General features: G+C 39.7%; 54 protein-coding genes and 3 pseudogenes (2 of these 57 running past the window's edge). 25 read left to right on the forward strand and 32 right to left on the reverse strand.

What is annotated here, in order from left to right:
- The 4 genes from DDU33_RS06335 to DDU33_RS06350 form a co-directional block, all read left to right on the forward strand.
- Nucleotides 1-1,788, forward strand: the 3' portion of a protein-coding gene (locus DDU33_RS06335) for a TonB-dependent receptor plug domain-containing protein (protein ID WP_108923830.1). It extends 150 nt beyond the left edge of the window; the window shows 1,788 of its 1,938 coding nt (coding positions 151-1,938); the start codon falls outside the window, past its left edge; it ends in the stop codon at nt 1,786-1,788.
- Nucleotides 1,789-1,833: 45 nt separating this feature from the next.
- Nucleotides 1,834-2,622 carry a TroA family protein gene (locus DDU33_RS06340; protein WP_108923832.1) on the forward strand — a complete coding sequence of 263 codons (789 nt, stop codon included), beginning with the start codon at nt 1,834-1,836 and terminating at the stop codon, nt 2,620-2,622.
- Between the two features lie 114 nt (nt 2,623-2,736).
- Nucleotides 2,737-3,717 carry a FecCD family ABC transporter permease gene (locus DDU33_RS06345; RefSeq protein ID WP_108923834.1) on the forward strand — a complete coding sequence of 327 codons (981 nt, stop codon included), beginning with the start codon at nt 2,737-2,739 and terminating at the stop codon, nt 3,715-3,717.
- A complete protein-coding gene (locus tag DDU33_RS06350; protein ID WP_108923836.1) occupies nt 3,710-4,438 on the forward strand; it encodes an ABC transporter ATP-binding protein in 729 nt (242 codons plus the stop codon). The genes DDU33_RS06345 and DDU33_RS06350 overlap by 8 nt, the downstream gene beginning before the upstream one ends.
- A gap of 59 nt (nt 4,439-4,497) precedes the next feature.
- Here DDU33_RS06350 and DDU33_RS06355 read toward each other — a convergent pair whose 3' ends face one another.
- The 10 genes and pseudogenes from DDU33_RS06355 to plsB all read right to left on the reverse strand — a co-directional run bounded on the left by DDU33_RS06355 (nt 4,498) and on the right by plsB (nt 18,325).
- On the reverse strand, nt 4,498-4,980 hold the full coding sequence (locus tag DDU33_RS06355; protein ID WP_108923838.1) for a hypothetical protein: 483 nt from the start codon (nt 4,978-4,980) through the stop codon (nt 4,498-4,500).
- 179 nt (nt 4,981-5,159) lie between these two features.
- On the reverse strand, nt 5,160-5,621 hold the full coding sequence (locus tag DDU33_RS06360) for a hypothetical protein (RefSeq protein WP_108925273.1): 462 nt from the start codon (nt 5,619-5,621) through the stop codon (nt 5,160-5,162).
- A gap of 58 nt (nt 5,622-5,679) precedes the next feature.
- Nucleotides 5,680-5,949 (reverse strand): annotated as a pseudogene (locus tag DDU33_RS06365) (DUF72 domain-containing protein); the annotation flags it as partial.
- A gap of 55 nt (nt 5,950-6,004) precedes the next feature.
- A complete protein-coding gene (locus DDU33_RS10990) occupies nt 6,005-6,667 on the reverse strand; it encodes a Fic family protein (RefSeq protein WP_244175304.1) in 663 nt (220 codons plus the stop codon).
- 283 nt (nt 6,668-6,950) lie between these two features.
- Nucleotides 6,951-7,109, reverse strand: coding sequence for an antitoxin VbhA family protein (locus DDU33_RS10995; protein WP_244175305.1), 159 nt, complete (start codon nt 7,107-7,109; stop codon nt 6,951-6,953).
- Between the two features lie 270 nt (nt 7,110-7,379).
- Nucleotides 7,380-8,720 carry a hypothetical protein gene (locus DDU33_RS06375; protein ID WP_108923840.1) on the reverse strand — a complete coding sequence of 447 codons (1,341 nt, stop codon included), beginning with the start codon at nt 8,718-8,720 and terminating at the stop codon, nt 7,380-7,382.
- An 8-nt stretch (nt 8,721-8,728) separates the two neighbouring features.
- On the reverse strand, nt 8,729-10,828 hold the full coding sequence (locus DDU33_RS06380; RefSeq protein ID WP_108923842.1) for a sensor histidine kinase: 2,100 nt from the start codon (nt 10,826-10,828) through the stop codon (nt 8,729-8,731).
- Complete coding sequence (locus DDU33_RS06385; protein WP_108923844.1) at nt 10,825-11,883, reverse strand: DNA cytosine methyltransferase; 1,059 nt, start codon at nt 11,881-11,883, stop codon at nt 10,825-10,827. The genes DDU33_RS06380 and DDU33_RS06385 overlap by 4 nt, the downstream gene beginning before the upstream one ends.
- Nucleotides 11,884-12,083: 200 nt before the next feature.
- Nucleotides 12,084-15,773, reverse strand: coding sequence for a methionine synthase (gene metH / locus DDU33_RS06390; protein WP_108923846.1), 3,690 nt, complete (start codon nt 15,771-15,773; stop codon nt 12,084-12,086).
- Nucleotides 15,774-15,910: 137 nt separating this feature from the next.
- Nucleotides 15,911-18,325, reverse strand: coding sequence for a glycerol-3-phosphate 1-O-acyltransferase PlsB (gene plsB, locus DDU33_RS06395; RefSeq protein WP_108923848.1), 2,415 nt, complete (start codon nt 18,323-18,325; stop codon nt 15,911-15,913).
- A 133-nt stretch (nt 18,326-18,458) separates the two neighbouring features.
- Here plsB and lexA point away from each other — a divergent pair, with 133 nt between their 5' ends.
- The 7 genes from lexA to DDU33_RS06430 all read left to right on the forward strand — a co-directional run bounded on the left by lexA (nt 18,459) and on the right by DDU33_RS06430 (nt 24,971).
- The gene (gene lexA / locus DDU33_RS06400; protein WP_108923850.1) at nt 18,459-19,091 is read left to right on the forward strand and encodes a transcriptional repressor LexA; all 633 of its coding nucleotides are present in this window, start codon (nt 18,459-18,461) and stop codon (nt 19,089-19,091) included.
- Between the two features lie 68 nt (nt 19,092-19,159).
- A complete protein-coding gene (gene mutH, locus DDU33_RS06405; RefSeq protein WP_208620310.1) occupies nt 19,160-19,831 on the forward strand; it encodes a DNA mismatch repair endonuclease MutH in 672 nt (223 codons plus the stop codon).
- Nucleotides 19,832-19,939: 108 nt separating this feature from the next.
- The gene (locus DDU33_RS06410) at nt 19,940-20,689 is read left to right on the forward strand and encodes a TerC family protein (RefSeq protein ID WP_108923854.1); all 750 of its coding nucleotides are present in this window, start codon (nt 19,940-19,942) and stop codon (nt 20,687-20,689) included.
- 48 nt (nt 20,690-20,737) lie between these two features.
- Nucleotides 20,738-21,781 (forward strand): beta-N-acetylhexosaminidase, encoded by a 1,044-nt coding sequence (nagZ, locus tag DDU33_RS06415; RefSeq protein ID WP_108923856.1) that lies wholly within the window; start codon nt 20,738-20,740, stop codon nt 21,779-21,781.
- A 15-nt stretch (nt 21,782-21,796) separates the two neighbouring features.
- Nucleotides 21,797-22,972, forward strand: a complete 1,176-nt coding sequence (rlmC, locus tag DDU33_RS06420) for a 23S rRNA (uracil(747)-C(5))-methyltransferase RlmC (protein ID WP_108923858.1) — start codon at nt 21,797-21,799, stop codon at nt 22,970-22,972.
- Nucleotides 22,973-23,168: 196 nt separating this feature from the next.
- Complete coding sequence (gene eno / locus DDU33_RS06425; protein WP_005819984.1) at nt 23,169-24,479, forward strand: phosphopyruvate hydratase; 1,311 nt, start codon at nt 23,169-23,171, stop codon at nt 24,477-24,479.
- Between the two features lie 78 nt (nt 24,480-24,557).
- Nucleotides 24,558-24,971: a DUF2251 domain-containing protein gene (locus DDU33_RS06430; RefSeq protein WP_005824552.1), complete on the forward strand. Its 414-nt coding sequence runs from the start codon at nt 24,558-24,560 to the stop codon at nt 24,969-24,971.
- Nucleotides 24,972-24,984: 13 nt separating this feature from the next.
- Here DDU33_RS06430 and recQ read toward each other — a convergent pair whose 3' ends face one another.
- The 6 genes from recQ to DDU33_RS06460 all read right to left on the reverse strand — a co-directional run bounded on the left by recQ (nt 24,985) and on the right by DDU33_RS06460 (nt 30,414).
- Nucleotides 24,985-26,799, reverse strand: a complete 1,815-nt coding sequence (gene recQ, locus DDU33_RS06435) for an ATP-dependent DNA helicase RecQ (protein ID WP_108923860.1) — start codon at nt 26,797-26,799, stop codon at nt 24,985-24,987.
- Between the two features lie 31 nt (nt 26,800-26,830).
- Nucleotides 26,831-27,136, reverse strand: a complete 306-nt coding sequence (gene cyaY, locus DDU33_RS06440; RefSeq protein WP_108923862.1) for an iron donor protein CyaY — start codon at nt 27,134-27,136, stop codon at nt 26,831-26,833.
- Between the two features lie 16 nt (nt 27,137-27,152).
- Entirely contained in the window at nt 27,153-27,923 is a 771-nt protein-coding gene (locus tag DDU33_RS06445) for a glycosyltransferase family 25 protein (RefSeq protein ID WP_108923864.1), read from the reverse strand.
- A gap of 13 nt (nt 27,924-27,936) precedes the next feature.
- Nucleotides 27,937-28,497 (reverse strand): nucleotidyltransferase family protein, encoded by a 561-nt coding sequence (locus tag DDU33_RS06450; protein ID WP_108923866.1) that lies wholly within the window; start codon nt 28,495-28,497, stop codon nt 27,937-27,939.
- A 4-nt stretch (nt 28,498-28,501) separates the two neighbouring features.
- Complete coding sequence (gene tsaD / locus DDU33_RS06455) at nt 28,502-29,533, reverse strand: tRNA (adenosine(37)-N6)-threonylcarbamoyltransferase complex transferase subunit TsaD (protein ID WP_108923868.1); 1,032 nt, start codon at nt 29,531-29,533, stop codon at nt 28,502-28,504.
- A gap of 98 nt (nt 29,534-29,631) precedes the next feature.
- On the reverse strand, nt 29,632-30,414 hold the full coding sequence (locus DDU33_RS06460; RefSeq protein ID WP_108923870.1) for an outer membrane protein assembly factor BamD: 783 nt from the start codon (nt 30,412-30,414) through the stop codon (nt 29,632-29,634).
- A gap of 155 nt (nt 30,415-30,569) precedes the next feature.
- On the opposite strand from DDU33_RS06460, the gene rluD reads away from it, so the two are divergent.
- The 7 genes from rluD to DDU33_RS06495 all read left to right on the forward strand — a co-directional run bounded on the left by rluD (nt 30,570) and on the right by DDU33_RS06495 (nt 37,514).
- Nucleotides 30,570-31,547, forward strand: a complete 978-nt coding sequence (rluD, locus tag DDU33_RS06465; RefSeq protein WP_108923872.1) for a 23S rRNA pseudouridine(1911/1915/1917) synthase RluD — start codon at nt 30,570-30,572, stop codon at nt 31,545-31,547.
- Between the two features lie 148 nt (nt 31,548-31,695).
- Nucleotides 31,696-32,001 (forward strand): preprotein translocase subunit YajC, encoded by a 306-nt coding sequence (yajC, locus tag DDU33_RS06470; protein WP_005818666.1) that lies wholly within the window; start codon nt 31,696-31,698, stop codon nt 31,999-32,001.
- A 69-nt stretch (nt 32,002-32,070) separates the two neighbouring features.
- A complete protein-coding gene (gene secD / locus DDU33_RS06475) occupies nt 32,071-33,918 on the forward strand; it encodes a protein translocase subunit SecD (RefSeq protein ID WP_108923874.1) in 1,848 nt (615 codons plus the stop codon).
- 10 nt (nt 33,919-33,928) lie between these two features.
- Nucleotides 33,929-34,903 (forward strand): protein translocase subunit SecF, encoded by a 975-nt coding sequence (secF, locus tag DDU33_RS06480; RefSeq protein WP_108923876.1) that lies wholly within the window; start codon nt 33,929-33,931, stop codon nt 34,901-34,903.
- Between the two features lie 147 nt (nt 34,904-35,050).
- Nucleotides 35,051-35,554 carry a non-heme ferritin gene (ftnA, locus tag DDU33_RS06485; RefSeq protein WP_005824540.1) on the forward strand — a complete coding sequence of 168 codons (504 nt, stop codon included), beginning with the start codon at nt 35,051-35,053 and terminating at the stop codon, nt 35,552-35,554.
- The gene (ftnA, locus tag DDU33_RS06490; RefSeq protein WP_108923878.1) at nt 35,554-36,051 is read left to right on the forward strand and encodes a non-heme ferritin; all 498 of its coding nucleotides are present in this window, start codon (nt 35,554-35,556) and stop codon (nt 36,049-36,051) included. The genes ftnA (DDU33_RS06485) and ftnA (DDU33_RS06490) overlap by 1 nt, the downstream gene beginning before the upstream one ends.
- Nucleotides 36,052-36,212: 161 nt before the next feature.
- Complete coding sequence (locus DDU33_RS06495; protein ID WP_108923880.1) at nt 36,213-37,514, forward strand: NCS2 family permease; 1,302 nt, start codon at nt 36,213-36,215, stop codon at nt 37,512-37,514.
- 40 nt (nt 37,515-37,554) lie between these two features.
- Here DDU33_RS06495 and DDU33_RS06500 read toward each other — a convergent pair whose 3' ends face one another.
- The 5 genes from DDU33_RS06500 to nhaB form a co-directional block, all read right to left on the reverse strand.
- Nucleotides 37,555-38,640, reverse strand: coding sequence for a metallophosphoesterase (locus DDU33_RS06500; RefSeq protein ID WP_108923882.1), 1,086 nt, complete (start codon nt 38,638-38,640; stop codon nt 37,555-37,557).
- Nucleotides 38,641-38,743: 103 nt separating this feature from the next.
- A complete protein-coding gene (locus DDU33_RS06505; RefSeq protein ID WP_108923884.1) occupies nt 38,744-40,195 on the reverse strand; it encodes a catalase in 1,452 nt (483 codons plus the stop codon).
- A gap of 167 nt (nt 40,196-40,362) precedes the next feature.
- The gene (gene metC / locus DDU33_RS06510) at nt 40,363-41,556 is read right to left on the reverse strand and encodes a cystathionine beta-lyase (RefSeq protein ID WP_108923886.1); all 1,194 of its coding nucleotides are present in this window, start codon (nt 41,554-41,556) and stop codon (nt 40,363-40,365) included.
- A 54-nt stretch (nt 41,557-41,610) separates the two neighbouring features.
- On the reverse strand, nt 41,611-42,150 hold the full coding sequence (gene dsbB / locus DDU33_RS06515) for a disulfide bond formation protein DsbB (protein WP_108923888.1): 540 nt from the start codon (nt 42,148-42,150) through the stop codon (nt 41,611-41,613).
- A 110-nt stretch (nt 42,151-42,260) separates the two neighbouring features.
- The gene (gene nhaB / locus DDU33_RS06520) at nt 42,261-43,802 is read right to left on the reverse strand and encodes a sodium/proton antiporter NhaB (RefSeq protein WP_108923890.1); all 1,542 of its coding nucleotides are present in this window, start codon (nt 43,800-43,802) and stop codon (nt 42,261-42,263) included.
- Between the two features lie 178 nt (nt 43,803-43,980).
- Between nhaB and fadR the strand changes: the two genes are divergently transcribed.
- The 3 genes and pseudogenes from fadR to DDU33_RS06535 all read left to right on the forward strand — a co-directional run bounded on the left by fadR (nt 43,981) and on the right by DDU33_RS06535 (nt 46,308).
- Nucleotides 43,981-44,706, forward strand: a complete 726-nt coding sequence (gene fadR / locus DDU33_RS06525; RefSeq protein WP_005820472.1) for a fatty acid metabolism transcriptional regulator FadR — start codon at nt 43,981-43,983, stop codon at nt 44,704-44,706.
- 9 nt (nt 44,707-44,715) lie between these two features.
- Nucleotides 44,716-45,792: pseudogene (locus tag DDU33_RS06530) on the forward strand (PhoH family protein).
- Nucleotides 45,793-45,924: 132 nt separating this feature from the next.
- The gene (locus tag DDU33_RS06535; RefSeq protein ID WP_108923892.1) at nt 45,925-46,308 is read left to right on the forward strand and encodes a hypothetical protein; all 384 of its coding nucleotides are present in this window, start codon (nt 45,925-45,927) and stop codon (nt 46,306-46,308) included.
- Between the two features lie 3 nt (nt 46,309-46,311).
- Here DDU33_RS06535 and DDU33_RS06540 read toward each other — a convergent pair whose 3' ends face one another.
- The 3 genes and pseudogenes from DDU33_RS06540 to DDU33_RS06550 form a co-directional block, all read right to left on the reverse strand.
- Nucleotides 46,312-46,746 (reverse strand): DNA repair protein, encoded by a 435-nt coding sequence (locus DDU33_RS06540; protein ID WP_108923894.1) that lies wholly within the window; start codon nt 46,744-46,746, stop codon nt 46,312-46,314.
- Nucleotides 46,746-47,486 (reverse strand): annotated as a pseudogene (locus tag DDU33_RS06545) (IS1595 family transposase); the annotation flags it as partial. The gene DDU33_RS06540 and the pseudogene DDU33_RS06545, both read right to left, overlap by 1 nt.
- 162 nt (nt 47,487-47,648) lie before the next feature.
- Nucleotides 47,649-48,347, reverse strand: coding sequence for a metal-dependent hydrolase (locus DDU33_RS06550; protein WP_108923896.1), 699 nt, complete (start codon nt 48,345-48,347; stop codon nt 47,649-47,651).
- Nucleotides 48,348-48,491: 144 nt separating this feature from the next.
- On the opposite strand from DDU33_RS06550, the gene DDU33_RS06555 reads away from it, so the two are divergent.
- Entirely contained in the window at nt 48,492-49,034 is a 543-nt protein-coding gene (locus DDU33_RS06555; protein ID WP_108923898.1) for a TetR/AcrR family transcriptional regulator, read from the forward strand.
- Nucleotides 49,035-49,209: 175 nt separating this feature from the next.
- Here the strand turns inward: DDU33_RS06555 and DDU33_RS06560 are convergent, their stop codons facing one another.
- The 3 genes from DDU33_RS06560 to DDU33_RS06570 are packed head-to-tail and all read right to left on the reverse strand — an operon-like array spanning nt 49,210 to nt 51,942.
- A complete protein-coding gene (locus DDU33_RS06560; RefSeq protein ID WP_108923900.1) occupies nt 49,210-50,199 on the reverse strand; it encodes an NmrA family NAD(P)-binding protein in 990 nt (329 codons plus the stop codon).
- A 41-nt stretch (nt 50,200-50,240) separates the two neighbouring features.
- A complete protein-coding gene (locus DDU33_RS06565) occupies nt 50,241-51,296 on the reverse strand; it encodes an alpha/beta hydrolase (RefSeq protein WP_108923902.1) in 1,056 nt (351 codons plus the stop codon).
- 1 nt (nt 51,297) lies between these two features.
- Nucleotides 51,298-51,942, reverse strand: a complete 645-nt coding sequence (locus DDU33_RS06570; protein WP_108923904.1) for a sugar O-acetyltransferase — start codon at nt 51,940-51,942, stop codon at nt 51,298-51,300.
- A gap of 145 nt (nt 51,943-52,087) precedes the next feature.
- Between DDU33_RS06570 and DDU33_RS06575 the strand changes: the two genes are divergently transcribed.
- Nucleotides 52,088-52,537 (forward strand): winged helix-turn-helix transcriptional regulator, encoded by a 450-nt coding sequence (locus tag DDU33_RS06575; RefSeq protein WP_108923906.1) that lies wholly within the window; start codon nt 52,088-52,090, stop codon nt 52,535-52,537.
- 198 nt (nt 52,538-52,735) lie between these two features.
- Here the strand turns inward: DDU33_RS06575 and DDU33_RS06580 are convergent, their stop codons facing one another.
- From DDU33_RS06580 to DDU33_RS06590, 3 genes are read right to left on the reverse strand one after another with little or no spacing between them, the layout of a single operon-like run.
- Nucleotides 52,736-53,755: an MBL fold metallo-hydrolase gene (locus DDU33_RS06580; protein ID WP_011201169.1), complete on the reverse strand. Its 1,020-nt coding sequence runs from the start codon at nt 53,753-53,755 to the stop codon at nt 52,736-52,738.
- Nucleotides 53,756-53,767: 12 nt separating this feature from the next.
- Nucleotides 53,768-54,937, reverse strand: coding sequence for an NADH-dependent flavin oxidoreductase (locus tag DDU33_RS06585; protein WP_011201168.1), 1,170 nt, complete (start codon nt 54,935-54,937; stop codon nt 53,768-53,770).
- A gap of 29 nt (nt 54,938-54,966) precedes the next feature.
- Nucleotides 54,967-55,383, reverse strand: coding sequence for a tautomerase family protein (locus DDU33_RS06590; protein WP_011201167.1), 417 nt, complete (start codon nt 55,381-55,383; stop codon nt 54,967-54,969).
- 149 nt (nt 55,384-55,532) lie between these two features.
- Here DDU33_RS06590 and DDU33_RS06595 point away from each other — a divergent pair, with 149 nt between their 5' ends.
- Nucleotides 55,533-56,366, forward strand: coding sequence for a LysR family transcriptional regulator (locus DDU33_RS06595; RefSeq protein ID WP_244175306.1), 834 nt, complete (start codon nt 55,533-55,535; stop codon nt 56,364-56,366).
- A gap of 100 nt (nt 56,367-56,466) precedes the next feature.
- Here DDU33_RS06595 and DDU33_RS10875 read toward each other — a convergent pair whose 3' ends face one another.
- Together DDU33_RS10875 and DDU33_RS06605 are read right to left on the reverse strand one after the other, a co-directional pair.
- Nucleotides 56,467-56,697, reverse strand: coding sequence for a hypothetical protein (locus DDU33_RS10875; protein WP_157951830.1), 231 nt, complete (start codon nt 56,695-56,697; stop codon nt 56,467-56,469).
- Nucleotides 56,687-57,346, reverse strand: a complete 660-nt coding sequence (locus DDU33_RS06605) for a sugar O-acetyltransferase (RefSeq protein ID WP_108923910.1) — start codon at nt 57,344-57,346, stop codon at nt 56,687-56,689. Before DDU33_RS06605 ends, DDU33_RS10875 begins: the two co-directional genes overlap by 11 nt.
- 142 nt (nt 57,347-57,488) lie before the next feature.
- Between DDU33_RS06605 and DDU33_RS06610 the strand changes: the two genes are divergently transcribed.
- Nucleotides 57,489-57,671, forward strand: partial view of a winged helix-turn-helix transcriptional regulator gene (locus DDU33_RS06610; protein WP_108923913.1) — the start only. It continues 267 nt past the right edge of the window; 183 of the gene's 450 nt are visible here — the first part of the coding sequence; its start codon is at nt 57,489-57,491; the stop codon falls past the right edge of the window.

A 57,671-nucleotide genomic window follows, 5' to 3' on the forward strand; every position in this document is an offset into this window, starting at 1 on the left:
GTAACTGTTTTAACCGAAAAGGATTTTACAGAGCGTAATGCGACTTATGTAAGTGATGTGTTGAAGACCGTACCGAGCGTGGCAATGAGTGCATCTGGTGGACGAGGCACTTTAACCAATTTTTATCTTCGTGGGGCGGATGCAAACCATACGGCGGTCATTATTGACGGTGTGAAAGTCAATCCTGTGACAGGCTATGGATTTGATTTCGGCGGATTAAGTTTAAGCAATATTGATCGTATAGAAGTATTGCGTGGCGAACAATCTGCACTTTGGGGCAGTGATGCGATGGGGGGCGTGATCTATATCACAACGAAGAGCGGATTATATAAGGATAAACCGTTTAATGTAGACTTTGATTTAGGCACAGGTTCAAATGGAACTTATGACGGTTCAGCGGCGATTTCAGGTTATAACAATGGCTTCTATTATGCGTTGAATGGAAATAGCCATCGTACCCGTGGTATTTCAGCGTTAAGTTCAAATACATTCCGCTATACAGCCCAAAATGGAACAGAAGTAACTACTGGTGGCGCGAAAGAGCGTGATAAATTTTATCGTGATAATGCCTCTTTACGTTTAGGATATGACGATAATCAAAAAGGTGTAGAAGTTTTGGCTTCTCATTTCTCGCAAACAGCACATTATGATGGCAGTTTAGCGGGAGAAACCTCTTTTGATGATTATACTCGCACCCGTGAAACCTTATTCAAATTAAGCGGTTATTTAGGGAATGAACAGGAATTATTTAAACAGAAAGTGAGTGTAAGTCACATTAAAACCGATAGTGATACGATCAGTTCTTGGGCAAGTGCTTATGATGCTAAAAAACTGAATGCTAATTATCAATTAGATATTAACTTTGATCGTGAAGGTCCGGTAAATCAAGCGGTCAGTATTTTAGGCGAATATCAACAGTCAAAATATGATTCAACCTCTTACAATGATGAAAAAAGCTTAGTAGAGAAGAGTATTGCTACCGAATATCGTTTATTTACAGAAGATGATCACAGCCTTTCAATTAGCGGACGCTATACAGGGAACTCTGAATATAAAGATGCGTTTACAGGGCGTATTTCAGGGGCTTATCGCTTATCTCCAAACTTCCGTGCTCACGCAAGTTTTGGTACAGCAATTCAAAACCCAACAATGACGGAATATTATGGTTATTTAGGCAGCTATGTAGGAAATCCGAACTTAAAACCGGAAAAAAGCCGTGGTGGAGATGTTGGTTTACTTGTGGAAAGTAATGATAAACATCACTCTCTTGACTTAACGTACTTTGCCCGTAACGTGAGTAATTTAATTAGTAGTGAAGTACTTGATTTTACAACTTATCGCTCTCGAGCTATTAATATAGAGGGTACGAGCCAAATTCGAGGCTTAGAAATTGCCTACAATGGTAAATTAGCTGATCGTTTAACGGCTTATGCTAACTACACTTACACTCAAGCCAAAGATAGTAAAAAAGCGGAATTAGTTCGTCGTCCGAAACATCTTGCGAACGTAGGCTTAGCGTATCAAATTACGGAGAAATTGGGTTCAAATGTTAATGTTTCATATGTTGGCAAACGGGTTGATACCTATTTTGATGAATTAACCTATGCTTCTTCTCGGGTTAAAATGCCATCTTATACATTAGTTAATTTGGGTGTAAATTATCAATTAAGCAAAAACTTAAATGTTTATGCGAATTTAAACAACTTATTTGATAAAAAATATGAAAATATTATAGGCTACGGACAAGACGGTCGTAACGTTTACGTTGGCTTAAAAGGTAGTTTCTAATCATTAATAACAAGCGGTGGGACTTTTCCCACCGTTTATTTTCTTATGAAAAAAACGCTTACATTTTTAACCGCACTTTTCTTGCCGTTTACAACGGCTCTTGCACAGGAACAGTTTGTTTCGCTTACGCTTTGTAGCGACCGCCTACTGACCGAAATCGCTCGCCCTGAACAAATTGCTGCGATGTCGCCTTATTCCAAAAATCCGTTGATGATGTTGGATAAACTTAATCATGACAAACCTACGCTTGAACCGCAACTCAGCCAATTACTTCCCTATTTAGACAAAACAATGCTGATTAACGAGCTGTTTTATCCGCAACTGGTCACAGAACTCAAACAGCTTGGCGTGAAAATTTTACCGATTAACGACAGCCCACAAACACCCGAACAGCTTTTTGACTTGATTTTGCAACTGGGAAAATTGACCGATAATCAAACCAAGGCAGAGCAACTGATTACCCAATTAAAATCGCAAAATATGAAGCTAAATCAACCGCTTACCGATACGCTGATTTTGTCGGATACCGGCGTGGTGGATACGCAACAACCGAACTACCAAGCCTTATTGCAACTGTTAGGCTTAACGCCATTAAAAACCGCCTTAACCCCACAAAATTTTTCACTCGAAAAAGTGGTATTAAGCCAACCGAACATTTTAATTTCCTTGACGGATAAACAAGGCTACAACGAGCAAGCAGAGCTACTTTCACACCCACTTTTGCAAAACTATTTCAAGAATCGACCGCTTGCTGCAATCCCGTTAAAATATACTTACTGCTTTGATCACGGCATTTGGCAGGGAGCAGAAAAGATTTATCAACAGCTAAAATGATTTGTGATGATTGTTAAAAAAGAACTGTCGACAATTTGTCGACAGTTGAAATAGATATCTATATTTTCGAAATATTAGTACTCCTAAAAAACATCAAAATAATTAAACGAAACAATGAACAAAACACTCCAACTTAACACCGCACTTTTGCTCTTGCTTCTGGCTATTATTAGCCTAGCAAGTTGGTACGACCTTAACGATTTTTCAGCGTTGAAAAATGCCGAAGGAATTGTGACGGATATGCGACCGCTTGTGTTGTGGGATATTCGTCTGCCACGGATTTTACTTGCCGTGCTAACAGGGGCAAGTTTGGCAGTGGCTGGCAATGCCATGCAGGGGATATTTCAAAATCCGTTGGCAAGCCCGGGTTTGTTGGGGAGTGCAAACGGGGCGACAACTGCCAGTGTTTTTATTCTATACTATTTTTCTGTCCCCTTTACCCTATTGTTGATTGGCGGTGTGCTGGGGGCGTTGTTGAGCTTCTTATTAGTTTATTTGATAGCCAAAAATCACGGTACAACGATGATGATTTTAAGCGGTTTGGCGGTCAATATGCTACTGGGTTCAGCGATTGCCTTGTTGCTTTCTAACGCTGAAAGCCCTTGGGCGTTGGCGGAGCTTTACCGCTGGTTACAAGGTTCGTTGGTGTGGGCGAAATTAGATACCTTATTGATTTCATTACCGATTATCCTATTGGGGTTGTTCTGTCTTTATCAACAACGTCGTTATCTTGATTTGCTCACCTTTGGCGAAGAAACCGCAAGCACAATGGGCATTAATCCCAAGCACAGCTTTTTTATTACCACTTTGGGTGTTGCCTTATTAGTAGGGGCAACCATTCCGCAGACGGGAACCATCGGCTTTATCGGCTTAATTGCACCGCACTTGGCTCGTATTATCCTGAAAAAACGCCCATCACAGCTTTATCTTACAAGCGGTCTGATTGGAGCATTAATTTTACTGATTGCCGATCTCTGTATTTTATATTTGCCGTTCTTTTCCCATATTTATGTCGGAACGCTTACGGCAATTATCGGCGCGCCGTTTTTGATTTGGATTTTATTAACACAGCAACGGAGAATGGCAAATGATTAAACTGGAAAATGTCAGCCTTGCATTTGGTTTATCCAACATCAGTTGCCATATTTCTCAAGGCAAACTTATCGGCATTATGGGGGCAAACGGTGCAGGGAAATCCACCTTATTGAAAAGTATCGCAGGGATCTTACCGCTGACAAGCGGTGAGATTTGGCTCGGAAATTGCAAATTATCCGCAATGACCGCCAAACAGAAAAGCGAACAGCTTGCCTATTTTGCTCAAAATACCCAAATTCATTGGGATTTATCCGTTTATGACGTGATCGCACTGGGTTTAACTTCGCCCACAAAAAACGAGCAAGCAAAAGTGCGGTCGGTTTCCGAACAATTTTCTATCTTTCACCTACTTGCAAAGCCGTTCCAACAACTTTCAGGCGGAGAAAAAGCTCGGGTACAACTAGCTCGTTGTTGTATCAAACAAGCCCCATTATTACTCGCCGATGAACCCATTGCACCGTTAGATCCCTATTATCAAATTGATATGATGGAACAGCTTAAAGCACTCACACCACAGAAAACCTGTGTGGTGGCAATTCATCACTTAGATTTAGCCTACCGCTTTTGTGACGAAATTGTTTTATTGGATAAAGGTAAGATCCTTGCCAGTGGCGAAACACAAGCGGTGTTAAATGCAGAAAATCTTGCAAAAGCGTTTGGGGTAGAGGTAAAAATAGATAAAGAAAATAGCGCAATTTTAGGGATAAGAAAATTGACTTGATGTTATTTAGAAATAAGCCGTTTGATTGACTACTCAAACGGCTGTAATTTTGCTAATGATTAACTTTCTTTACATTCCAACCAACGCACTCGGATACCATTCTGGTTTTTATAATAGGTTGAGCTACGCTGACGAGCAATTAAATCAACATAAGTCCCTTGAATCGGATGATAAGAGCGATAAACCACTTCAAAACGTGTACCTTTAGCATTGAGCGTACGATTTTCAATATGATCAAAGGGTTCTACTTTGCCATTATCTAATTGGAAATAGAAACCAAAGTTATCTTTCATACGACTTTCTCTTGAAAGTGGAAAATAGCTAGATAAGTAAGAACGAGAGCCCGTTTCAAAATTGCGGCAAGTGTAATAATAACGCTTATAATTTGTTGGGTTATGTAGTTCCGCTTGGCTGATATCATCTTTTAAATAGCCTGTTTTAACGGCTGGGGTTGGTTTGGATACTTTTGTTGTTTGAGGTGGTGTACAAGAAAATAAGCCAAGGCTCGTTAAAATGGCGAAAATCAGTTTAAATTTATTCATTATCATATTCCAAAAAAAGTATAGCTAAAATTTTGCTGCGCTATGATAGCTGAAATTTTTGAGTGTGCAAGGCTCATTTGATAAGGGATTATTTTAGGTTTTGCAAAATGTTTAGCAAAAATAACCGCTTGTTTACAATAAAAATCCCATAGGCTTTGCTATGGGATTACTTTTTACGATTAACCTTCTCGGCATTCTAACCAAGGTGTTCGAGTTCCGTTCTGATATTTGTAATAAGTTGAGCTATTTTCACGGGCGATTAAATCAATATAGCTTCCCTGAATAGGATTATACGAGCGATAAAAGACCTCAAAACGAGTTGCTTGGGCATTGAGGGCTTTGTTTTCAATATGATCAAATGGGAAGACCTTTCCGCCATCTAATTGGAAATAGATACCAAAGTTATCTTTTTTACGGCTTTCTTTTGAAAGCGGGAAGTAAGTCGATAAATAAGACTCATAACCTGTTTCAAAATTTGTACAAGAGTAATAGTAACGCTTATAGTTTGCCGAATTTTGTAGTTCAGCTTGGCTTATCTCATTTTTCAAATAGCCGGTTTTAACAGGCGTGGTTTGCTTTGGTGTACAAGCAAATAGCGTGATAAGAGTTGAAGTTAATAGAACCAGTTTTAATTTGTTCATCATAAAAATTCCGAGAAAAGTAGAAAAATTTAGCGATTATAGTAGCTGAAATCTGATGTTAAAACAAACTCTGCTGTCCACTCAAAAATTCAGGTGTCTTTTTTACTTTAAATCCATCGTTCTTCAAATAGTTTTTCAAACTTTCGATATTGTAGAACGAATGGCTATTGGTGGTGTTTTGAAAGTAGAGGTAAAGCTGATCAAACTCCGCTTTTCGCTGATTTAACAATGCTGCCAGTTGCTGTAATTCGGTTTCGCTATAACGATAATCGTGGCGTTCTTGTGCTGATTGGGCTTTCCACCAATGGGGATTGCGACCGTGTAACCGCCCGTGCCGATGTAGATGTGGGGTGTGTGCATTTTTAATATCTTGTTTTTGCCATTTATCGAAATCGATATTTCCCTTTGCCTTGCCCTGTAACTTTTTCAATGTCCTTCATTTCTAACATTTTCTTAATCAATTCCGATGATGCAGATGCGGAAAGATGAATGGTATTGACCACATCTCTTCGTGAAAAAATACGATTAGCAAACATCTGAGAAAGTGCGGTGATATGTTTCTGGGTTTTCTCTGAATGTCTTGTTTTTTCGTCAGGATTTTGCTCAATGTCTTGTTTTTTGTGTTCAATGTCCTGTTTTTGTTTCTCAATATCCTGTTTTTCAAAAAATTGACTGCTATTGATATGCAACTGGCGATTGCTTAGCAGATTGTTTTCGCCTAATAACAAATTACGCAGAAATAAAAGCAAGTATTCATTGGTTTCATAAACCCCTTTGGCGAGATTGTTATAATTTGCTCGTACCAACGCATTGCGGAAATACCACGAATTCTCGGCAAAAATATCATTCGTAACATTAAACCCTAATGTTTTTAAATACTTAATAAAAAACACAGCAGTGGTGCGAGTATTGCCCTCCTCAAAGACGTGAATTTGCCATAAACGTGCAATAAATGTGGCTAAATGCGCCATAATTTCTTCAAGAGAAAGTCCTCGATAACTAAAATTTTTCTCCTGCGATAAATCATATTCCAAGGTATTTTTCAATTCAGATGCTATACCATAGACTACCGTTTCGCCCTCTAATACCCACTCTTTTTTTAGTAATGTTATAAGTACGAATTTGCCCTGCGTGAGAGTAGATACCTTTAAACAGATATTTATGAATGGCTAAATATTGATTGACATTAAACGAAAAAGTAGGCTCCGACAGCAATTTCGCAATACGCACTGAAACTTTGTCCGCTTCTTCGGTACGATTCTCGCTGGTTAATGACGGATTTTCTTCATAATATTGGCTAATCCATTGTTCTGCCGTATCAATGGAAATCTAACCTTCAATATTTTTAATCGCAGTACTGATCAAATATTGAGATGGCTTTAGTCCATCAACTTCTTGCAGCCCGATTGCCGTTTGCCAAGCATAGCTCTTTTCCTTTTTATCCGCTTCAATATGGCGGATATATTCTTCAAAAGGATCTTTAGTCATTCTGTTTTTCCGTTGTGCAATATTTTGGGTAAATGTAACCGCTTGTGGGGTAAATGTCGAATAGATATGAGGGGGGCGATGGAGATAGAAAAATGCGAGAAATGGCTGACTAGTGGTCGGTTTTTGGAAGATGTTTGCATTAGGAAATTAACTGCTTGTGGTTTATGATAGGTTATTTTCTGACGGGAATTGTAGATTTTGTCAGGCACTCGTCGGAGACGAGTGCTATCGGCGGAGGAAACTCTAATAACCAGAAAGTAAGGGAGCCTATTAAGGATATAGCATAGATAATCCAATTCTTGCTGTATGTGAAGATAACTTTTGTAACACATCAGAAAATAAAGAACTTTTTATTCTTAAAAATGGGGTGTATTTATTTTTGTCCAATAATTCGTCCTCTGGAATAGTTTGGAAACTATAAAAATCAAAGATGATTGTTTTAGGAGTATTATCAATATAAATTGGCTGAAGTAAGTAAAAGCGCTCTTGCTTAAACTGCTCTCTTAGCTTCTTATTATAATTTACTATAGCTCCTTCTATTGTTCTAGACTTTTTAGTTTTTTTTGAGTTACTGAAGTCACAAGGAGGGCTAATATCTACCATGATAAAATCAATAGAATCAGAATCGATTTTATTTTCTGTTACTGCAGTTATTACATCCTTAATATGTAATGAATCCTTATTATTTTCTGTTTCTGTAGCTTTTACATCCTTCTCAGAATTCTCATTCTTTTCACTATTGAACTTATATATTGTTCCAGGAATAGCATACTCTTGATTAATGCTAGTAGAGTCTAATAATAAATCCTTATTTAATTTAGAAAAAATATTAAGTTTAAGTTCCTTATCTTTTAGTTCAAAGTTTAAATTGGATTTTGTTTTAAATAATTCCTTTATACTATTATAGGATTGAATTATTTCAAATTGTAGGGTGTCCATCAAAGACTTTATCAGCTCTTTTTGTAGAAATATATTCTCGCTTTCACCGTATTGTTTAGGTAAGCCAGAATAGCCTATTGCTAATTCATACATTACAGTCTCTAAATATTTTTCTCTCATTTCAACACTTTTTTCTTCACAATCAAACAGACTATATAAATTATATATTGTTGAATCAGAGCTAGATTTTACCGCTTTATTCCATTCAATAAAGAAAGATGATGATATATTTTTCATTAATTTATCATCAAGATCTTGGAATAGAGTGTCAAATTTATTCTCTCTTAAATATTTTGTTTTATCCATTGCAATAACAAATAATGGTGGAGTATATTTACCAGATGTTTGATAAATTTTTTCCTTAAATGAAGATAATTCTTCATCATGCTTCGTCCATAAGACAATTCCATAACTACCAAAATTTGTCCCAAGCAAACTAGAAAACCATCTTCTAATCTTTGCAACATTACTTTTTATATTACCTCCTTCATCTAAAAATAGATCAAGAAAGATAATCTTTCTATTATTTATAGGATTTGATATCTTATTAAGATCATCTGGTATATAATGTTTAGTCCAGATATCATTTTCTTCAAGTAGTTTTTTTAGCTCACTTACTTCATTAGGGTTGTCATCTATAATTAAAGCACTAGTAATAAATTCTTTTAACATAAGTCCACCTATCGCTTTTGAGTTGGAAAACATATGGCTACTACTGCATTCGTAACCTGCTCATTTTTTACATTACTAGGAAAGTTAATTTCATTAGCATCAGAAATCAGTAGTAATTTACCTTTCATTGCTATCATCATTTCTTTTGCAACATGAAGACCTAAACCTGAGCCTATATTATGAGGCTTCCCTGTTTGAAAAGGCTCTGTTGCTACATCTAATGGTAAATTAAAACCAGGACCATTATCAGATACTATGATAGAGTTATATCCTTTTATTTGATCTGTAATAAAAATAGAAATTTTTCTATTTTTATTTTCTTTTGAGCTAACCCAATAAATAGCATTATCTAATAAATTAGTAATTACTGATATTGACTCTGCTTTTGCTAAATAAGCCTTAAGATTTGAATCATTATGATTAGATATTACATCTATCTTATGATCAAGGAATCTAAATTCATAATTATCTAATGCAATATTTACTATTTCATTTAGAGAATGCAAACTAATATCTGACCTCTTTAGCATTGCTGAGTAACCACGTATAATTTTCTCTAAAAGTAGTGATATTTCAATAGCTTTTTTCTTTTCATCCCTCTGAATACAGCCAATCAATTGAGATAGAAGTTTATCTAAAGTATGAATTACACTTCCTATATTTAACCCTGCATTAGCACTTTTTATAAGGATCTCTTTGACTTGTTTATATTGTTCACTAATTCTATATATATTTTTTAATATTTCATTTTTTGAGGATGTATCTTTAATCTTTCTATCAACAAGATTTTCTAAATTTTTTAGCTCAGAAATCACTGGCTCAATAGATTTATATTTCTTATATATATCTGACAACCTAATTTTATCTATATTCCTTTGCATAACAAATAAAAATAGAGCATAATTAATAGCCTCAACAAAGTCAAAATAGCTATTATTTTCAATAAATCCTTCCCTATTCGTCTTTTCAACTAATCCATCACTAGAATCTCTATTAATTTTTACTGAGCCAATAATGATATTATTACTTATATTTCCACCAACTCTTTGAACTCTTTTAAAGTCAATTCCTAGCCAATCATTGTCTTTTTCTCCATAATTATATACTCTAACGCCATCTCTATATACTCGAATACCTCCATTTTCCTTAAGATAGCTCTGTATAGATTTTTTTTCCATATTTGAATAACTAAATATTTGAGTATCCATATCAAATATCATTATATCAAATTCTATATCTCCTATATTACTATCTAGTAGATTTATATAACTTCTATCTTGTCTTTTTATTTTTCTCATTTCAGGCTCTAAAGTTGTAATTACTCTTTTTTCAACTTTATCCAATCCGCTCCATGGTTGAAAACAATATTTAAAATCCACAATCTCTTCACCTGACATTTTACAATATCCAAAATAAAGAGCGTTATTTTTAATATCATCAAAATTAGGTAAGCCATCAAATACATTAGAATTACTACTTACTATTACTTTAAACGAATCAGAGCCATCAGAAAATGGGCTGTTTAAAGAAGTAATATTTCTATAAACTTCCCTAAGTTGTCTTCTATCCCAAGAGGTTTTTAAATCCTCTATAATAATTCTTGTTCCTGTGGAATTACTAAAATACTCTGGAATAGGATATTCGTTTAGCTCAATAATGAAGTCTTCAATTTTTTTAGAATAATTTAGATTATTCCAATCTATAAATAATTTTGCTTCATTATCCGATTTTGTTTTAGTAATTACTGTAATTTTATTTCCTAACTTATGAATGCTTAACCTTCCAATTCCTTTTTCACCTAGAGGTATTCTAGAACCTCTTTTACTTGCATCTATTTTCTTTAAGCTATTAAACTCTTCCTTTTTATTATCAGTTCCAACAACTAACCAATTCTTTTGAATAATATCTAAGTTCATACCACTACCATTATCTGTAATAGTAATCTTATTTAATTTATTCTCTATAAAGTCGAAATCTACAATACATTGTGTTGCATTTGCATCATAGGCATTCTTAATTAATTCAAATAATGCAATACTTTCACTTTTAATTAGATCTTCTCCAAGATGAGCTAAAACTCTAGGAGATATTGTGAAATTTACTTTCATTTTATATGATTCTCCAAAATTGATTGTCCAATAGCAGTTGCATAATTAGGAGGAACCGCATTACCAATTAATCTAGCAATTTTATCCCTACTATTTGCTTTAAAAATATAGCTTTTAGGAAAAGATTGTAATGTCGCACCCTCCCGTAAGGATAACGCTCTATCTTCTTCGGGATGGACAAAACGGCCATTAGAAACACTAAAAAATTTAGTTGTAATTGTTGGAGATGGTTTATCCCACCATAAACGGCCAAATGTATCTTTGAAGCTATTATGTTTACCAATAAAACATTTCAATTGTAATTCTGGATAGTCTGCAAAAGCCAAACGGCTACCACCATCTTTAGGAATTAAGCGAATTCTACGCATATTTACCTCAGATAGTCCCGCACAACTATGTATATAATCTGAATCATCATTATGCCCAGCAGAAATTTTTTGAAAACCATTTTTTTCACCTAACACATCTCTAACAGTAAGAATTTTATTTTCTGATTTAATAGGCTCTAATTTAACAGAAGTTACTCTATTAGCGATTAGTGTAAAACGTTTACGGCTTTGTGGTACCCCATAATCTTGAGTGTTATGTATTCCGAAATGAACGGTATATCCAAGTGATTTAAGAGTTTCAATAAAAATATCTAATCCACTTTCTTGACGGCGGCTGAAAATCCCTGGTACATTTTCTACCACCACATAACCAGGAATAAAATATTCAACAAATCGTTGAAATTCAGATAATAAGCTTTTTGATTTCTCAGATTTATTTTTACTGGTTCTTATCACACTCCAATATTGACATGGGCTACAACCAATTAAAATAAGATTATTATCTTCCTTGGTAATAGCAATAGCCTCTTCTAGCTCATTTTCTTTTAGCTTAAACACATCAGCATGAATAAATTTCGAGTCTTTTATATTTGCTTCATAGGTTTCTTTACAAGATATTTCATAATCAATACCCGCAAGTACTTTAATCCCAGCTTCTTGCATTCCATAGCTCATGCCACCACCTCCACAAAAGAAGTCTACTGCTTTTAATTTATTATTTTTCATTGTAATTTTAAACTTGAATAAACTCTAGTTAAGTTATTGTGAGATTTTTAGATTAATAACATCTGAAATTTAAGGTAAATTGTACATTATCAAGCGGTTAATTTCTCTCAAATTTTTGAAAAGTTTATCTCAGAACTAGCTTGTAATGTAGATTAACTTAGCCACTATATTACATCCCATATGACAGCGATTTTACGTCTCTACTTCATCGCCACACCTAACCACTTGACCATCTCTCTCTCATTCCACCCCTTACGTTTCGCATAATCCACCGCTTGATCTTCATCAATGCGACCAAGGGTGAAATAATTACTCGCTGGGTGGGTGAAATACCAGCCGCAGACGCTTGCCGCTGGCCACATTGCGTAGCTTTCGGTGAGTTTCATTCCGATGCGTTGTTCTACTTCCAGTAAATCCCAGATGATCTGTTTTTCCGTGTGTTCTGGGCAGCTTGGGTAGCCTGGGGCAGGGCGGATGCCGATGTATTCTTCACGGATTAGGCGGTCGTTGTCTAAGCTTTCGTCCGTGTAGCCCCACACTTTTGTGCGAAGTTCAAAGTGCAGATATTCCGCCATTGCTTCGGCTAAACGGTCGCCGACTGCTTGGAGCAAGATGGCGTTGTAGTCGTCCCCTGCGGCTTTGTAGCCTTCCACTAAGTCGTGTTCTTCAATCCCTGCACAAACGGCGAACATTCCGAACCAGTCCTGTTTGCCGCTGGCTTTGCTTGCGATAAAGTCGCTCAAGCAGAGGTTGTACGGGCTTTTGCTGTTTCTACCACGTTCGCTTTGTTGGCGGAGGTTATAGACTTTGCCAGCCACTAAAGTGCGGTCAGAATTTTGATAGATTTCAATATCATCGCCCACACTGTTGGCTGGGAAAATCCCCATAATGCCACTTGGGTTGAGCTTGTGATTTTGCTCTAATTCGTCCAACACTTTTTGTGCATCGTTCCACACTCGGTGGGCTTCTTCGCCGCCTTCAGGGTAGTCGAAGGCATCAGGATAACCGCCCATTAAACCCCATAAACGGAAGAATGGCGACCAGTCGATAAATTTCCTCAAGGTCGCAATCGGTACGTTTTTATATTCCACAATGCCAGTCTGTTTTGGCGTTGGCACTTGGTAATCCGCCCATTCGCCACTGAACGCATCGAAAGCATTTTTGCGTGCGTCTTCAATCGGCAACTGCTTGCGTGGGGCTTTTTTGTTGGCAAAAGCGTCTTGAATTTGCTCGTACTCTTTCTTCATTCGGTCCCACAATTCCGCTTTAGTTTCAGGGTTCATCAACGCTGCACAAACCGTCACCGCACGAGAGGCGTTGGTGGTGTAAATTACTTCGTGCTTATATTTTGGATAGAGTTTAATCGCCGTATGTTCTTTTGACGTAGTTGCACCGCCGATAATCACAGGAATATTCAAATTCAAGCGGTTCATTTCGCCTAAGAAATATTCCATTTCGTCAAGGGACGGCGTGATCAGACCGCTTAAGCCGATGATGTCCGCTTTTTCGTCAATCGCCGTTTGAATGATCTTATCCGCAGGCACCATGACGCCTAAGTCGATCACTTCAAAGTTATTACATTGCAACACCACGCTCACGATATTTTTACCGATGTCGTGCACATCGCCTTTCACGGTGGCAATCACCACTTTACCGCTAGACGAGCCTTTCTGCTTAGTCGCATTGATAAACGGCTCTAAATAGGCGACCGATTGCTTCATTACTCGGGCGGATTTCACCACTTGCGGCAGGAACATTTTGCCGTCACCGAACAAATCACCCACCACGTCCATACCGTCCATCAAAGGCCCTTCGATCACTTCGAGCGGTGTCGGGAATTTTTGGCGAGCTTCTTCGGTATCTTCGATAATATAGTTGGTGATCCCTTTCACAAGGGCGTGTTTCAACCGTTCTTCCACTGGCCAAGTCCGCCATTCGGCAACGCCACTCTCTTCACTGTTACTAGCGGTCACATTTCGGTATTTTTCTGCAATATCCAACAGGCGATCAGTCGCATCAGGACGGCGATTTAGCACCGCATCTTCAATCACATCACGCAATTCAGGATCGAGATCATCATAAATCGCCAGTTGCCCTGCGTTTACGATCCCCATATCCATTCCCTGCTTGATGGCGTGGTAAAGGAACACGGCGTGAATGGCTTCACGCATCACATTGTTACCACGGAACGAGAAGGATACATTCGACACACCGCCCGAAATTTTGGCGTGCGGTAGGCTACGTTTAATGCGACCTGTGGCGTTGATAAAGTCCACGCCGTAGTTATTGTGTTCTTCAATCCCCGTACCGATGGCAAAAATGTTCGGGTCAAAAATAATATCTTCAGGCGGAAAGCCCACTTGGTTCACGAGAATGTCGTAAGCTCGAGTACAGATTTCTACTTTGCGTTCTTCTGTGTCCGCTTGCCCCACTTCGTCAAACGCCATCACGACCACCGCCGCACCATAACGGCGAACCAGTTTCGCTTGGTGGATAAATTTTTCTTCGCCTTCTTTGAGGGAAATAGAGTTTACGATCCCCTTGCCTTGCACCGATTGCAAGCCGGCTTCAATCACTTCCCATTTGGACGAGTCAATCATCACAGGTACTTTCGCCGCATCAGGTTCAGTCGCCATAATGTTAAGGAAACGGGTCATACATTTTTGTGAGTCGAGCAAGGCTTCGTCCATATTCACGTCAATCACTTGCGCGCCGTTTTCCACCTGATCGATGGCAATCTCAATAGCTTCGCTGAATTTTTCTTCTTTAATCAAACGCTTAAACTTCGCCGAACCTGTTACGTTATTACGTTCGCCTACGTTTACAAACAGGCTTTCATCATCAATGTTCAACGGCTCAAGCCCCGACAAACGCATTGCGGTTTTGATTTCAGGTAAAGCACGAGGTTTAATGCCAGCCACTACGTCCGAAAAGGCTTTGATATGTTCAGGCGTCGTACCGCAACAGCCACCCACGATATTTAAGAAACCGCTTTCCGCCCACTCCTTGATGTGAGCCGCCATCTCTTCCGCCCCCAAATCGTAGCCTCCAAAGGCATTCGGCAAGCCGGCATTCGGGTGAACGGACACATAGGTTTCACAGATTTTCGACATCACTTCCACATAAGGTCGCAACTCTTTCGGGCCTAAGGCACAGTTCAAACCAAAACTGAGCGGTTTCGCGTGGCGGAGCGAGTTGTAAAAGGCTTCGGTGGTTTGCCCCGAAAGGGTACGCCCAGAGGCATCGGTGATCGTCCCCGAAATCATAATCGGCAATTCCACGCCCAGTTCTTCAAACACTTGGTCAATAGCAAAAGCGGCAGCTTTGGCGTTCAAGGTGTCGAAGATGGTTTCGATCATAATGATGTCCGAACCACCTTCAATTAAGCCGCGAGTGGCTTCCGCATAGGCATCGACTAATTCCATAAAAGTAATGTTACGAAAACCCGGATCGTTCACATTTGGCGAAATCGAAGCAGTGCGGTTGGTCGGACCGAGAATACCTGCCACAAAACGCGGTTTTTCAGGCGTGCTGTATTTATCTGCCGCAATCCGCGCCAGTTTCGCTCCTGCAAAATTCAGTTCATAAGCGATAGATTCCAGCTCGTAATCCGCTTGTGCAATGGTGGTGGAACTGAACGTATTGGTTTCAATAATATCCGCCCCGGCTTCAAGGTATTTTTCGTGAATAGATGAAATCACTAAAGGTTGGGTCAGGGTAAGCAAATCGTTGTTGCCGCGTAGATCAATTTTAGAATGTTTAAAACGCTCGCCACGGAAATCCGCTTCGGTCAGTTTAAATTGCTGGATCATCGTCCCCATCGCACCGTCTAAAATCAAGATACGTTGTGTAAGGGCAGTTTTTAATTGTTCAATTCGGTTGTGTTGCATAGGGTTTCCAATACATAAAAACAAGATTAATAAACGAGATAATAGGGGGGGAGTGAGAGTGTGTCAAACAAAATCCCCCATAGATTTTTTATTTTCTATGAGGGATTTACAAAATATTTTTAAAATTTGACCGCCTGTTATTTCATTGATTCTATTGCGCCACGAATAGTCATTTTTACTTCAACAGAAATTAAACTTGCCATAAGTTCTTCTATCGCTTTGAGTTTGCTTTCAATGGTTTTTCCTTCTTCATCGAAGTAACCTTGGGCTTTTAACGTTGCAGCAAAGGTTGAGAATAGTGCTTTATCGAAGAATTCTGGTGCATTAATGCCGTGTAAAACCGATAAACGTTGAGCAATCGAGCGACTTTCATTTTCTAAATCGTTGCGAGAGATTTCTGGTTTCTCTAACAATAGATTTAAGCTGATATAGTAACGTTGCAATAAATCTCTTACACCGTTGCTATAAAGTTGTAATGAACGTAGACGAGGTGCGTTAATTTTGAATACATCGCTTTCGCCTTTTAATAATTGTTGGCGGACGAACTCATTTAAAATATGTTCAACTTGAAGGCGAAGTTCATCTTCCTCAAAGTGGAGGAATAATTCCGCTTTCAAGAACGGATAAATTTGTTGTACCGTTTTAATGATGAGGTCTTTCGATACCGCTTCAAGATGTAATACGATGCTCGCAACTAACGACGGCAACACAAACAAATGTTGAATGTTATTGCGGTAGTAAGTCATTAACACCGCTGATTCACGATCTAAACGGATTAGCTCGCCAAAATTATCTTTTTCAGAAATAACGCCTGAACGAGGCAATTTCAAAACGTGTTCTAACATCTCTTCTGCGCTGTTTGACGGTAATGTCATATCCGCAGAGTAAGGGACATTTTGGAACAGTTGCATATGACTTTCAACTTGCTCAAGTAGAATTTCTTTGGTTAGTGCTCGTTGGCGAGAAGCCAGTAAAACAGAACCAATTAAATTTTTCGCATTAACGGCGGCAGCTTTATTGATGTTAATCATCACTTCTTTGGCTACAGTATCCACCGCTTCGTTTAACCATTTTGGACGAGTGTCATCGCCACTATGATTTTTCCATTCAGGGAAATGCTGGTTTAAGTAGTTATTGACTTGAATCGGCTCGCCAAAATTCACATAGCCTTGCCCTAAATTTTTGAGCTTTTTAATCACACGTAAAACTAAACCGGCATTCTCTTTCTCTTTTGCCGCACCACGCAATTCTTTAGCGTAAGTATCTACCTCTAAAACGTGTTCATAGCCAATATATACTGGCACAATACTAAGTGGACGAGCTAACCCACGTTGTAAGGCTTGAATGGTCATCGACATCATACCGGTTTTCGGTTCAAGCAAACGCCCTGTGCGAGAGCGTCCGCCTTCAATAAAGTATTCCACAGAATAGCCACGATAGAATAACTCCGCTAAGTATTCACGGAAAATCGTAGAGTATAAGCGGTTGCCTTTAAATGTACGGCGAATGAAGAATGCCCCCCAGCTACGGAAAATCGGACCGGCAGGGAAAAAGTTGAGGTTAATTCCCGCTGCGATATGTGGCGGCACTAAACCTTGATGGTAAAGCAAGTAAGAGAGTAATAAGTAGTCCATATGGCTACGGTGGCACGGCACATACACAATTTCATGGCCTTCTAATGCTAACTTACGCACACGCTCACCGTTTTGTACGTTAATACCTTGATAAAGTTTGTTCCATAACCAGCTTAAAATGCGGTCTGCAATACGTAAACTGTCGTGTTTTACATCCGCAGCAATCTCATTCAGGATTTTTTCCGCTTCTTGGCGTGCTTTTTCCGGGCTGATTTTTTTGCTTTCTGCTTCATCGGCAATCGCTTTTTTCAGGACTTCAGAGTCAAGTAGCTTATTAAACATCGCTTGGCGATCAGGAAGTTGAGGCCCCATTGCAGAATAACGTTGTTTTGCAAAGTGCATACGGGCAACACGAGCTAATTTGTGGGCTAATTTCTCGTCCGCTTCTTGATTTGCAATCATTTTGCTTAAAGAGACCGCTTGTGAGAAGCGCACAAAGTTATCTCGTCCATACCAAAGCATTGAGATCAAACGAGAAAATGCGCTTAAAGAGCGCAGTGTTGGAGCTTTTTCTTTCCCCGGAGCTCGTCCCCAAAGAACGGAAACCGGTAGGAGTTGAACATCAAGCTGTTCATTTTGTTTGTGTAAGTTAAGGTAACGCTGAATGGTTGAAACCGTTTCGCTTTTCGCTTCTTTTGATTTAAAAAAGCGGCGATCTTCATTTAAGAAAACAAAACGAGGGAGCGAAACGCCTTCAATCACATTATTTTCTAATGGATCGGGTAAATTAAGTGCCAAACAGTTTTTTTGTAAAATCAGTAAATCGGTTTGAGATGTATAAGGTAATACATAAATTAAAGGCTGCTCAAGATTTAATTCTAACTCTTGAACAGGATTGGTTGGAATAGAACGAGATTTCACTAATAGTGAAAGGGGTAAATTAAGTAATTTACGATAAAAAGTAAGCAAACTTGACATATTTGTTATCCTTTTTTCTTGATTTTGCTCATGACTTGCAGTTTATCACAAAATTCAGAAAAAAATTAGTTACAAATCAAATTTTACTGTATATAATACCAAAAGTTCTGTATAAAATATCAGAGAGGATAAAATGGCACGTAAACATTTAACTGCTCGCCAACAAGAAATTTTTGATTTTGTGAAAAACCATATCACAACCACTGGTATGCCGCCTACACGTGTAGAAATTGCTCGTGAAATTGGCTTTAAATCGCCTAATGCGGCAGAAGAGCATTTAAAAGCCTTAGCTCGTAAAGGTTATATTGAAATGTTATCCGGTACATCTCGAGGTATTCGTATCTTAGTCAATGATGAGACTGAATCGGCAAATGATGATGGTTTACCTCTAATTGGTAAAGTCGCTGCCGGCACACCGATAGAAGCAATAGAGCATATTGAAAACTATTACCCTGTAAATGGCGCGATGTTTAGCCCAGCTGCAGATTATTTATTAAGAGTTAATGGTAATTCAATGGAGAAAATTGGTATTTTAGACGGTGATTTATTAGCAGTACATAAAACCAATTATGCCAAAAATGGGCAAGTAATTGTTGCTCGTGTAGATGATGAAGTGACAGTTAAACGTTTAGAGAAAAAAGGCGATTTAATTTATTTACATCCGGAAAATGATGAGCTAGAAGCAATAGTGGTAGATCCTCGTATTGAATATATTGAGATTGAGGGAATTGCTGTTGGGGTGATTCGTAGCAATGCTTGGATGTAATTAACATAACCTGTCAATAAGAGTGAGAAAAATTTCTCACTCTTTGTTTTTATATGATGAATTCAGAAATTAAACTTGCAACATTTTCTGCCAATGAAGAAGAACTTTTAGCTAAAGCGAATTGGCTAGCCGGATTTCGATTAGGCGAGGTCGCTCAAATGCTGAATATACCTGTACCACCTGATTTACGGAGATATAAAGGCTGGGTTGGGCAATTGATTGAAGTTGCTTTAGGGGCAAAAGCGGGTTCAAAGGCAGAGCAAGATTTTGCGCATTTAGGGATTGAGTTAAAAACCATTCCGATTAATGCCAAAGGAGAGCCGTTAGAGACAACTTTTGTTAGTTTAGCCCCTTTGGCTCAAAATCATGGTGTAACATGGCAAAGTTCTCACGTGAAACATAAGCTTCAAAAAGTGTTATGGATTCCGGTTGAAGGTACGAGATCAATCCCTATCGCAGAGCGACACATAGGGCAACCTATTTTGTGGCAACCGAGTACAGCGCAAGAAAAAAAATTGCAACAAGACTGGGAAGAGTTGATGGAATTGATCGTGTTGGGGCAACTTCATAAAATCAATGCAACTTTAGGTGAAGTGATGCAACTGCGTCCTAAGGGGCGTAATAATAAAGCCTTGACGACAGCCGTTGATCAATCGGGCAATCAAATTCAGTCTTTACCATTAGGTTTTTATTTACGTAAAGTTTTTACAAAAGAAATTTTACAGAATTTTTTACGTTAGCCCTCTTTAATTTTCTGATGGCTATCGCTATGATGTATCGCTTTATGACGGCTAGTAGCCAGAGATGGTTAAATAGCTTATTTATTTCTTTTTTTAAAGGACATTGATATGTTTGAGTGGATTGCAAATCCAGAAGCTTGGGTTGCCCTTTTTACCCTAACCGCATTAGAAATTGTGTTAGGTATTGATAATATTATTTTTATCAGTATTTTAGTTTCTCGTTTACCGGAAAGTCGTCGTCAATCAGCCCGTATTGTGGGATTAGGTTTGGCAATGATTATGCGTATTTTATTACTGCTTTCGCTTTCTTGGATGATGAAATTAGTTGATCCACTTTTCTTTATTGGCGAAAAAGGCGTATCAGGTCGTGACTTAATTTTGATTGTCGGTGGTTTGTTCTTGTTAGTGAAAAGCGCTATGGAGTTGAAAGAATCGATAAGTGGCGAAGAACATAGCGAAGAAACAAAAGCGGCAAGAAAGGCAAATTATCTGATGATTTTGGCTCAAATTGCGTTAATGGATATTATTTTCTCGCTGGATTCTGTGATTACTGCAGTTGCGATGGCGGACGATATTCCTGTGATGGTTTTAGCGATTATCGTTGCAGTTGGTGTGATGATGATTGCTGCAAAACCAATAGGCTTCTTTGTTGATAAAAACCCAACAATTAAAAATTTAGCATTAGCTTTCTTAATTTTAGTTGGAGTAGCATTGATTGCTGAGGGCTTTGCAATTCATATTCCTAAAGCGGCAATTTATACAGCAATGGGCTTTTCTGTTGTGGTGGAATTACTCAACATCAAAATGCGTCGCAATCAATTTGCACGTTTACAAGAAAAAAAGGCTGAACAACATTAAAATTAGCGCCCTCAAATCGAGGGCGTTTTGCTAATTAGGATATAAAAAATGTTATTAATTGATATTAAAGATAAATCACTTACTCAAGAAGAGATCGAGATACTTCAACATCCGCTTGTTTCCGGACTCATTTTATTTAGCCGAAATTTTTATGATAAAGCACAAGTTCAGGCTTTAATTAAAGAAATTCGCCAAAAAGTGAAAAAGCCTTTTTTAATTACGGTCGATCAAGAAGGCGGAAGAGTTCAACGTTTCCGAGATGGCTTCACAGCATTACCTGCAATGCAGTCTTTTGATATGTTGGCAAAAGATTTAGTGGAAGCAAAACAGCTTGCACACGAAGCTGGCTGGTTAATGGCTGCAGAAATGTTTGCTTTAGATATTGATTTGAGTTTTGCTCCCGTTTTAGATATGGGACATGAATGTAAAGCAATTGGCGACCGTGCTTTTGGTAAATCATTAGGGCAAATTCTACCGCTTGCAGAAGCCTTTATTGATGGGATGCGTGAAATGGGCATGGCAACCACAGGAAAACATTTCCCAGGGCATGGACACGTGCTTGCGGATTCACATTTAGAAACCCCGTTTGATGATCGTGCCAAATCACTGATTTTTGAGCAGGATATTCAACCTTTCCAACAATTGATTGCTAAAAATAAACTTTCAGCCATTATGCCGGCTCACGTTGTTTATACGCAATGCGATAATCAACCTGCGAGCGGTTCACACTATTGGCTTAAAGAGGTATTGCGCAAACAGCTTAATTTTAATGGCGTGATTTTCTCCGATGATCTCGGTATGAAAGGAGCCGGATTTATGGGGAATTTTGTGGAACGTTCTGAAAAAGCAATTCAAGCCGGCTGTGATTTATTGCTCTTATGTAATGAGCCGGAAGGTGTCGTTCAAGTGCTCGATGGTTTGAAATATCAACCGACAGAAGCACAGCAAACACGCCATATTTCACTAATGAAGCGTAAAAATGTATCTTGGTTAGATTTAGAAACCAGTTTACGTTATAAACAATCTTCTGAACGATTAGCGGCTTTACAAGCGCAATGGTTGGAATTTAAGCAAACGCAAATGTCGGCTTAATAATGAGCAATGATGATGAATATAACTTGTGAGCATTTTAATCAACAACGTTGTACTTCGTGCCAATGGTTATTGACCGAGTATAACGTGCAGATAGCTGATAAAATGGCAGAGCTCAAGCGGTTGATTTTGCCTTATCTTTTGCAAAATCAAACCGAAGTTCTTTCGCCAGTGGCTTCGGAACAAACACATTTTCGTAATAAAGCTAAAATGGTAGTAAGTGGTTCGGTAGAGCGACCGGTACTTGGCTTATTAAAAGATCAGCAAGATGCACAAAGTGGTGTTGATTTAACAGATTGTCTGCTTTATCCGACGGAATTTGCAACGCTTTTTCCTGTTCTTAAAGATTTTATTGGCAGGGCAGGCTTAGTGCCTTATAACATTGCTAAAAAGAAGGGCGAGCTAAAATATATTTTGCTGACACAGAGCCAATATAATCAGGCTGTTTCATTACGTTTCGTCTTGCGTTCAACACAAAAACAACCGCTTATTGAACGAGAATTGCCAAAGTTACTGGAAAAGCTACCGCCTAAATCTATTGTGAGTTTGAATATTCAGCCGCAACACGCCGCTATTTTAGAGGGAGAAACCGAGATTTTTCTTACCCCTGAAAGGGTTATTGAAGAAAATTTTAATGGTATTCCTCTGTTTATTCGTCCGCAAGGTTTTTTCCAGACTAATCCTAAAGTGGCAAGCGAATTATACAAAACCGCACAAATGTGGGTAAAAACGTTACCTATTCAACAATGTTGGGATCTTTTTTGTGGCGTGGGAGGATTTGGCTTACATTGTGCAAAAGTATTGCAAGAAACCAATCCTGAAGTAAGTTTAACGGGAATTGAAATTTCGGCTTCAGCGATAGCCAGTGCGACACAATCGGCAGAAAAATTAGGGTTAAAAAATATCACCTTTGCTTCATTAGATTCCGCACAATTTGCTTTGAATGAGAAAGGAAGTGTGCCGGATCTCGTGATTGTAAACCCGCCTCGTCGGGGGATTGGTAAGGCGCTTGCAGAATATTTAAATCAGCTCGGTTCGCCTTATGTGATTTATTCGAGCTGTAATGCGAAAACAATGGCGGAAGATTTTGCTTCATTTGATAACTATGTATTAGCAAAAGTGCAGTTATTTGATATGTTCCCACATACGGCTCATTATGAAGTTTTGACTTTATTAGTAAAGAAAGCTTAAATTTTCTACTTAATAAGCGGTAGTTTTTTTCGAAACATTTGCAAAGTTTGGTATAATCGCCCTGATTTATAGTAATAGATCAAATTCAGTTTAAATTTTGTGAACTCAATCACATTTTCACAAGACAAATGTAGAAAATATCTTTACTATATACCTATTCTTTTTTCATTAACTCTCAATTAGAGGAATATCAACAATGGCTAAAATTGTTAAAGTAATTGGTCGTGAAATCATCGACTCTCGTGGTAACCCAACTGTTGAAGCTGAAGTTCATTTAGAAGGTGGCTTCGTAGGTTTAGCTGCTGCTCCATCTGGTGCATCAACAGGTTCTCGTGAAGCGTTAGAATTACGTGATGGCGACAAATCTCGTTTCTTAGGTAAAGGCGTATTAAAAGCAGTTTCAGCAGTAAACAACGAAATTGCAAACGCACTTGTTGGTAAAGAAGGTACTGCACAAGCTGAAATCGACCAAATCATGATCGATTTAGACGGTACAGACAACAAATCTAAATTCGGTGCAAACGCAATCTTAGCAGTATCTTTAGCAACTGCTAAAGCTGCAGCAGCATCTAAAGGTTTACCATTATATGCTTACATCGCAGAATTAAACGGTACTCCAGGCGTATATTCTATGCCATTACCAATGATGAACATCATCAACGGTGGTGAGCACGCAGACAACAACGTTGATATCCAAGAATTCATGATTCAACCGGTTGGTGCTAAAACATTAAAAGAAGCATTACGTATCGGTGCTGAAGTATTCCACAATCTTGCTAAAGTATTAAAATCTAAAGGTTTAAATACTGCGGTGGGTGATGAAGGTGGTTTCGCTCCAAACTTAGCTTCTAACGCAGATGCTTTAGCATGTATCAAAGAAGCAGTAGAAAAAGCGGGTTACGTTTTAGGTAAAGATGTAACTTTAGCGATGGACTGCGCATCTTCTGAGTTCTACAACAAAGAAACCGGTAACTACGAGTTAAAAGGCGAAGGTAAAACATTTACTTCTCAAGAATTTACTCACTACCTTGAAGGTTTAACAAAAGAGTACCCAATCGTTTCTATCGAAGATGGTCAAGATGAGTCTGACTGGGAAGGTTTCGCATACCAAACTAAAGTACTTGGCGACAAAGTACAATTAGTTGGTGACGATTTATTCGTAACAAATACTCGTATCTTAAAAGAAGGTATCGAGAAAGGTATCGCAAACTCAATCTTAATCAAATTCAACCAAATCGGTTCATTAACTGAAACTTTAGCAGCAATCAAAATGGCTAAAGATGCAGGTTACACAGCGGTTATTTCACATCGTTCAGGTGAAACCGAAGATGCAACTATCGCTGATTTAGCGGTTGGTACAGCAGCAGGTCAAATTAAAACCGGTTCAATGAGCCGTTCAGACCGTGTTGCGAAATACAACCAATTAATCCGTATCGAAGAAGCATTAGCAGCAGCAGGTACACCAGCACCATTTAACGGTTTAAAAGAAGTTAAAGGTCAAGCGTAATCATTATTTGATTAAATAAAATAAGCCACTGGGGTATCTCAGTGGCTTTGTTGTTTAAAGCTCATTTTGAGGATTTATATGCTTTATTCAGTTTTAACCGACCATATTTTATTAGGCGAAGGCTATCGTAATGGCGCACATTCAACTCAGCACGAACATTTAGTCGTTATGTTTGAAGATGATGGCGAAACAGGCTATTTTTATGCAATGGATTTACACCAAGTCAATCAGCCGGTTGTAGATAGTTTGTTTGTGTATAACGTAAGTGATATTGAACAGGAAAGTTTAAAAGAACCTCGCCGCTTAGAAATTTGCTGGTCGGAAGATGGTTATCAGGCATTTTTACTGATAAACGGCTATCCGCATGCCGTGTTTGATTTCAAGCAGTTTGTCGGATACAACCACAGCAAACACCCATATCCGGAATTAGGTTCAATGTGGAGTCGCAAAGAAACCACGGCAGAATTGGTTGATAAGTGGTTAGTGCAATAAAGGCAAAGCCGCATTATTGCGGCTTACGATTCTCACAATGCTCTTTTATTAAAGAAATAAAAGCACCGCCAAAACGTTCGAGTTTGCGTTCGCCCACACCGTTGATTTCAAGTAATTCAGCAGGTGTAAGCGGTAGAAATTCTGCCATTTCTTGCAAAGTAGCATCATTAAAGACCACATAAGGTGGGATATTTTCGTTATCAGCAATTTGCTTGCGCAGAAACCGTAGCCGTGCAAAGAGATCTTTATCATAGCGCACCGAGCCTTGTTTGCTCACAAATGCAGTAGCCGAAGATGAGCCTAAGCGAGGTAATGCCAGCTCTAATTTGACTTGTGATTTTAAGACAGGGCGAGCCTCTTCGGTTAATTGTAAAGCAGAGTGATTAACAATGTTTTGGCGTACCAATCCTAAATGAATAAGCTGTCTAATCACGCTTACCCAATAATCTTGGCTCTGCTCTTTACCAATACCGTAAACGGAGAGTTGGTCGTGTCCGAATTGGCGGATTTTTTGATTATTCATGCCACGTAAAACGCCGATAACGTGATGCATACCGAAGGTTTGTCCGGTGCGGTAAATCACCGACATTACTTTTTGAGCATCAATTAAACCATCATATTTACGTGGCGGATCTAAACAAATATCGCAGTTTTTACAAGGTTCTTGTTTAGACTCCCCAAAATAATTGAGTAGCACTAAACGGCGACAAGTTTGCGATTCGGCAAAAGCGCTAATTGCTTGCAATTTATGTTGTTTGATATTGCGTTGCTCGCTTTCCGGCTCTTCAAGTAAGACTTTTTGTAACCAAGCGTAATCAGCTGGATCGTAAAATAAAATCGCTTCAGAGGGCAGATCATCTCGCCCCGCTCGCCCGGTTTCTTGATAGTAAGATTCAATACTTCTCGGTAAGTCAAAATGGGCAACAAACCGCACGTTAGATTTATTGATTCCCATACCAAAAGCGATAGTGGCAACTACAACTTGAATGTTATCCCTTTGGAAAGCATTTTGAACGGTTTCTCGTTGCTGAATAGTCATTCCGGCGTGGTAGCCCATCACGGATACGCCCCGAGCAGAGAGCTTTTCGGTAATTTCTTCCACTTTTTTTCGGCTGTTGCAATATACAATCCCGCTTTTCCCTTGTTGCTTTGCAATAAATTTTGCCAATTGCTCCATCGGCTTAAATTTTTCTTGTACTGTATAACGAATATTTGGGCGATCAAAGCTACCTAGATAAGTGTGCGGATCTTGTAAGCGGAGATGATGAATAATATCGTGGCGAGTTGTTGGATCCGCCGTTGCCGTTAATGCCATCATGGGCACATTTGGAAAGGTACTGCGCAAACCACCAAGTAGGGTGTATTCTGGTCTGAAATCGTGTCCCCATTGGGAAACACAATGTGCTTCATCAACGGCAATAAGGCTGATTTTGCAATGTGAAATAAAGTGGAAAAAGCCTTGTGTCATCACTTTTTCAGGCGAAAGATAAAGTAATTTGAGTTGCCCTGAAATCACCTTTTGTTCAACAAGTTGTTGCTCTTCAAGGGTTTGTGTTGAATTGATATAGCCGGCTTCAATACCATTGGTCAAAAGCTGATCGACTTGATCTTTCATTAAAGAAATTAATGGCGAGATTACGAGCGTTAGTCCCTCAATACAAAGTGCAGGAACTTGATAGCAGAGCGATTTCCCACCGCCTGTTGTCATAATGACAAGCGTATCTAAGCCATTCAGTACGGCTTCAATGACTTCTTGTTGCCCTTGTCTGAATTGCTGATAACCAAAAATATTATTTAAAATAGCTTTAGGCGAATTTGTCTGCTGCATAGATATAAGCTCCCTCTGGTGAGGGAACATATTAAAATGAAATGGTTTCGCCGTGTCTTGCAAAGGCTTCTTCTAGATGTTGCCAAAAAGAACGACCTTCTGCTGTTTTCCATTCATTATCAATAAATTTAAAATGGAAGCCACCGAGTTTACTCGCCAGCCATAGTTCTAGCATTGCTTCTTGTTTGTTAATGATGATTTGTGAGTCATCATCAAAAGTTAATGTACAAACAGCGCCTTGAATTTCGGTATCGACTGATAAACCATCATCATCAATCTTTTCTTCGATTTGTTGCCAAGTTTGTTCTACAAGTTGATGAAATTTTGTTGTGTTCATAAAATCTCCAAACGAATTATTTAAATTCAATATTTTTACTAAATAATTTTTTTCTTAATTGAATGAAAGGGCGAGTTATCTCTCTATATAATTTAGCTAAGTTTGTTTTACCTTTATTATTATTTCGTTCATCAGATAAGGTGCTTTTGAAATTTATTTCTTTATTTAAAACATCATCCTGAATACAAATAGCTGGAGTTAGCTGTAAAACCTTATAATCAGATTTTTTTAAGAATTTTTCAAACATTAGCACATCAACAGGTATTGAAAGTTGATATATTTTTATTTTTTCTAAAAGATATTTAATACCTTTTGCCGTTAAAATATACCCAGCTGTTCCTGTATGTTTTGATTTTAATTTATGAAGAGCTCTATTACAAAAGTGAGCTTCTAGATTCGTTGCATATATGATTTTAGAAGAATGCTTTTCAAGCTTAATTACATCAACATCATGATTTACATAGCTATTAGTTAGGAATTTTTTTGCATTTTCCCCTAAATAAATGTCATCTTCAAAAATACAAATATAATCTAGCTTGTTTTCTTTTGCGAAGTGCCATAATGCAATATGACTTAATGCGCAACCCATTTCCCCTTTGGTTAAAGGACTATTTGAAATATCAATGCCAAATTCGTTGGCTTTTTCTTCAATCAAATCCGGCGTTATAGCATCAAAAAATTCAAAAGGAATATCTTGCTTGCCAAATTCCTGAATAATATGATTACGGCGTTCTTTAGCTGTTAATAAACTAATCACATAATTATGTTGCTGAGTTGTACTATGCATAATAATTATCCTCTTATTTAACAAAATTTCGTTTATATTTTATATGGCTTTGAATATTTTGCTCGGCATCTTTTCTATCCCAGATTTGTAATTCCCACGGATAGTAAAAATTGCTCTCATTTTTAAAATAAATATGAATGCCAACATATTCCTCTTTATCTCTTAAATACCAATTTTTTAAGCCATATTTTTCTTTCCAATCATCTAAACGTTCCATTATTTGGCTAATCTCTTCGCTTGAAACAATAATTCGAGCCCCGAAAATATCATTCATAATACTATTTACCGGATAGCCTTCACTACGGGCTTCAAAACGTTTAATTTTATCTAAAATGGATTCAGAAGCTTTGACTCGATAAAAATAAGGAACATCATAGAGATCCGCTCTAAATAGATAGTCGTTAATGGCTTCGTATAAATTTAAGCGATAAGATAAAATATGCTCTATGGGAACTTTAGTTAATGCAAGATTCAAATTGAACTTTCTTAATTTTCCGGCAAGAAAATGATCTTCAAAAAAATCAGAATGTAGTTTATTGATTTCTTTTATGAAACATTCAATTTTTTCTAGCATAATATTACTCAATTTGGGGCAATTCCACCATTGGCCAGCGTGGTTTTACGCTGACACTTAAATCGCTTCTTTCGCCGTGTTTTAAACGTACAAAACCGGCATAAGCAATCATTGCACCGTTATCGGTACAAAACTGTGGGCGGGGGTAATATACTTCGCCTTTTAAGTTCTTCATCATAGTCGCAAGATCTGCTCGAAGCTGCTTATTGGCACTCACACCGCCCGCCATCACTAAGCGTTTATAACCGGTTTGTTGTAAAGCACGTTTGCATTTAATAATAATCGTATCCACAACGGCTTGTTGGAAAGCGTGAGCAATATCGCAACGTGTTTGTTCATCTAACTGACCATTTTCATCTAAGTTTGCGTTAATCGTATTTGCAGCAAAAGTTTTTAACCCCGAAAAGCTAAAATCTAACCCCGGTCGATCAGTCATCGGGCGAGGAAAAACAAAACGATTTGGCGTGCCTTTTTCGGCAAGTTTAGAAACAGCTACGCCGGCAGGGTAGTCTAAGCCAAGTAATTTCCCTGTTTTATCAAAAGCTTCGCCTGCCGCATCATCAATGGATTCGCCGAGTAATTCATATTGCCCAACGCCTTCAACTTTAACCAGTTGCGTGTGTCCGCCCGAAATCAGCAAGGCAACAAAAGGAAATTCAGGTGGATTTTCTTCTAACATCGGTGCAAGTAAATGCCCCTCCATATGATGAACGCCAAGAGCAGGTTTATCCCACGCATAGGCTAATGAACGGGCGATAGTTGAACCAACCAATAATGCACCAACTAATCCCGGTCCGGCAGTATAAGCCACACCGTCAATATCACAAGCGGTCAAATTTGCATCTTTTAATGCAGCTTGAATAAGGGGCAACGTCTTGCGTATATGATCGCGAGAAGCTAATTCAGGAACAACACCGCCATAATCCGCATGCATATCTATTTGGCTATAAAGTTGATTTGCGATTAAGCCTTGTTCTTCATCATAAATCGCAACGCCGGTTTCATCGCAAGAGGTTTCGATACCTAAAATTTTCATGTTTTATGATTAGATTAAATATGAAACCACGGATAGCAAAATAACAACGGTTGTTATCCGATATCCGTGGTATAAATTAGAACGAAAACAATGACTAATTAGAATTGTTCGCTATATTCAGGTTTAGTAATTGTTGGGAACTCTTTATTTTTATTTGCTTCGATCATTGAAGCAACTTTTTCAGCAGAATCATTTAACCCCATTTTCTCAAACGCTTTTTGCATATAAGGTAATGCTTCTAAAGTTGGTTTGTTATCAGGGTAGAAATTCATCATTTCTTCTACACGGTTAGCCACAGCAACATAAGCTTCACGCTCGTCATAGAATTTTACAATTTGTAATTCATGTTCGGCTAGACGATTTTTTAAGTAAACCATCCATTGTTGTGCTTCTGGTACGTATTTACTGTTTGGAAACTCTTTTACAATAGTTTGGAAGCTACCGTATGCATTACGTACAGAATCTGTTGAACGTGATGAACGATTTACACCAAAGAAATCTTGAATAAAGTTATCGCCTAAGCGAGCATTAGATAATGCCGCTAGATAGAATACGTAATCCATTTGTGGGCTGTTTGGATAAGCACGAACAAAACGTTCAGCAATATCTAATGCTTTGTAGTATTCGCCAATTTTATATTGTGCATAGATAAGGCTTAATTGGGTTTGTTCGCCAAATTGACTTTGTTGCCCACCTTTTGTTCCAACCGCATCTAAGTAACGGATAGCAGAGTTATAATCTCCGTCTTGTAAATAAGTTTGCCCTTTGCTGTAAAGATCTTGAGCAGAAGCTTCTTCAAGTTCTTTATTTGCATTACTTGAACAGCCTACAACGAGAAGTCCGGCTAAGATCAAGGAAGCAAGAGAAGTAAATTTACGCATAATGAATTACCTTTATAGATAAAAAAGTGTCTATGATCAAAAGTTAATGTACAATAGTCATATTGACTCATGGCACTTTGTTAAGTTCATACGAATTGCCCTTATTTTATAGTACGCTCATAAATAAGCAACAGACAAATTGGAATTTATAGTTAATGACGCAACAAATTACTTTAACTGCTGAGGTTTCAGCAGATTTATTGGGAGCAAGATTAGATCAAGCACTTGCTCAATTATTTCCCGATTACTCACGTTCTCGCTTAAAAGTATGGATTGAAAATGATCAGGTTTGGGTAAACGGTAAGATCGTGAATAAAGCCCGAGAAAAAGTTTTCGGTGGAGAATTAATTGAAGTTCAAGCGGAAGTGGAAGAAGAAGTCCGTTTTGAACCGCAAAATATTCCGTTAAATATCGTGTATGAAGATGATGATATTATCGTCATCAATAAACCTAAAGATTTAGTGGTACATCCAGGAGCAGGAAACCCGGACGGTACAGTGTTAAACGCTTTACTATATCATTACCCACCGATTGCTGAAGTTCCTCGAGCAGGGATTGTGCATCGTCTAGATAAAGATACTACGGGGTTAATGGTCGTGGCAAAAAACATTCCGGCACAAACCCATCTGGTTACTGCATTACAAAAACGCCAGATTACTCGTGAATATGAAGCGATTGCTAGTGGCATTATGACGCAAGGCGGTAAAGTCGATGAGCCGATGGCTCGTCACCCAACGAAACGTACGGCAATGGCAGTACATCCAATGGGAAAACCTGCGGTTACGCATTACCGAATTATGGAGCGTTTTAGAAACTATACTCGCTTGCGCCTACGTTTAGAAACGGGGCGTACACACCAAATTCGTGTCCATATGGCACACATTGCTCACCCGTTATTAGGTGATCAGCTTTATGGAGGGCGACCTCGTCCACCAAAAGGGGCTAGCGAAGCGTTTTTAGCGGTATTAAGAGGTTTCCAGCGTCAGGCATTACACGCAACAATGCTGCGTCTTGAGCACCCGATTACCGGTGAATTGATGGAATGGCATGCGCCATTACCTGATGATTTTGTTGAGTTAGTTGAGGCTTTAAAAGCGGATTATGAGCTTTATAAAGATCAACTCGATTATTAAAATCACATTTTCTTCTCGTTAAATAGCAGAAATTATGCTATTTTAGCGAACAATTTTTTCTATCCTGCTTGTTACATGTTGTTACATGGAATGGTAGTGGTAGGAAATTTAACGATTTTATTTTAACTTATTGATTTAAGGAGCTTTTATGCAACAAGGTAGCGGTTTAGAGATGTTAGTCATTCTTGCAGTGTTCGGTATCATTTTCTATTTTATGATTTATCGTCCACAAGCAAAACGCCAAAAAGAACAGCGTGAATTACTTTCTAATCTTGCAAAAGGCGATGAAATCCTCACAAGTGGTGGCTTAATCGGTAGAATTACAAAAGTCAGTGCTGAAAGTGAGAATGTTGTAATGGCATTAAATGACAATAATGAAGTCATGATTTCTCGTAATTTCGTTGTCGCAAAATTACCAAAAGGGACAATGAAAGCATTAAAAGATCAGCAATAATTTCATATTCATATATGATGCCTACTGGAACAATTCAGTGGGCATTTTTTACTCAATGGGAGAATTAGTGTGTTAAATCGTTTCCCGTTATGGAAGAACTTGATGATTATCTTTGTGGTACTCATCGGCAGTTTATATGCTCTTCCTAACTTATATGGCGAAGATCCATCGGTTCAAGTTTCAGGAACTCGTGGTCAACAAGCTACCACAGAAACTCTTGCTCAAGTACATAATGCGCTTGACGCATTAAATATCAAACCAAAATCCAGTGTATTGGAAAATGGCTCTATTTTGGTTCGTTTAGAAAAAGATGAACAACAACTTCCGGCAAAAGAAAAAATTGCAGAAGTGTTGGGCGATAAATATTCTGTTGCATTAAACCTTGCGCCGGCAACACCAACATGGCTAACAGATATTGGCGGCAGCCCAATGAAACGTGGTCTGGATTTGCGTGGTGGTGTTCGCTTCTTAATGGAAGTGGACATGAAAACGGCAATGGAAAAACAGCAAGAAAGCTTGCAAGATGCTTTACGTTTAGAATTACGTAAAGAAAAAATTCAGTATAAAGCGGTTAAAAAAGGCGAAAATTTTGCAACGATCATCGAATTTGCGGATAGTGATGCAGCAGATAAAGCGGTTCGTTATGTAAAACGTATGCATACAACGCTTGAAGCAAGCTATAACTCGCCAACTGAAGTGACATTTGCACTTTCAGCAACAGGTTTATCGACAACTCGCGATACAGCCATTGAGCAAAACTTATCGATTTTACGTAAACGTGTTGAAGAGTTAGGCGTATCTGAACCGACTATTCAACGTCAAGGTGCTGATCGTATCGTAGTTGAACTACCTGGGGTACAAGATACTGCTCGAGCAAAAGAACTACTTGGGGCAACAGCAACGCTTGAATTCCGTTTAGTGAATGAAAGTGTGAATGCTGAGGCGGCTGCTCGTGGTATTGTTCCTGCCGATTCGGAATTACAACATACCCGTGATGAACGTCCGGTTGTGTTAAAACGTAAACCGGCTTTAGGTGGTGAGCATATTATTGATGCGAGTGCAGGTAAAGATGAAAGAGGTTTGCCACAGGTAAGTATCAAGCTAGATCGTGAAGGTGGCGATCAAATGGCGGATATGACAAAAGCCGCAGTGGGTAAAGCAATGGCAACACTTTATAGTGAGTTTAAAGATTCAGGTCGCCGTGATGCAAACGGTAAAGTAATTCTTGAAAAACGTACTGAAGTGATTAACGTTGCTACCGTAAACTCACGTTTAGGAAGCCAGTTCCAAATTACTGGGATTAACTCAGCGGCTGAAGCACAAAACCTTGCAGTATTATTACGCTCAGGTGCATTAATTGCGCCAATCGTTATCGTTGAAGAGCGTACAGTTGGTGCATCTCTTGGGGCGGATAACGTTCAAAAAGGGATGGAAGCAGGGATGTATGGTTTAGTATTAACCATTATCTTCTGTTTAGTTTACTACAAAATGTTCGGTATCTTTGCGTCTGTTGCTTTAACCGTTAATATGATTTTAACCGTAGGCTTAATGTCATTGATTGGCGCAACATTAACCATGCCGGGGATTGCCGGTATTGTACTTGCCGTAGGGATGTCTGTGGATGCGAACGTATTGATTTATGAGCGTATCAAAGAAGAACTACGTAATGGACGTTCAGTGCAACAAGCGATTAGTGAAGGTTATAACGGAGCATTTACCTCAATTTTTGACTCGAACTTGACAACGATACTGACTTCATTAGTCCTTTATGCAGTAGGAACTGGTCCGGTTAAAGGCTTTGCGGTAACACTTGCATTAGGTGTTATGATTTCAATGTTCACAGCGATTACCGGAACACGTATGCTTGTAAACTGGGTATATGGCGGTAATAAACGTGTGAAAAAACTTTGGATTTAAGGTGGCATAAATGGCAACAATTCAAAAAGAAAAAGATGCTTCGGAGATTAAACTACCCTATAAGCTGATTCCATTTATGAAATACCGTTATGTGGGATTTGTTTTTTCTCTCATCCTTACGGCGCTTTGTATTTTTTCAATTGCAACGAAAGGATTTAACTGGGGATTAGATTTCACGGGTGGTACGGTAATTGAAACGAGTTTCTCTCAACCTGCAGATTTAGAGAAAGTGCGCTCAACCTTAGAGAAAAATGGTTATGGAAGTGCACTCGTTCAAACAACGGGTAGTCAAAAAGATATCATGATCCGCTTACCGGCATCAGCAGGCGATAAAGATCTGGGTAATAAGATTATGAATATGGTTCATCAAGATCTTGATGCCGGTGCAACGATCAAAAGCGTGGAATTCGTAGGACCAAACGTAGGTGAAGAACTTACTCAAGGTGCGATCTATGCGACCTTGGCAACTCTGGGTATGTTACTACTTTATGTAGGAACACGCTTTGAGGTGAGAATGGCATTCGGCGGTATCTTAGCGCTTTTCCACGATGTAATGGTAACATTGGGCGTATTCTCATTTTTACAAATTGAGATTGACTTAACCTTTGTGGCTGCGATTCTATCGGTGGTAGGTTACTCGTTAAATGACTCTATTGTTGTGTTTGACCGTGTAAGGGAAAACTTCAGTAAAATTCGCCGAGTAAGCTCCATTGAAGTTATTGATATTTCATTAAGCCAAACCTTATCAAGAACATTAATGACCTCAATTACTACGCTTTTTGTGGTCGCAGCGTTATATTGGTTTGGTGGTCCGACAATTCATAACTTCTCATTAGCGTTATTGATTGGTATCGGTTTTGGTACTTACTCATCAATCTATATCGCTATTGGTGTCGCACTTCAATTAGGTTTAGATAGAGAACATATGAATAAACCTGTTGTTGAAAAAGAAGGTGCGAATACGGAATCATTTATTGATTACTAAAATTAGTTATTGATTATAATCTATGCAATGGTTATAATCTCCACATTAAAAGGGCAAGAATTTTCTTGCCCTTTGTCGTTTTTTATTTTGGTAGTGAGATTGGCTCTCATTTTTTATCTAAGTTTATTTAAGTTCAGGAGAACAAATATGTTACAAAAATCGATCATTGATAAACTCAATGAACAGATTAACTTAGAATTCTATTCTTCTAACGTTTATCTACAAATGTCTGCTTGGTGTTCAAAAAATGGTTTTGCAGGCGCAGCGGAATTTTTATTACGCCACGCAGATGAAGAACTAGAGCATATGCAAAAGTTGTTTGATTATGTTTGTGAAACAGGTGCAATGCCACTTTTAGGTAAAATTGAAGCACCTTGCAAAGAGTATGCCTCATTAAAAGAGTTATTTGATATTGTTTTTGAACACGAAAAATTTGTTACCTCAAAAATCAATGAATTAGTTGAAGTGACTTTTGCCGCTAAAGATTATTCAACCTTTAATTTCTTACAATGGTATGTTGCTGAACAGCACGAAGAAGAGAAATTATTTGGCGAGATTCTCGATAAATTTGTGGTTGCAGGCGAAACCGGTAAATCACTTTACTTCATCGATAAAGATTTAGAAACCTTAGATCAACAAGGAGCGGCATAATGTTATCGCAAAATATCATCAAATATTTAAATGATCAGCTTAATTTAGAATTTTACTCGTCAAATGTTTATCTGCAAATGTCTGCTTGGGCGGATAACAACGGTTTTGCCGGTGCTGCGAAATTCTTAAAAGCGCACGCAATGGAAGAAATGGAGCATATGCGCCGCCTATTTACTTATTTAAATGAAACAGGCGCATTAGCGGAAATTTATGCGATTGAAGCACCTCAAGCAGAGTACAACTCTCTAAAATCGCTATTTGAGATTGTGTTAGAACACGAAAAGCACGTTACGGCTAAAATTAATGAGCTTGTGGGTGTTTCGTTTGAAGCAAAAGATTATTCAACGTTTAATTTCTTACAATGGTACGTGGCAGAACAGCACGAAGAAGAGTATTTATTTAATTCGATTTTAGATAAATTCAAACTTCTTGGCGAAGATGGCAAAGCGTTATACTATATTGATAAGGATTTAGAAAAAATGGCGGCGAGCCACTAATTTTAAATCGCTTTGAAGGAATCAAGCGGTCTAATTTCTCTTATTTTTTGCAAATGAGGGCATAAATTAGACCGCTTTTCTTTCTAATGCATCGCAAACGTTTGCTTAAGTTGTTTCATTTATGTAAAATTTGCCCCTATTTTGTTTTCTTAGAGGTTCTTATGTCTTTATTTAAATTTGAAGAACGTGGCACTAATTCTCGCCAAGAAATTGTTGCGGGTTTAACCACTTTCTTAGCAATGGTTTATTCCATTATTGTTGTACCTGGAATGTTAAGCCAAGCAGGATTTCCGGCTGAATCAGTTTTTATCGCAACTTGTTTGGTTTCAGGCTTAGGTTCAATTCTGATTGGCTTATGGGCTAATGTACCAATGGCAATTGGTAGCGCCATTTCCTTAACAGCTTTTACTGCATTTAGCTTAGTACTAGGGCAAGGTATTTCTATTCCTGTTGCGCTTGGTGCAATTTTCTTAATGGGGGCGGTGTTTACCCTTATTTCTGTAACCGGTATTCGTGCTTGGATTTTACGTAATCTACCTTCAAGCATTGCTCACGGGGCAGGTATTGGGATTGGTTTGTTCTTATTACTAATTGCAGCAACCAATGTGAAATTAGTGATTAACAGTGGCATTGCTATTCCAGTAAAAATGGGCGATTTTACCTCTTTCCCTGTGATTATGTCATTGCTTGGCTTAGCGGCAATTATTGGGCTTGAAAAATTAAAAGTAAAAGGCTCTATTTTATGGGTAATTATTGCCATCACGATTATTGGTTTAATTTTTGACCAAGATGTGAAATATGCCGGTTTCTTCAAAATGCCAAGTTTTGGTGAGCAATCGCTTTTCCTCCAATTAGACATTATGGGCGCACTAAATACAGCGATTTTACCGGTAGTATTTGCGTTAGTAATGACAGCGATTTTTGATGCGACAGGCACTATTCGTGCCGTTGCAGGGCAAGCTAACTTACTCGATAAAGACGGACAAATTATCAATGGCGGACGAGCTTTAACTTCAGACTCATTAGGTTCAGTATTCTCAGGATTATTTGGTACAGCACCGGCAGCGGTTTATATTGAATCTGCTGCAGGTACAGCCGTTGGCGGTAAAACAGGTTTAACCTCTGTGGTTGTGGGTATTGGCTTCTTGCTTATGCTTTTTTTCCAACCATTAGCATTTTTAGTACCAAGTTATGCGACAGCACCGGCATTGATGTACGTAGGTTTATTGATGTTAAGCAATGTATCGAAATTAGATTTTGATGATTTCGTAGGCGCAATGGCAGGGCTTGTGTGTGCGGTATTTATTGTTTTAACTGCAAATATTGTAACCGGTATCATGCTTGGCTTTGCAAGTTTAGTGATTGGTCGAGTTATTTCAGGCGAATTTAAAAAGCTAAATATCGGAACAGTCATTATTGCAATCATTTTAGTCGCATTCTATGCGTTTGAATTGGCGATTTAATTGAATATAAATAACGGCTACTTTCGTAGCCGTTTCTTTTTTATTTTCCTTTCACATCAATAATCAATACTTCAGATTGAGAGCCTAATCGCATTGGAATTCCCCAAAACCCATAGCCTGACGTAACAAAAAAGTGTCCGTTTTCGATTTTTTCATAGCCGTAATCTAGTCGGTACATTAATGAAGTAACAATATTCGCAGGGAATATTTGCCCTTTATGGGTATGCCCGGAAACCTGAATATCTATCGGTAATTTTGAATGTTCTTCAATTTGTGTTGGGCGATGATCTAATAAAAAGGTCGGTAGCCTTGTATTAACGTCTTTTAAAAGCTGTTCTGCGCTAGGGCGGTTTTTTACTAAATCATCATTACGACCAATAATAGTAAATTTTCCTTCAATTTCGACCGCTTGATCCCATAAAACTTGAATACCGGCTTTGCGGATCTCATCGGCAATATCTTTTTGCGAACCTAAAAAGTCGTGATTGCCAAGGGTGGCATAAACACCTAAAGGCGCTTTTAGTTTTGATAGATGCGGTTGCATTTGTTCGGCGGTATAAACTTGGGTATTGTCATCCATAATATCGCCAGGGAGTAAAATTAAATCGACTTTTTCACGATTGAAAATATCCGCAAGAGTATCGAGCTGTTTATTGCCAAAGAATTTACCTAAGTGTAAATCGCTTACGACACCGATGCGAAGAGGCGAAATGGGTTTATCCAGCGTAATTTGGTAATGAATAACTTTAGGCACATAAGCATTATAAATCGTTAAAGCCATAAAACCGGCGAGCACAGGTAAATAAGCTATTTTTAACCATTTATTTAGCCGATCCACAGGAATGATGAGTTTCCCAAAGGTGTAAATCAGCATTGTTCCTAATCGAACAAAAAAGATAAACATCAAAAAAGCGAGAAGGAACGCAACAAGGCGAAAGCTCTGAAACGTTTTAAAAAATTGCAGAAAAATCAGCCCATTGGCAACTAAATAGCTGGTAAGTGTTACGATCTTACGTTTTTTGTCGGATAAATTGCCTAACCAGCCTATCGTTCGAGAGAAGTTAAGAACTAATAATTGCAGCGTAATAAATGCAATGGCAAAAGTAATATAGTGGCGATATTCCAAAAGATTTCCCTTATATTTGATTTACAAGTAAAAAAGCCCAACCAAAGGCTGGGCTTTTAAGTATAGCAAATACAATTCTGAGGGGGAATAATGCTTTAGAGGGTTACTTCTCTAGCTTTTGACGAATTGCGTTTGCTAATTCTGTGCTGACTTTTTCAAATTGAGCCATTTGTCTTTCTACGATTTCAGGAACAGTAACGCCTGATAAACCTGCTGCAAAGTTACCTGCTAAGCGATCTTTTTCTTCTGCTGTGAATAAGTTATAAAGAGCAGCAGGCTGTGAGTAGTAATCTTCATCGTACTCACGGAAGTTAAAGTGTGCAGCTTCACGCTCAATTTGTAATGGTAATTGATCGTGGGTTGGTACATAAGTGTCAAAACGGTTCGGCGAGTAGTTAGGGTGGTTGCCACCGTTTGCATCAATACGCATTGCACCATCACGGTGAGTCGTGTGATATGGGCATTTTGGTGCATTTACAGGGATTTGGTGGTGGTTTACACCTAAACGGTAACGCTGTGCATCTTGGTAAGAGAACAGACGACCTTGTAACATACGGTCTGGCGAGAAGCCGATTCCCGGAACGATGTTAGATGGTGCAAATGCCGCTTGTTCTACTTCTGCGAAGTAGTTTTGTGGATTGCGGTTTAACTCTAATACACCCACTTCGATCACTGGGTAATCTGAGTGTGGCCATACTTTAGTTAAGTCAAAGGCATAATTATGTTTGTGAGCATCTGCTTCTGGCATAATTTGTACTTGAACAGTCCAACGAGGGAATTCGCCACGCTCAATCGCTTCGTATAAATCTTGTTGGCTAGATTCACGATTTTCGCCCACTACTTTAGCCGCTTCTTCGTTAGTGAAGAATTTGTGACCTTGTTGTGTTTTGAAGTGGAATTTCACCCAGAAACGCTCGTTGTTTGCGTTTACAAAGCTATAAGTGTGGCTACCGTAACCGTTCATATGACGTAAGCTTGCTGGAATACCACGATCTGAGAATAATGTCATAATTTGGTGCATTGATTCAGGGTGACGTGACCAGAAATCCCAAGCCGCATTTGCATCACGTAAGTTTGTTTGTGGGTTACGTTTTTGTGTATGGATAAAATCTGGGAATTTTAATGGATCTCGGATAAAGAATACTGGTGTATTGTTACCCACTAAGTCCCAGTTACCTTGTTCTGTATAGAATTTTAAGGAGAAACCACGTACATCACGCTCTGCATCGGCTGCCCCACGCTCACCAGCAACCGTTGAGAAACGTAATAATACTTCAGTTTGTGCACCCGGTTTAAATACCGCAGCTTTAGTATATTTAGTAATATCTGCAGTCACAGTGAATGTACCGTAAGCCGCTGAACCTTTAGCGTGAACCACACGCTCAGGAATACGCTCACGAGCAAAGTGTGCTAATTTCTCTTGGAACCATACGTCTTGTAAAAGAAGTGGACCACGTGGACCCGCAGACATTGTGTTGTCATTATCAACAACTGGTGCACCTGCTGCCGTTGTTAAAGTTTTTGAGCCATGATCAAAAGGGCATTTTTGAGACATTTTAAGTTTCCTTATTTTAATAGGTTTTGACGTTTTATTTATTGTTATTGATTGTTAAAAATTTGTAAAACTATCAAATCAATAAACCAAAACTAATAATAACTTAAAATGGATTGGTGAATTCTATGTTAAAACCCTTCATTTGGATATGAAGGGCGAGAATTAGACTATTTTAATCTTGCAAAACCTTGTTCAAGATCGGCAATAAGATCTTCCACAGCCTCTAAACCGATGTTCAGACGAATTAAGGTACCTGTTAATTTACGTTCAATTGCAGGACGAATGCGAGCAATTTCTTCCGGCTGATTAGCCAAAATCAACGACTCGAATCCCCCCCAAGAGTATGCCATAGTGAAGATTTTAAAATGGTCTAGGAAATTAGAGAGTTGCTCATCGGTTAATTTTTCGTAAAGTTCGAAAGAAAAAACACCGCTTGCGCCTTTAAAATCCCGTTTAAAGAATTCGTGACCTAAGCAGCTTGGTAGTGCCGGGTGGTAAACCGCTTTTACTTCAGGGCGTTGAGCCAGCCAGTTCGCAATGGTTATGCCGCTTTTTTCTTGCTCTTTTAAGCGAATGCCAAGAGTTCGAATACCTCGGGCGGTCATATAAGCAGAATCGGCATCAACCATTTGCCCCATTAAATAAGAACGCTCACGAAGCTGATCCCAACAACGAGCGTTTGAAACCGCTGTGCCGATCATCACATCAGAATGTCCAACAAGATATTTTGTGCCGGCTTGAATAGAAATATCAATACCAAATTCAAGGGCTGGGAAAAGAACTCCTGCCGCCCAAGTATTATCAATCATAATAACAATTTCAGGATTAATTTCTCGAGCAACACGTACCAACGTTGGAATATCCGGTACTTCTAGGGTAAGTGAACTCGGGCTTTCTAAAAAGAGGATTTTGGTCTTTGGCTGAATAAGAGAGCGGATACCTTCGCCAATCATCGGATCATAATAAGTCGTACTGATACCAAGATTTTTCAGAATAACGTTACAAAAATCTTGTGTCGGCTCGTAGGCTGCGCCCGTCATTAAAATATGATCGCCTTGTGATACAAAGGCTAAAATCGCATTGGTTACAGCTGCCGCACCGCAAGGGTAGAGGTAACAGCCGGCGCCACCTTCTAATTCACACATCGCATCTTGTAATGCGAAATGGGTTAGCGTACCTCGTCTGCCATAAAATAATTCGCCTTTGTAACGGTTTCTTGTGGCGTGTTTTTTATCGGCAACGGTGTTAAACACTAATGAAGAGGCGCGTTGGACAACAGGATTAACCGAGCCTTGGGTATAACGTGATTTTCGCCCTGCGTGAACAAGAGTTGTTTCGAGAGTTTTGTTGTGATTTGACATATTTCTTTTGCTATTGTGTAATATCAACTTTTTGCAATATTTGACCGCTCGAGGTTATCTAAAAACAGAGCGGTATTGCGGTCTGCTTTTTTTAAATTGGCTAATAAGCACTAAAACGAAAAAGAGGCTAAATAGACCAAAGGCTAAAATTAACCATTGTGGCATTCCCCAACCTAACATTTCCCATTGGCTTTGGCTACAATTTACCGGACCGGGTGCAAAGATACTCGGGAACCATTGGTCAAACGGCATGGTTTGAGGGAAATCGGGTTTAAATTCACATTGGTTCCAAGGGGATGGGTTAAGTTGGTAATCGGTATGTTTTATGGCTAAGAGTAATCCCTTAATCGCACTAAATCCCCATAAGGCGAGAGCAATCCAACGGAAAAAGGCGAAGCGAGGGGCAATAGCGCCGAGTAATCCGGCTATGACCAACCCAAAAATCGCAAGGCGTTCATAAACGCACATGACACAGGGTTGAAGTCCCATTCCGTGTTGAAAATATAGGCCTGTTGCTTCTAACACAAAGGCAACAAAAGCAAGAAAGAGCCAAGCTGTTCGGCTTAGAGAAAGGTTTTTAAAGAATGTGAGCATAGTGTCCCCTTTTCATTGATTTAAGCCATTGTAGCAATTCTTATTCAGAGGGGAAAGTACAAAAAACAATTAGGCGGATAAAACCGCCTAATATGGAATATGATGAGGATTTATCTTGTGATAATCCAACCCCATTGTGTCATCAACTCTGTGCATTTTGGTAAGAGGTATTCAAGTGATAAGAAACCTACGCCAGAAAGGACGATACTATATGGTAATGCCATATACACCATTTTTCCATAAGAGAGACGAATAAGCGGTGCAAAAGCAGAGGTTAATAAGAACAAGAATGCAGCTTGTCCGTTTGGTGTGGCGACCGAAGGTAAGTTAGTACCAGTATTGATTGCCACTGCGATCAGGTCAAATTGTTCACGATTAATGATGCCTGAAGTAAAGGCTGTTTTCGCTTCATTGATATAAACGGTTCCTACGAAGACGTTATCTGAAATCATAGAAAGTAAACCGTTGAAAATATAGAACAATGAAAGCTGTGATTGTGAATCAGCCGATAATACAAATTGGATAATTGGCTCAAAGAGTTTGAGATCAATGATTACGGCAACAACTGAGAAGAAAACGACTAACAAAGCACAGAACGGCATTGATTCTTGGAAAGAACGTCCGATGGTATGTTCGTCTGTAATACCACAAAAAGCGGTGGTAAAGATAATTACGGTTAAACCAATAATACCAACATCAGCAAGGTGAAGAGCTAAACCGAAAATTAACCAAACGCCGGCAACAGCTTGAATCCCCATTTTTAGACGATCTTGTTTGGTCATTTTGCGCTCTCTAGATTGGTTATAACGAGCTAATACTACCCAAACTTTTTTCGGTAGTTTTTCTCCATAGCCAAACAGCTTAAAGTGTTCTACCGCTAAACAAGTCAAAGCTCCGCAAATAAGCACTGGTACGCTAATTGGTAGAACCCTTAATAAAAATTCCACAAATCCCCATTCTGCTTGGCCTGCAATAATAAGGTTCTGTGGTTCACCAACCATCGTCATTACTCCACCTAATGCTGAGCCGACACCTGCATGCATTAAAAGGCTACGTAAGAAAGCTCGGAATTGGTCGAGGATTTCTTTTTTACTTTGAATTTTGTCATCATTGGTTATATCGGTAGAATCTTCAAAGCTATTACCTGAAGCAACTTTGTGATAAACACCGTAGAAACCGGTTCCAACACTGATAATCACGGCAATAACGGTTAGTGCATCAAGGAAAGCAGATAAAAATGCAGCACTTAAACAGAAAGCTAAGGCAAGTAATTTTTTTGAATGGATAGCAATCAATAATTTCGTGAAAACATGCAATAAAAGTTGCTTCATAAAATAGATACCAGCAACCATAAACATTAAGAGTAAGATAACATCAAAGTTTGCCATCACTTCTTGTTTAATATGATGTGGACTCGTCATACCGATAATAACGGCTTCAATGGCTAATAAGCCACCAGGTTGTAATGGATAGCATTTTAATGCCATGGATAATGTAAAAATGAATTCAGCGACCAGTACCCATCCTGCAACAAAAGGACTCACGCAGAAATAGAGTACAGGATTGATGGTTAAAAAACCAAGAATACATAATTTATACCAATCTGGGCTTTTGCCTAGAAAAGATTTAAAGAATACCTGAGAGGCTTCCATAATCATCTCCTTTAATTATTATTTTGAATATGCGAGTTTGCAATATAGAGTAAATTAAGAGACAATACAATTGGACCTATAGTAGAAATTTGACTATTTTAGGAAAATTTGATCATTATTAAAAATCACAAAATAAATTTCGTTTTTGGTATTACGCCGAAAACAGGAGGCATCCCAGTTGGATAACGCAACAATTTTAAAAGCCCAAAGCCCAGCAGCTTTAGCTGAAGAGTATATTGTTAAATGTATTTGGAATCATCACTTCCCAGCGGGGAGCGATTTACCAGCTGAGAGAGAATTAGCTGAACGGATAGGTGTTACTCGTACAACATTAAGAGAAGTCTTACAACGTTTAGCTCGTGATGGTTGGTTGCAAATTCAACATGGGAAGCCAACACGTGTAAATGATATTTGGGAAACAGCCGGGCCAAATATATTAGGAACAATTTTAAAATTAGATCCTTCTTCAGCACCTTTAATTATTTCTAATGTACTTTCTCTTCGAACAAGAATGTCTGAATATTATATTCAAGAGGCAATAAAACTTGCGCCTCAAGAAGTACTACGTCTATTTGAACCATTAGAAAAATTAGAAGATGATGCGCAATCTTTTGCATTATTTGATTATTCGCTTTATCGCCAATTGACATTTCTAGCAAATAAACCAGTTTACGCATTGATTTTTAATAGTTTTAAAAGCACTTATATTCAAGTTGCCTCGCTCTTTTTTGAAAATGCAGAAGCACGTAAGTTATCCTTTGAATTTTATCAAGAGCTGAAAAACTTATGTGAAACGGGCGAGCTTCAATATGTTACGGATTGTTTAGCTCGAAATCGCCAAAATAGTAGTATTCGTTGGGCAGAAATTTTACAGCAGCTTCCTGCTAATTTTACGGATAAATAAAAAATGAGTGTGAATGAAATTGTTTTTAGCTTAGCACCGGAAGATAGCGCCCGCTTGCAATCACTTTGCGGTGCTTTTGATGAACATTTAGCGTTGATTGAAAAAAGTTTCAACATTGTTATTGCTCGTCAAGGTTTTTTATTTACTATTCAACCTGCAGAAGAAAATCATTATACCCATTATCTTTTGCAAAATAGTGCAAAATTGATTCAGCAACTTTACGTTGAAACAGCACCCATTAAAGGTAAAATCAAAGAACTGGATTTAGAAGATATCCATTTAGCGATCCAAGAAAGCCGAATGCTATTGCAAAATCAATGGCAATCACAAGGCGAGATTACGATCAAAACTAAACGAGGTGTGATTAAGCCTAGAGGCGAACATCAACAAGCGTATTTACGCAATATTCTCAATCACGATATTAGCTTTGGGATTGGACCTGCCGGTACGGGGAAAACATTTCTTGCCGTAGCTGCTGCGGTGGAGTCTTTAGAACGTCAAGAAATTCGCCGTATTTTATTGACACGACCAGCCGTTGAAGCGGGCGAAAAATTAGGTTTTTTACCCGGAGATCTCGGGCAAAAAATCGAACCTTATTTACGACCACTTTATGATGCCTTGTTTGAAATGCTAGGGTTTGAACGCGCGCAAAAATTGATGGAGCGAGGTGTGATTGAAATTGCACCGCTTGCTTATATGCGTGGTAGAACGCTAAACGATGCCTTTATTATTTTAGATGAGAGCCAAAATACAACGACCGAGCAGATGAAAATGTTTTTAACCCGTATTGGCTTTAATTCTAAAGCGGTAATTACCGGCGATGTAACCCAAGTTGATTTACCAAGAAATCAAAAATCGGGCTTAAAGCACGCTATGGAAGTTTTAAAAGATGTGGAGGAGTTGAGCTTTAATTTCTTTGATAGCAAAGATATTGTTCGACACCCTGTGGTGGCGAAAATTGTACAAGCCTACGATGTTTGGGAGGCGGAAGACGAAATCCGCCAGTAAGAGAGAAAACAACAGCGCCAATTAGAAAAATTGGCATTAGAGCAGCAGAAGATTTTAGCTCAAGCTGAAGCATTATAAATGTGATTATTATAGAAGTAAGCGGTTGAATTTGTTATGTATATCGGTATTATGTAGCAGTTGCACAAAGATTTAACCGATTGAAAACATTAAAATCCCTATTGAAATTTTCACTCAATAGGGATTTTTATTATGACACAAAAGTTACTCAAACACGAGTTAGTAGAACGGTTGCTTCAACTGAAAGAAAAACAAGATTTATTAACGGTGCAAATGCAACTTTTAACGCAAGAGATTAGCGAGTTGGCAGATCCATTTATGCCGAAAACACCGAAAAGCCAGTCTGTGATTACCACTCGTTTAATCGCACAAGTATTAAAGGAAAATCAGGATATGTGGTTGGTATGTGGGGATATAGCAGAACAGGCATTACGATTAGTGGGGCAGCTACAATTTGTTGATGTTGGTGATAACCATTATAAAGCAGTCAAAAGAATGTTGTTGCGGTTGGAGAAAAAAGGATTAGTTGAGCGTGCAGGGTTTCATTGGCGTTTAAAAACCTTGAAAACTAATTAATAGTTACGCTTTCAATCTCCACCGCACATCATTTGCTTTTAATACTATTCGTTCTACCACATCTTTATTAAGCCAATGCTTCAATGCGCCACGAACTGAAACAGTATGTTGCGGTTGAATGATGGGGTCTTGTTTATCTCGAATAAGGACAAGTTCCGTTAATTCATTAACAGTAAAGTAATGATTTGGTTTTACTTTCATTTCAGCAAGTACCATTTGGCGTAGTTTTCCCTTGAAACGATGCTGATAAGTGCGGTAGGTATAAAGCTCTGTATTATATTCATCAGTTACGGCTTCTGATTGCATAACCTCAATGGCTGCTTGTAGCTTATCGAGTTTACTTTCCACCAAAGCAAGGTGTTCTAGCACTTGCTTACGCTCACGCTGCAAGCGGTCAATTTTTGTCTGAATTTGACTTAAATAGATTTTCTTTGCCATTACATTACCAATCGTTCTATTTGTCTATGGTTGCCTTGCCAATAGCCTTTCCAAACATTATCTGATGACGTGCTGAGGCATTTACTGGTGACATCATTGAAAATGGTTAAATTATCCAGTTTACGAGTATCTTCACGATAGGCGATTTCATTGGCATAGTTATCAAGATAAATGTTACTCATCTTGTGGACTTGTCCGTAATACATTCGTTTGAAACGTGCAAAGTAACTTTCCGCAAGGTTATTAGTAACGCCTTCATCGCTACGATATTCATGTTGGTGATTTACTCGTTGTAAATCGTAATTGACCATCAATTCATCATAGGCTGAGTTTTCGTCCGCATGAATACGGCTGTTTGGCTCAATGTACGCAGTAGCCAATTTCTTCACCGTTTCTGTGTTCTCTGAGAGAATAGGGAAAGTGATGGTTTTCTTTGCGCCCACTAATTGTGGATTAGAGGAAGTTTCCTGTTCTGAATAACGCTCACGCATCACTAATACCGCACGCTTGTTTGGATTGGTGTTTTCTTTTAAACGTCTATCCACACGCTCTGCTTTCTTATTCTTTGGACGTGGAGCGGAATGTACATAAGTGCCATCTATATGGATTTCGCCTACTAGGGGGAATAACTCACGTTGGATAATCAGGCTTTCACGAATCTTATGCGCAAGGGTAAAAGCCGTTTTGTATTGTACGTTCAAGTCACGAGATAGCTGGCAAGCGGAAATTCCTTTTGCTGATTGTCTTACTGCACAATTCACTTCACACGCGCTACGGACACCCCGCTGCACAGCCCAACAATTTGCGATTTAAAAAAACATTCAGGCAGCCTGAACGATAAAAAAACACTGTTTTCCCATTTGAGAAAACAGCGTTTAATGTCATCTTGGCAAAAATTCAGATTAAGCCATATACCATTTTACATTTTTATTTTGTCGTGCATACATCCACACCAAAATCAAAGGCGGAATAATATAGCCTACTGTTACCAAGAAACCATGAATGACGTAAGCAATAGAATCAGGTAGCGTGGCAACGTATTTCATAGGCGATAACCAAGGCGACATTTGTAGCGAAGTCGCACATAAAAATAGGGATTGCCATGTTAAATTAACTTTGTCTTGATTTTTTGCAGAACGCCACCATGCGAAAGCAAGTAAACCAAGCATAAATACCACTTCAATGCCCCATGACCATTCACCATATTTTTCCCACCAGCCCCAACCAAATTTAATATCAGAATAAGGGTATAACGCCAAATCTTGATTGTGTACAGGCACATCTGCTAGCCAATGCAACATAGAACACGCAAATGCCCAAAAAGCAATATTTTTACTTTTATAAAAATGATAACAAAGCCAAGCAAATAGCCCAGACCATACTGCCGCCATCAACAAAGAATGATCCCAATCAATAAATACCAAATCAAAGTATAAATATGGCAATGTTTCCAAATTACCGCGCACGGTGTCTGCCCCACCGATAATCATTAAACCATTGACAATATCAATCACGCCTGCACCAATAAATAATGGCAAGGCTGGAACATTGGGCTTGCTTGCTTTTAAGGCGGTTGCCACCGCAAAATGACCAAAATACATGGTGTTTCCTTTGTGTTTAAATAATGAAAATGAAATTTTATACCCAAAAAATAATTTATATAAGAGACAAAATAGCCATTTTGTCGCATAATACACAAAGGTGTTGGCAATACCGTAACCACGTTTTTATTTGGAAATTTTGCTATGAAATCTCATTCAGCCCCAGAAAAACTTTGGCAAGCCTTTCTAATACTATTGACACAACACAGCCCTGATGAAATCAGCGTGCAACAACTTTGTGAAACAGCTCATCTTCATCGTTCATCGTTTTATCGGCATTTTCGTGATTTATATGCGCTAACAGACTACGGTTTTACACAAGTTGCTCATCAAACGATGTTGAATGCACATGATGCACGTTCTACACTCGTATCAATTCAGTCATATTTAAAATTTGTTGAACAACATCGTTTTGCATTACGCCATTTATTAGTCGGCAATCATGCTTATCGTTTTCAGCAAGCCATATGTCAGCCATTTGAACAGCATTTGCTTCATCTCTTTCAAAAGGCAGGTGAAGATTATATTCACCCAGCTCCTGCGGAGTATGTGGCACGTTATCATATTGGCGGTATCGCACGGATTTTAACGGTTTGGCTACAAAACTCCCATGCACAAACTGAGGAATTTATTAAACAAACAGATATTTTATTGCGGCACGCGCTAAAAGAGTGCTTAAAATCATGAAAATACAATCTTATATGATAAACAATCAGCGCGTAGATACTATTTCAGGCAGCCTGAAATACTGTAATTGTGTATTTCAAGGCCGCCTGTAATGTTTTGTTAATCCGCGAATGGTTAAACGGTGATAGCGTGGGTGCGGCGGCGCAACGCTGCGTTCAAATCCAAAAATATCAACTTAACCCTGTGCCAACTGCTTCTTAATCTCCACAATTCTCGGTAAATTTTCCAAAGCAGAACGAACGCCTTTCGGTTTATGCCCCAGCAGTTTTTCCAGTGTGTCGGTGGTGTGTCGGTACACGGGTTTGGTCATCAAACGCATTAGCCCTTTCAAGTGCGCTTCGGTGTGCAACTGATTGTTATCACGCAAAATGCCCATATATTTTTCCGCCCAAGCGTCTTTGTCTAAATAGCGGTGCGTAACCTTGAAGCCGAAGATATCGCTGTATATCTGTGCCAATTCCGCCATACTGAGCAACTCATCGCCTGTTAGGGCATAAGATTTGCCGATATGCGCTTCAACATTGGTAATGATATTCGCCACCGCTTCGGCTAAATCGGGGGCGGAAATGGACGCGATTTTTTCATCGGCTTCAAACGGCACTTCAAACACTTGCTCGCTTGCAATCGTTCCTAAATTAAACCAGCTTAAAATCGGGTTTTCGATAAAGGCGTTGGCGTGAATATTCACATACGGCAAGCCCGACCATTCCAATGCGCGTTCACTAACCCAATGGGCGCGTTGCTGTGGCGACCAATCGCTGACTTCTCCACCAAGCAATGCGGTACGCGCTTGCGGTGCTTGCACCATTTGGTCATAGCCCATAAAAATTTGTTCGTATTCGGATAGGTTAATCAGCGCTTTAATCTTGCCCTGTCTGCGGCAGGCTTCCATCATAATAATGTAAGCGTCTGAATAATAAGGGCTCAGGCTCATACTGAAATAGACAATATCCACGCCTTCCAAGGCTTTTGCTACATCGTGCAAATTCAATAAATCGCCTTTGAATACTTCTGCTCCCAAAGCTTCAATGTCTTTGTCTTTTTGATTGGTCGGGCGCATAAAGGCACGGACATCTTGCCCCCGGGCGACTAAATGCTTGATGATTAAATCGCTGACTGAACCCACTGCTCCGCCTGCGCCTGTGATTAAAATTTTATTGCTCATTTTGTGTACTCCTATATTGTTAAAAAATCGGTAATCAATGCCTATTCGGCTAACATTCTGCTAATTGCTTGATTGAGAGCCGTTTTATAACTCTGCGTTTGGGCTGAATTGGGCACAATTTCAAAAAAGCTGTGCGGTACGCCGTTAATCACTTGCAAATCTGTCGGCACGCCTGCCTGTATCAAGCGGTTGGCATAATCTAAATTTTCATTCACAAACAAATCCAAACTGCCGACTGCCATAAAAGTGTGGGGCAAGTCTTTGAATTGCGTTGCCATACTTGCTGAATAATAGGGCAATTCTTTTTCGGAAATATGTTGCCCACCTTGAAGCATTTGCCAGCCCATTCGGTTAAATTCAGCCGTCCACATAAATTCCCCTGCATAAGCGTTGCGGTAGGGCGATTGCGTTGTGCCTGTGCGGTAATCCAACATTGGATAAATCAGCACCTGACCTTTCGGGCTGTATTTGCCTACATCTCGGGTTTTGAGTGCCAAACGCGCGGTTAAACCACCGCCTGCACTTTCGCCCATTAAAATAATATTCTGCTTATCAAAACCTAGTTTTTCAGCATTATCAAATAGATAAGTCAATCCGTGATAAGCATCATCAATATCGGCAGGATAAGGGGCAACCGTTGCCAAACGGTATTCCACACTCACCACCACCGCTCCTGTGCTGTTGGCTAATTCAAACAAACTGGCGTTTTGCTGACGTGCATTGCCAATCAAATAACCGCCACCGTGCATAAAATAAATCACAGGCGATTGGGCTTTTTTATTTGTAGGTTCAAAAACATACAAATTAACCGCAGGCTGTTTATTGCGTGCAGGGGCGGTTAATTGACGGCTTGGCGTAATCGGGTCGGCTTCTGCTTTGGCAAGCATTTGGGCGTTAAATTGCTCAAAGGCTTGTTTTAAAGCGGTCGGATTATCGCCTAAACGTTGTAATTGTCCGCTTAAATTTTGGGTAAATTCATTGGCTTGAAGCGTGGCTTGCTTGTATTCAGGGGCAAGCAGATGTGCCGATTGATAGCCTGTTGCATTCACATTCAATGAAGCCATTGCAAGCAATGTGGCGACAAGGTATTTTTTCATCTTAACGCCCTTCTTCATTCGCCCAAAATTCTTCAATATATTGATGAAATTCATCGGAAAATTTACGGTCTTTGTAATAATAAACCTTGTCATCGTCATTGAGTTCACGAAGCACACGGCACGGATTACCAACGGCAATGCAGTTATCGGGAATATCTTTGGTAACGACTGAACCTGCGCCAATCACCACATTATTGCCAATTTTTACATTGGGCATCACCACGCTATTTGCCCCAATCCACACATTATCGCCAATGCTAATCGGCAGAGAAAACACGCCACGACGGCGGTATTTCGGATCAACCGGGTGGGTAATGCCAAGCAAGGAAACATTCGGGGCAAACATCACATTATCGCCAATGGTAATGGTTGCACCGTCTAAAATCGTGCAGTTGTAATTGGCGTAAAAATTCTTGCCGATTTTAATATTCACGCCGTAATCGCAACGAAACGGCAGTTCAATTCGGAAATCATCTCGCTCGATTTGGAATAATTGCTGAAACAGGGCGGTTTTTTCTGCTTTTTGTGATGGGGCTAAGCGGTTAATTTCGTAAAGCAACTCTTGCGCTTGCTCGTTGATGTCGTTTAATTCAGGCAAAAAAGGGTTATACAATTCCCCTGCTTGCATTTTTTGCATTTGGCTCATGCGTTTTCCTTTAATGGTTACTCTGATAATTGAAGTTATTGTATTTTAAGTCTGCTTGCCATTTCTGTCAAGCTCTAATGATTAGAGTTTATGGAAAAATTTTGCTATAATGGCAAAAACTATGATTTTAAACAGGAAAAATACAATGAAATCAAACGACTTTGACAACATCGCCTGCCCGATTGCCGATGTGCTAGGTGTATTAAATGACAAATGGACGGGCTTATTGCTTCGTGATTTGCTACTGGGCGTAAAGCGTTATAGCGATTTGCAAAAAAACAGCAATATTACCCACGCCACATTAAGTAGCCGATTAAAATCCTTGGAAAGCAACGGCTTGGTGCAAAAACAGCTTTACCAAACCAACCCCGACCGCTATGAATATCACTTAACCGAACAAGGCAAAGACATGCTGTGGCTAGTGGCAGCATTGGCACAAATCGGCACAAAATGGCATTTGTCCGATTGGATCGATACACCCTTGCAGTTTGTGAACACGGCAACAGGACATTTCGTGCGTTTGGCGTTGATTGACGAACAGACAGGCGAAGAAGTGGACGTGAGTAAGGTGGCGTTGGTGGAAAAGGGGAAATGAGCGTGAAAAGCAAGCGTAGCAAGCGTAGGGGGGGGGCTCGCACCCACGCGTTCTGTATCTTCCCTTAAATCATCATTTACTATCAACATTCCCTTTCAGGCTGCCTGAAATCAATATTGCACATTAAAATTATGATTTTGGTGCATATTAATAAACCGCGTGGGTGCAAGCACCCACCCTACGCTTGCTGATTTTCCATCAATGCTTATCAAACGGGCGATACTGCACCGGATACCAGCGGTAGCCTTTGCCGTCTTTTTCCGTTTTGATGTGTCCTAAGCCCGGGAACGGCAGGTGGGCGGCGGCGATCAGGGTTTTATCGGCGGCGATTTTAGTCAAAATCGTTTGGCGGTTGGTACGGGCGGCTTCGGCGTCGGCATCAAATTCAATCGCCACTTCGGGATGTGCCATTTGCACCGCACCGTTGTGCATCACATCGCCCCAAAACAGGATTTTTTCGCCTTTGGATGTAAATTCAAAACCGCTGTGGCCGGGGGTATGGCCGAATAGCGGCACGGTTTTTACACCGGCAAACACTTCGTCGCCGGCATTGTAGAATTTCACTTTATCCGCTTTCAAATACGGAGCGACGGCGTAGCGTGCCGCTTCGATAAAGGGATGGATTTCAGACGGCAGTTTGTCCATCGGCGTATCCAGCCAAAAAGCCTTTTCCTGCAACGGCAGGTAAACGGTGGCATTTTTGAACACGCGTTTGCCTTTTTCGGTGATGCCGTTGATGTGGTCGGCGTGCATATGGGTCGGCAGGATAATATCCACTTGTTCAGGCTGGTAGCCTGCCGCTTTCAGGCTGTCGATCAGACGGCCTTGTTTGTCCAAGAAAATCGGTGCTTCGGCTTCGCCTTTGCCCGCATCAATCAAAATCAGATTGTCACCGGTATTCACCAAAAAGCCGATAATTGTGCCTTCCAAGCCGCCTAATTCGCTGCGTTGGGCAAATTCATCGTCCAACATCGCATCTAATTCTGCTTTGCTGAATTGAGTAAACGGCGCCATCAGCGACATATCCAAATTGCCCACGCCGTCATACAGGGCGGTGACTTCATAATCGCCGACCATTTGGCGGAAATAGCCCGGCACTTGCGTTTTTTGCATTTTGACGGCGTTTTTAGCCGGTGCGTAAGTCGGGTGGGCATGGGCGGCGATTGCCGACAAACCCAAAGTGGCGCTGATTAATGTGGTTAAAACGAGTTTTTTCATTCTCTTTTCCTTTTATTTCGGTTCTTTATAAATCAAGTCTTTAGTGTGTTGCGGTACAAACTGGCTGGTGACGATCATTGGGGCGATTTTATAAAACGCTTTCGGCAGTTTTAAATCATCAATCGTCGTTTCATCCACCGCTAACGATACCTCATCTTCACGACCGCTTTGAATTTTGTTTTTGGTATCCGGATCGAGTAATACCATAGTGGCATTGGAAGTAATATCGGCATATTCCGTGACCGCTTCTAAGATTTTGTCCGGACTGGTCAAATCGCCGGAAGCAAGCAGCAAAGCACGACCGACAAGTCGGGTTTTAATCACTTTACTGATGGCTTGCCCCATATAAGCACCGGCTTTCGGTTCGGCGGCGAAACCGCGTACGCCGGATTGTGACACGTTGAAATAATCCACGCCCAATTTTGCTACTTCGTCGATAAGATACAAGGCTTCGTCAAAGGTAAAGCCGTTGCCTTCACGATGGATTTCCTCCGGCGAAATGCGATAACCCAAGATAAAATCCGCTTTGGCATATTGCTTGATCACCTCTTGAATGCGTTTGACTACTTCCAAGGCGAAGCGGGCGCGGTTTTCAAGGCTGCCGCCCCATTGATCGTCACGCACGTTGGAAACCGCCGAAAAGAATTGGTGGATCAGATAGCGGTTGGCACCGTGGATTTCGATACCGTCAAAACCGGCATCAATCGCACGCTTCGCCGCTGCGGCAAATTCGTTTAAGGTGTCTTCGATTTGTGCTTCGGTCATGCCGGTGACGGGATAATCCAAAAATCCGTATTCCTTGCTACTGGCGCTGTACGCCACGCCTTTGTCTTTATAAGTGAAAGCGGCACGATAACCGGCGTGGAATAATTGCACCACCGCTCGGTTGCCTTTGGCTTTCATCACGGCGGCTAATTGTTTCCAACCGTCGAGCAGTTCGTCTTTATGCAGTTTCAAGCCGTTGCCGTAGGCATCGCTGTAATCCGATACGGCGGTCGCACCGGTAATCAGCAGGCTGCCCGCATCATTGCGGCGCTGCCAATAGGCGAGGTCGTCCGCACCGATTTCGCCGTTAGATTCAGAACCGACAATCACCATCGGCCCCATGGCAAAACGGCTGCTGATGGTCGCGCCGTTCGGAAAGGTGACGGTTTCAAATAAGCGTTCAAATTTTTTATTCATGTTTAGCTCCTAATGAACATTCGGCTTGATTAACTGCGGGTGCGTTTGACCATCGCTTCCGCATCATCGGGCATCAAAATCCCTCTGCCGAAGCTCATGTTTTCCAACGGTAAGGCATAAATCAGCAAAGAAATATCGTCTTGCCCGATACCGGCTTTTTCCACCGCATATTTGGTCACCAGCTCGGTGAGCTTGCGTTTTTCCTCCAGCGTGCGGGTGGTGCTGACATCCACCGTCACCACCATACGCTTGTCGGTACGCTGCATATTCGGGAAGGTCGGGTGGATAAAGATATTATCTTGCGGATGCTCGTTGATGATGACAAATTGGTCTTCCATCGGGGCATTGAGTGCATCGTGAATCGCCAAGACAAAGGCATCGGCTAAACCTTGTTTCTGTTCTTTGGTCAATTTACCTTGGGCAACGTGGGCGTTAAATACAGGCATTTTTTCTCTCCTAAAAGTTAAATTTGAATGAAGTCATATCTAATTGATGTGTGCATATTACCCATTGTTTACGCATATTGAAAGCGTTAAAATTGCAGAACAACGTGCATTTATGCACGATAAAACCGAAAGAACAGCGGAGAGAAACGATGAATTTAGATTGGAGCGACATCCATTATTTTGTTTTGATGGTGGAAAAACAAACCCTGAAAGCCACGGCGGAAGCATTGCAAGTGGAACACAGCACGGTATCCCGCCGTATCGAGCGGTTGGAAAAGCAGCTCAATGTGCATCTGTTTGACCGCATCAACAAACGCTATCTGCTCACCGCAGACGGCCAGCGGCTCTATACCGAAGCGAAAAAGCTGCAATTCAACGTCCGCCAATTCGTGCAAGCCGCGCAAGACAGCCTGCAGGAAATGACCAACGTGCTGGTTTCCATGCCGCCTATGATTGCACACGCCTTGGTCAGCCCACATTTGGCAGCGTTTCAGCAACGCTTCCCGGCAATCCGCTTGGTGCTGAGCAGCAACACTGCAATCAGCAGCATGCACCAACGCCAAGCGGATATTGCCTTGCGTTTAGTGGTGCCGCAGCAAAATGATCTGGTGGTTCGCCGCTTGCGGGATATGCAATACGGCTGGTTTGCCCACGCCGACTATGTGAAAAACACCCCTGAAAGCCAGTGGCAATATATTGATTTCGGCGTCACCGGCCCGCATACGCCATGGCTGAACAAGCAGCTTGCGGATAAATCAATCGGTTTTGTATGCAATGATTTTGCCGTTATGCAGTCGGCGGTGATGCAAAAGCTGGGTATCGGTTGGCTTCCGTTTGAATACGGTAATTCGTCGGAATTTATTCAAGTGCATACAAGCGAAATTTTCATCGGACAACTGCATTTAGTCATGCACGAAGATGTCCGCCACGCACAAAAAGTGCGTGACGTAGCAGATTTTTTGATTGAGATATTGCGGGAGTGATGGCAGATGAAAAAAGATCGTCTGAAAGTGTGGTAACTTTCAGACGGCTTTTCATTTATCCTTTACATATTATTTGCGGCATAAACCTGTTGCAACAATGCTAAAAACCGTGCGGGCGGCTGTGAACCGGCAACTTCAACGCCATTGATAACGAAAAACGGTACGGAGCGCACACCGCGCCTTCCAAGGCTTCGATTTCTTTGTCTTTTTGATTGGTCGGGCGCATAAAGGCGCGGACATCTTGCCCACGGGCGACTAAATGTTTGATGATTAAATCGCTGACCGAACCCACCGCACCGCCTGCGCCTGTAATTAAAATTTTATTGCTCATTGTTTTGCTCCTGTTCTGTTGCTAAGAAATCGTTAATCATCTGATGAAATTCATCGGGAAATTTGTGCTCTTTGAAATAATAAATTCGGTCGTTTTCATTGAGTTCACGCAAAACCTTGCACGGATTGCCCACCGCAATGCAATTATCGGGAATATCTTTGGTAACAACTGAACCTGCCCCAATCACCACATTATTGCCGATTTTCACATTCGGCATTACCACGCTATTTGCCCCAATCCATACATTATCGCCAATGCTAATCGGCAGGGAAAACACACCACGACGGCGGTATTTGGGATCGACCGGGTGGGTAATGCCAAGCAATGAAACATTTGGGGCAAACATTACATTATCGCCAATGGTAATGGTTGCACCGTCTAAAATCGTGCAGTTGTAATTGGCGTAAAAATTCTTGCCGATTTTAATATTCACGCCGTAATCGCAACGAAACGGCAGTTCAATTCGGAAATCATCTCGCTCGATTTGGAATAATTGCTGAAACAGGGCGGTTTTTTCTGCTTTTTGCGATGGGCGTAAGCGGTTAATTTCGTAAAGCAATTCTTGTGCTTGCTCGTTAATGTCGTTTAATTCAGGCAAAAAAGGGTTATACAATTCCCCTGTTTGCATTTTTTGCATTTGGCTCATCAGGTTTCCTTGTTTGTTACTCTAATCATTGAAGTGAGTGTATTTTAAATTTAATGATTGAAGTTAGTAAATCTCTAATGATTAGAGTTTATGGAAAAATTTTGCTATAATGGCAAAAACTATGATTTTAAACAGGAAAAATACAATGAAATCAAACGACTTTGACAACATCGCCTGCCCGATTGCCGATGTGCTAGGCGTATTAAATGACAAATGGACGGGCTTATTGCTTCGTGATTTGCTACTAGGCGTGAAGCGTTACAGCGATTTGCAAAAAAACAGCAATATTACCCACGCCACATTAAGTAGCCGACTAAAAGCCTTGGAA

Origin of the sequence: Actinobacillus porcitonsillarum (genome assembly GCF_003101015.1) — a bacterium.
Classification (GTDB): Bacteria; Pseudomonadota; Gammaproteobacteria; order Enterobacterales; family Pasteurellaceae; genus Haemophilus_A; species Haemophilus_A porcitonsillarum.

What these genes read in the sequence shown, in the direction of transcription:
- DDU33_RS06340 (WP_108923832.1), top strand. Translation starts at nt 1,834, where the DNA reads ATGAAAAAAACGCTTACATTTTTAACCGCACTTTTCTTGCCGTTTACA.
- DDU33_RS06345 (WP_108923834.1), top strand. Translation starts at nt 2,737, where the DNA reads ATGAACAAAACACTCCAACTTAACACCGCACTTTTGCTCTTGCTTCTG.
- DDU33_RS06350 (WP_108923836.1), top strand. Translation starts at nt 3,710, where the DNA reads ATGATTAAACTGGAAAATGTCAGCCTTGCATTTGGTTTATCCAACATC.
- DDU33_RS06355 (WP_108923838.1), bottom strand. Translation starts at nt 4,980, where the DNA reads ATGAATAAATTTAAACTGATTTTCGCCATTTTAACGAGCCTTGGCTTA.
- DDU33_RS06360 (WP_108925273.1), bottom strand. Translation starts at nt 5,621, where the DNA reads ATGAACAAATTAAAACTGGTTCTATTAACTTCAACTCTTATCACGCTA.
- DDU33_RS10995 (WP_244175305.1), bottom strand. Translation starts at nt 7,109, where the DNA reads ATGACTAAAGATCCTTTTGAAGAATATATCCGCCATATTGAAGCGGAT.
- DDU33_RS06375 (WP_108923840.1), bottom strand. Translation starts at nt 8,720, where the DNA reads ATGTTAAAAGAATTTATTACTAGTGCTTTAATTATAGATGACAACCCT.
- DDU33_RS06380 (WP_108923842.1), bottom strand. Translation starts at nt 10,828, where the DNA reads ATGAAAGTAAATTTCACAATATCTCCTAGAGTTTTAGCTCATCTTGGA.
- DDU33_RS06385 (WP_108923844.1), bottom strand. Translation starts at nt 11,883, where the DNA reads ATGAAAAATAATAAATTAAAAGCAGTAGACTTCTTTTGTGGAGGTGGT.
- metH (WP_108923846.1), bottom strand. Translation starts at nt 15,773, where the DNA reads ATGCAACACAACCGAATTGAACAATTAAAAACTGCCCTTACACAACGT.
- plsB (WP_108923848.1), bottom strand. Translation starts at nt 18,325, where the DNA reads ATGTCAAGTTTGCTTACTTTTTATCGTAAATTACTTAATTTACCCCTT.
- lexA (WP_108923850.1), top strand. Translation starts at nt 18,459, where the DNA reads ATGGCACGTAAACATTTAACTGCTCGCCAACAAGAAATTTTTGATTTT.
- DDU33_RS06410 (WP_108923854.1), top strand. Translation starts at nt 19,940, where the DNA reads ATGTTTGAGTGGATTGCAAATCCAGAAGCTTGGGTTGCCCTTTTTACC.
- nagZ (WP_108923856.1), top strand. Translation starts at nt 20,738, where the DNA reads ATGTTATTAATTGATATTAAAGATAAATCACTTACTCAAGAAGAGATC.
- rlmC (WP_108923858.1), top strand. Translation starts at nt 21,797, where the DNA reads ATGAATATAACTTGTGAGCATTTTAATCAACAACGTTGTACTTCGTGC.
- eno (WP_005819984.1), top strand. Translation starts at nt 23,169, where the DNA reads ATGGCTAAAATTGTTAAAGTAATTGGTCGTGAAATCATCGACTCTCGT.
- DDU33_RS06430 (WP_005824552.1), top strand. Translation starts at nt 24,558, where the DNA reads ATGCTTTATTCAGTTTTAACCGACCATATTTTATTAGGCGAAGGCTAT.
- recQ (WP_108923860.1), bottom strand. Translation starts at nt 26,799, where the DNA reads ATGCAGCAGACAAATTCGCCTAAAGCTATTTTAAATAATATTTTTGGT.
- cyaY (WP_108923862.1), bottom strand. Translation starts at nt 27,136, where the DNA reads ATGAACACAACAAAATTTCATCAACTTGTAGAACAAACTTGGCAACAA.
- DDU33_RS06445 (WP_108923864.1), bottom strand. Translation starts at nt 27,923, where the DNA reads ATGCATAGTACAACTCAGCAACATAATTATGTGATTAGTTTATTAACA.
- DDU33_RS06450 (WP_108923866.1), bottom strand. Translation starts at nt 28,497, where the DNA reads ATGCTAGAAAAAATTGAATGTTTCATAAAAGAAATCAATAAACTACAT.
- tsaD (WP_108923868.1), bottom strand. Translation starts at nt 29,533, where the DNA reads ATGAAAATTTTAGGTATCGAAACCTCTTGCGATGAAACCGGCGTTGCG.
- DDU33_RS06460 (WP_108923870.1), bottom strand. Translation starts at nt 30,414, where the DNA reads ATGCGTAAATTTACTTCTCTTGCTTCCTTGATCTTAGCCGGACTTCTC.
- rluD (WP_108923872.1), top strand. Translation starts at nt 30,570, where the DNA reads ATGACGCAACAAATTACTTTAACTGCTGAGGTTTCAGCAGATTTATTG.
- yajC (WP_005818666.1), top strand. Translation starts at nt 31,696, where the DNA reads ATGCAACAAGGTAGCGGTTTAGAGATGTTAGTCATTCTTGCAGTGTTC.
- secF (WP_108923876.1), top strand. Translation starts at nt 33,929, where the DNA reads ATGGCAACAATTCAAAAAGAAAAAGATGCTTCGGAGATTAAACTACCC.
- ftnA (WP_005824540.1), top strand. Translation starts at nt 35,051, where the DNA reads ATGTTACAAAAATCGATCATTGATAAACTCAATGAACAGATTAACTTA.
- ftnA (WP_108923878.1), top strand. Translation starts at nt 35,554, where the DNA reads ATGTTATCGCAAAATATCATCAAATATTTAAATGATCAGCTTAATTTA.
- DDU33_RS06495 (WP_108923880.1), top strand. Translation starts at nt 36,213, where the DNA reads ATGTCTTTATTTAAATTTGAAGAACGTGGCACTAATTCTCGCCAAGAA.
- DDU33_RS06505 (WP_108923884.1), bottom strand. Translation starts at nt 40,195, where the DNA reads ATGTCTCAAAAATGCCCTTTTGATCATGGCTCAAAAACTTTAACAACG.
- metC (WP_108923886.1), bottom strand. Translation starts at nt 41,556, where the DNA reads ATGTCAAATCACAACAAAACTCTCGAAACAACTCTTGTTCACGCAGGG.
- dsbB (WP_108923888.1), bottom strand. Translation starts at nt 42,150, where the DNA reads ATGCTCACATTCTTTAAAAACCTTTCTCTAAGCCGAACAGCTTGGCTC.
- nhaB (WP_108923890.1), bottom strand. Translation starts at nt 43,802, where the DNA reads ATGGAAGCCTCTCAGGTATTCTTTAAATCTTTTCTAGGCAAAAGCCCA.
- DDU33_RS06535 (WP_108923892.1), top strand. Translation starts at nt 45,925, where the DNA reads ATGACACAAAAGTTACTCAAACACGAGTTAGTAGAACGGTTGCTTCAA.
- DDU33_RS06540 (WP_108923894.1), bottom strand. Translation starts at nt 46,746, where the DNA reads ATGGCAAAGAAAATCTATTTAAGTCAAATTCAGACAAAAATTGACCGC.
- DDU33_RS06550 (WP_108923896.1), bottom strand. Translation starts at nt 48,347, where the DNA reads ATGTATTTTGGTCATTTTGCGGTGGCAACCGCCTTAAAAGCAAGCAAG.
- DDU33_RS06555 (WP_108923898.1), top strand. Translation starts at nt 48,492, where the DNA reads ATGAAATCTCATTCAGCCCCAGAAAAACTTTGGCAAGCCTTTCTAATA.
- DDU33_RS06560 (WP_108923900.1), bottom strand. Translation starts at nt 50,199, where the DNA reads ATGAGCAATAAAATTTTAATCACAGGCGCAGGCGGAGCAGTGGGTTCA.
- DDU33_RS06565 (WP_108923902.1), bottom strand. Translation starts at nt 51,296, where the DNA reads ATGAAAAAATACCTTGTCGCCACATTGCTTGCAATGGCTTCATTGAAT.
- DDU33_RS06570 (WP_108923904.1), bottom strand. Translation starts at nt 51,942, where the DNA reads ATGAGCCAAATGCAAAAAATGCAAGCAGGGGAATTGTATAACCCTTTT.
- DDU33_RS06575 (WP_108923906.1), top strand. Translation starts at nt 52,088, where the DNA reads ATGAAATCAAACGACTTTGACAACATCGCCTGCCCGATTGCCGATGTG.
- DDU33_RS06580 (WP_011201169.1), bottom strand. Translation starts at nt 53,755, where the DNA reads ATGAAAAAACTCGTTTTAACCACATTAATCAGCGCCACTTTGGGTTTG.
- DDU33_RS06585 (WP_011201168.1), bottom strand. Translation starts at nt 54,937, where the DNA reads ATGAATAAAAAATTTGAACGCTTATTTGAAACCGTCACCTTTCCGAAC.
- DDU33_RS06590 (WP_011201167.1), bottom strand. Translation starts at nt 55,383, where the DNA reads ATGCCTGTATTTAACGCCCACGTTGCCCAAGGTAAATTGACCAAAGAA.
- DDU33_RS06595 (WP_244175306.1), top strand. Translation starts at nt 55,533, where the DNA reads ATGAATTTAGATTGGAGCGACATCCATTATTTTGTTTTGATGGTGGAA.
- DDU33_RS10875 (WP_157951830.1), bottom strand. Translation starts at nt 56,697, where the DNA reads ATGAGCAATAAAATTTTAATTACAGGCGCAGGCGGTGCGGTGGGTTCG.